This window comes from Amorphus coralli DSM 19760 (assembly GCF_000374525.1).
In the GTDB taxonomy this organism is placed as follows: Bacteria; Pseudomonadota; Alphaproteobacteria; order Rhizobiales; family Amorphaceae; genus Amorphus; species Amorphus coralli.
The window spans coordinates 402,034-458,508 of the sequence record NZ_KB894574.1; the positions used below are offsets into that span (position 1 = coordinate 402,034).

Consider the following 56,475-nt stretch of genomic DNA (forward strand, 5'->3'; position numbering starts at 1 on the left):
ACAAGACAAAGCCGAACTCTGCCGGCCGGCCGAGCATCGTGACGATCCTGGTGGGCAGCCTGGTCCTGTTCCTGCTCCCGACAATCGCCATCGTCGCGGCCTTCATCTACGAAATCCAGCGGTCCGAGACCAACCAGACGCTGCAATATCTGGAGACCGAGGCGCGCTCGCTCTCCAACGGCATCTCCAACGAGATCAACGAGGCACAACTGTTCATGCGCCTCGCCCGGCGGGCCCTCACCCCGCTGATCGAACGGGGAGACCGCACGGGGTGCGAGGCCGTGGCGGCGGAACTGGAGGACGGTGAAGGCACGCTGAAGCGCTTCTACGTGACGGATTCCAGCGGCACGGTCGTGTGCACGGCGGATACGGCGCTGTCGGGCGAAAGCATCGCGTCCACCAGCGCCTTCGAGGCGCTTCGCCTTGGCGGCCGGCTGTTCATGGGCGCTCCGACGCTCGGCCCCAACAACCGGCCCACCGCACCGCTGGCGCTGAGCTGGCGCGCGCCTGACGACAGCTTCGCCGGCGTGGTCGGCGCGGAGATCGACCTGGCCGTGGTGCTGGCCAAGGTCCGGTCCGGCTACGCGCTGCCCGAGAGCGTCGTGATGATGACCGATTCCACCGGGGTGATCCTGGCACAGATCCCGGATCCCGGTGGCAGCATCGGCAGCCAGGCGAAGACCGGGCCCGGCGCACCGTTCGTGGACGGCATCGAGCGCGACTGGTCGCAGCAGCAGATCCCGCTCGGCGGCGACCTCCTGACCCTGTCCGTCGGCGTGCCACGCTCCATCCTGGAGGCCCGCACGGCGCAGGTCGCGTGGTGGATCATCGCAAGCCTCGCCGCGATCCTCGTCGTCGCGGTCATTCTCGGACTGTGGCTATCGTCCTATTTCGTGCGGCGGCCCGTGCGCGCCCTGGTCGGCGCGGCCGACAAGCTCGGCTCCGGCGACCGCAGCGCCCGGGCCGGGTCGGTGGGCGGCGCCCGCGAACTCGCCACCCTCGGCGGCGCGTTCGACCACATGGCCGCGAACCTCGATGCCCGCGAAGAGGAGAACGAGCGCTATCGCGGCGCGCTGGAGGAAGCCCGAGACGACCTCGAAGCCCGCGTCAAGGAGCGGACCCAGGAACTCGCCCTCATGACCCGCAAGGCGGAGGATCGGGCCGACACGGTGGAGCGCCGCTTCGACCAGGAGATCCGGCTGCGCGAGATCGTGACCCTCATCCAGGCCAGCAAGGACCTGGAGGAAAGCGCGGAGATCCTGCGCGCGCGCATGCAGGACCTGTTCCCCGGGACACGCGGTTCATTGGCCCTTTTCGCCGAGACCCGCAGCGAGCTGGAGACGGTGGCGCGCTGGGGCGAACAGGACGCCTTCGCGGAGACCTTCACCCCCGATGCCTGTTGGGCGCTGCGCCTGGGCTCCGCGCACCGCTCCGGCCGCCACGGCGTCGGCAATCCGCGCTGCCGGCACATCGAGGATCCGGAGCTCGATGTGATCTGCGCCCCGATCCTGGTGCAGGGCGAGGCGCGCGGCGTCATCTCCGTCGACCTGTCGAAGATGACCGAGGAGATGATCGGCCGCGACGGCGAACGCGCGATGTCCACCCTCGAGACCGCCGCGGCCTCCATCGGCATCGCGCTCTACAATGTCCGCCTGCGCGGCGCGCTGCGCGCCATCACCATTCGCGACACCCTCACAGGGCTTCACAACAAGCGCTTCGCCGACGACGTGGTCGCCAAGGAAATGGCCCGATCCCGGCGCAGCCACCAGCCGGTGACGCTGGTGCGCATCGACATCGACCGGTTCAAGGCGATCAATGACGAATTCGGCTTCGAGGCCGGCGATGCCGTGCTGCGCGAGATGGCCGGCCTGATCGAGCACTTCTTCCGCTACGAGGACGTGTGCAGCCGCTATGGCGGTCAGGACTTCCTGATCGTGATGGTGGGGGCGACCAAGATCGACGCGATCCGGCGCTGCAACACGCTGCGCGGACGCCTGAACGACCACAACTACTTCTATCGCGGGATGGCCCTGCCGCGGATCACGGTCTCCATCGGCATCGCCACCTTCCCCGACGACGGGTCGAGCGAGGACGCGATCGTGGCGGCCGCCGAGGCGGCCCTGTCGACCGCCAAGCACGACGGCCGCGACCGTGTCGCCGCGGCACCCGGTGCCGCGCCTCCCGAACAGCCGGCGCCGTTCTCCACCGAGACCGAGGCTACAGACAGCCCGAAAAGTGACGGCGCATGACCGACAGCGTCATCAGGTGGAGCGTCGAGGCGAAATAGGTCGTTGTCCGGAACCGGGCGAGTTCGGGCTCGACCCGCGTGCCGTGCAGCGCGCACGCCACCAGCGCCGCGATCGCCTTGTAACCGGGCTCCACCATGGGGCCGAGAACTGCACCGGTGCGCACGTTGATGACCGCCGGACCCCGCGCACCCGGTCCGTTCCAGGCCTGGTCGAACGGGATCAGCTGCTGGCGCGGAACCACGCCGGAAAACACCAGATAGAGCGGGATGCGCACCGCGTCGTAGCTGGATAGCGGCGGGAAGCCGCGCGCCGGCTTCGGCCGCTCGGGATCGGCGATGGACGTCCAGTTGGAGGGGAGCACGTAGCGGCCGGAGGCCGACGCAGCCGTCAGCCCGAGGCCGGATTCCACCAGGCTGCGCCACAAGCCGTCGGGCAGGACCAGGTTGAAATAGGGAAAGGCCGGGTAGATCCAGTAGGACAGGTTGATGACCGGGCCGTCCGACTGCTCCTCGGCGCTGAAGCCTTTGATGCCGGGCTTGAGCACCGTCACCTGGCGCCGCCTGTAGATCAGGTTGCGCGCCACCTCCTCGATGATCCGGACGGATTCGTCGACATAGGCCGGCTCCTCCCACTTGAGACCGGCCAGAAGCAGCGCCCAGGCGATGAAGATGTCGCCATCGGAAGCGTCGTTGCGGTCCTCGATCGCCGGAACGGTGAACGGATTCCACTTCCAATAGAAGAGCGGCGCGGTCGGCATCCGCATCTCGGTGCGGGTGAACGTCCAGATCTGCTCGAAATCGGCGCGTGCGTCCGCTTCCACGGCAAGGAACATGGCATAGCCCTGCCCTTCGCTGTGCGAGATCATCCCGTTTTCGAAATCGACCACCCGACCGGACGGCTTGATGAAGGCGGCCCTGTAGGAGGCCCACTCGTCCGGGTAGACGGCGTTCGCCCGCAGCGCCTCGATATCGAGCTGGGCCGCGGCCCGCGGCGCCAACGCCAGGACGCTGAGCACGCAGCCCACGAACGCAAGCAGCCCAAGCCGCATCCCAACACACTTCCGCACGCAGCCGTATCCTTTCGATACAGCCACCATGGTGGACGATGTGGCGGATGGTGAACAGGCCCCGCCGGCCGTTCCGGCCGGAAACAGCCTGGAGGGTGGGACCGATTGGCGCGTGCCGGCCCGCTCAGGCGACGGAGCGGCCCTTGGACTGGACGTTGGTTATGATCGGCTGGGCGACCGTGTCAGGCCCGTATTCCGCCACGGACTCGACTGAAAGCAGTTCGCCCAGGCGGGTACGTGCGCGGTTGACGCGGCTCTTGACGGTGCCGACGGCACATTCGCAGATCTGCGCCGCTTCTTCGTAGGAGAAGCCAGACGCCCCGATCAGGACCAGGGCCTCCTTCTGGTCCGGCGGCAGTTCCTCCAGCGCCCGGCGGAAATCGTCGAGATCCATGTGGCCGAACTGCTCTGGATGGCTGGACAGCTTCGCCGCCATGGCCCCGTCGGCATCTTCGACCTCGCGCCGCTTCTTGCGGAATTCCGAATAGAAGGCGTTGCGGAGGATCGTGAACAGCCAGGCGCGCATATTGGTGCCGGGCTGAAACCGCTCCAGCGAGGTCCACGCCTTCATCAGCGCTTCCTGAACGAGATCGTCCGCCTGGTCGGCGTTGCCGGTGAGCGACAGGGCGAAGGCGCGCAGGTTCGGAATATGCTGCAGCAGTTCCTGGCGCGGGTTCATGACTTGTTGCCCTCGCGCGGCTTCTGCTCACGCTGGGACGACATTTCGTCGAGCTGTTCCAAAAGCGAAACCAGCCGATCGGGGACCGGCTCGCTTAGATACGAATCGTACATCGCCTTCAGCTTTCGGCCGATCTGCGCCTGCAGCTGCGGCTCAAGGCTCGGTCCGTCTTCCGCAGACTCCGTCATTCGCTTCGACGGTGCGTCATCCGCCACGTGCTTTTCATCCTTTTTTCTCAACACCTTCTGCTCCACCCTCCAGCCTTGCGCCGCCCGACGACCCACACCAACGCACCCGCGGACCATCGGTTCCCCGACATTCAACTTTTTTCTCGTCGCAGGGGAACCAACGGTATGGATCCGCGTTGAGGACGAGTTGTACGCTTGGGCCTGTGTCGCTCACAGACCTTGAAGGGGGTTTGTCTATGTCGATTGCAATGGCGATTGCGCCGCATCTTCCCTACCTGCGCCGTTTCGCCCGCGCGCTGACCGGCAGCCAGGCTGGCGGCGATGCCTACGTTGCCGCGTGTCTGGAAGCCATCATTGCCGAACCGAGCCTGTTCGACGAGGAGCTGGAACCGCGCGTCGCGATCTACCGGGTTCTTCTGGGCATCTGGGATTCCATCGACATCAATCGACGGGTCGACACCTCGGAGCTTCCGCACGAGCGCAATCTCGACGCGATGACGCCGCGGGCGCGGCAGGCGTTCCTGCTGACCACGGTCGAGGGCTTCTCCGCGGCTCAGACTGCGACAATCCTCAGCACCGACGAGAGCGGCGTTTCCGACCTTCTCGACGAGGCTGGCCGCGAGATCGCTTCCCAGGTTGCCACCTCGGTGATGATCATCGAGGACGAACCGCTGATCGCCATGGACATCGAGGTTCTGGTGGAAGGCCTCGGCCACGAGGTCGCCGGCATCGCCCGGACCCATACCGAGGCCGCCGCCCTCGCCCGCCGCACCAATCCCGGCATGATCCTCGCCGATATCCAGCTTGCCGACGGAAGTTCGGGCCTGGAGGCGGTGAACGAGCTGCTCCAGGAAATCGACGTACCGGTCATCTTCATCACTGCCTATCCGGAGCGCCTCCTGACCGGCGAACGCCCCGAGCCGGCCTTCCTGGTGACCAAGCCGTTCGAGCCGGAAGTGGTGAAGGCTGTCATAAGTCAGGCGCTGTTCTTCGATACGCGCGCCGGCAAGTCGAGCAAGGTGGCCGCCGCCGGCTGACGGCGCTTTGCCGACCCATCGCCAGACCGTTCAAGCTGCGCCCCCAGGGGCGCAGTTTTCGTTTGAGCCGATCGCAACCACGCCGGTCACGCCGACGCAACCGGGCCCGCGGTCCGCGAGCCGGTATGGATGGTGTCCTCCGCGCCCGGCTTGTTGGCCGGGTCGTCCTCAGGCATCGGCAGCCGCGCCAGCTCCAGTTCCCGACTGATACGCGCCATCGGTCGCAGCACGAAAAACACGCTTCCGACCACGAACAACCAGATCGCCGCCGTTTCGGTCGCTTTCCAGAAGAAAAGGATCGAGCCCACGAGAAAGGTGGCGCCGGCGATCAGATCGATCGTGGTGTAGGCAATCTCGTATCGGCGGTAGACCGCGCGATGAGCCGCGCTCGCGGCAAAGCTGGCCGCGTTGAAATAGGACCGGCTGTCGGCCATCGGCAAAATCTCCTTGCATCCGGACACTGTCGAAACGAGACGCACCGAGCGGGTCGCGGGTTCCCGGCTGTCCGTGCCCGGGAACATCAATTGCCGGGCATCGTTGCTGATCATCGATTGACCGAACCGGAAGACAGGCGGAGCCCCCGATGACCGACCGCAGGACCGAAGCGACGCCAGCCGGCACGGACGACGAGCCCGACGGCCCCCGCGCCGCTCTCTACGATTGGCGCGGCCTGATCAACGCGACGCTGATCATCGCCGGGGTTCTGCTGGCCGGCTTCGCGGTCTGGAAGCTTTCGTCGGTGCTGCTTCTGATCTTGTGCGCGGTCATGGTGGCCATCGTGCTCGACGCTGCCGCCAACGCCATGACCCGTCCCCTCGGCCTGCCGCGCTGGCTCGGGCTCGCCGTCGCCGTTACCGTTGCCGCATCGGCCATCGTGTCGGCGGCCGTGTTTGCCGGCCCGACGCTGGCCGACCAGTTCGGCGGTGTCACCGGGCAGGCGACCGCAGGCTTGCAGCGGCTGCAGGACAATCTGGCGACGCTGGGCCTGTCCACGGAGGGCTCCGACCCCGATATCGGCATGAAAGAGGTGATGCCGGCCCCCGGCGGGCTCCTGTCCAGCGCGACCAAGGCCCTCACCGGCCTGCTCGGCGGCCTGGGCAGCGCGCTCGTGGTGGCAGTGGTCGGCATTTACTTCGCCGCGTCGCCGGATGCCTATGCCTCGGGTCTTGTCCGGTTCGCTCCCAAGGGGAAGCGTCGGACCCTGCGCCGGCTGGTCACCCGCACCGGTGACGTGCTCCGCCGCTGGCTGATCGGCAAGGGCATCTCGATGCTGATCGTCGGCCTTCTCTCCTATGCCGGACTGATCATTCTTGGCGTGCCGCTGGCTCTGCTCCTCGCCGTGTTCGCCGGCCTTGCTGCCTTCGTTCCCTTCCTCGGCCCGGTTATCGGCGGGCTCGCCATGTGCCTTGTTGCGCTGTCGGAAAGCTGGCAGCTCGCGCTCTGGACGGCCGGCCTCTACGTCATCGTGCAGACGGTGGAGAGCTATCTGCTGACGCCGATCATCCAGCAGCGGACGGTGTACCTGCTTCCCGGCGTGGTCCTGACCGCGCAGCTGGTGATGGGCACGCTGTTCGGCATCATGGGCGTTGCCCTGGCCACGCCGCTGACCGCCATCCTGATGACCGTGCTCGACGAAACCTACTTCCGCACCGGGCCGGCAAGCCAGGACGCTTGACCGCCGCCGGCTGGCCCGGAACGCCGTCCGGGTCAGCCGGCACACGCCTCAGCCCTGAACCGCCTGGATTGCCACACCGCCGATGAACACAGTGATCAGGGCGGCACTCTCGAACCCGATCCGCCCCACGCCGTAGCGTTCCCGGCGAATGAGGCCAAGAAGCAGGATGCCGGTCATGAGGATCGCCCAGACCAGCAGGAACAGCGCCCGATCGCCCACGGCGTGGAAGATGGACCCGTCGCGATAGGCCGCGTCGGCCGCCACCAGGAACAGGACGTCGAACGTGTTGCCGCCGATGATGCCGCCCACGGCGAGCTGCAGCGCGCCACGCCGGACGGCAGCGATAGTGGTCACGAGTTCCGGCAGCGAGGTGGCAATCGCGGTAAAGAAACTGCCGACGATGGTCTGTGACAGGTTTGCCCACTGCGAGATGGTGACGGCGCTCTGCGCCAGAACCCAGCCACACACGCCCATGACGACGAGCAGCAGGGCGAAGCGGCCGAACAGAGAGGCGGTCGATCCGTCGTTGGGATCCGGTTCTTCCGGGATGTCGTCGCGCGTCTCCTCGGTCTTCATCGGCCGCCACATCGGCTGTTCCTGCGCACTTTGGGACAGCTTCAGGCCGAAAATGTAGACTGCGACCAGCAGTGGCGTGACCGGATGCACGGCGAAGATGGCGAAGGCCGGCGTTGCAATGGCGAGCGCCGGCAGCGCCAGGAGGACTACCAGAAGCGCGCCCTGAAGGAGGTTCGTTTCCGAGGCCGCGGCGTGTTCGAGATTGCTCTTGCGGTAGAGGATATCCGCGATCGCTAGAAACACGGTCTGGGCCGCGATGCCGCCGACCGCATTGGCTACGGCGAGTTCCGCGTGGCCATTGAGGGCAGCCGTGACGGACGTCACCGTTCCGGACAGCGACGTCGCGGCGCCAAGCAGGACGCCCCCGACCAGGGCCTCACCAAACCCCGTTCGGTCGGCCAGCTTGTCGGCGATCGAGGACATCCAGATGCCCGCGAAGGCGATCACCGCTGCCGCGACGATGAATCCGATAAGGGCAATTTGCGGCTGGTCGAACATACGGAAACAGGCTTTCGTCGGACGGTGCGCCCCGACCATAGCCGAGCGATCGCACTCAGTGCGTGAAAATGAGGGACGATGGGAGGGCCATCGATCGATAGCAAAAGTTCCCTGCGGCCGGCGCCCAGCGGGCGCCAGCGACGGCGGGAAAATCAGGCACGCTGCGTCCGCCGTTGCGGCAGACGTCGAGGGGAGGCGGTTGGCTACACCCGCTCCTCTAAGACGCGCATCAGGAAACGGCGGAGCGGCCGGAGGGGCCGAAGAGCCACCACAGGATGAGGCCGATCAGCGGCAGGAACAGGATGATCAGGATCCACAGGACCTTCGCGCCGGCCGACGCGCCGGACCCAATGATCTTGACGATTGCGTAGATGTCGAGAGCGAGGATGATCAGGCCGATAATTCCGCCAAACTCGAGACCCATTTGTCCATTCTCCTTGTGTCGTGCAGGCTGCCGGGCATGTGGTCACCGCCCGGCGCGCGAATTCGCGATGCTGTCCGGCCACGCCCTCGGCCTGCCCGGCTGTGAAAGGTTGGCCTCTGGAGACGGGGTCGCCCCGTTTGAGACGCACCAGTTGCGCCCAGCCGCCGAGAAGCTAACGCTGCCTTGCAGGGTGGGTTCCGCGCCTCCGTGAAAAAGCAGTGGGACCTGGCGGAAGCCGGCTTCCAGACCGCATGAAGCGGGCGCTTGAGCGGGAGGAACGCCGATGGTTCGGCAACGTTGATCGACAGCCTCACCGCGCCCTTCACGCGCGCCTTTCAAGGAGAGACCTCCATGCTTTATCCGGTCATTTACGGTTCGGTTCGCAGCGAGCGCCAGGGGATCCGTGCCGCCCGCTACATCTGCAACGAGATCGGCAAGCGCGGCGACGAGGCGCATCTCGTCGACCCGGTCGAGCTTGATCTGCCGCTCCTCGACAAGCGGCGGGGCGAATACGAGGAAGGCCAGGCCCCGGAAGCCATGGAGAAGCTCGGTCAGTTGATCGAGCGGGCCGACGGGTTCGTCATGGTGACGGGCGAATACAACCACTCGATTCCGCCGGCGCTGAAGAACACCCTCGATCACTATCTGCCCGAATGGTACTTCCGGCCCGCTGCGATCATGAGCTACTCGGCCGGCCGCTACGGCGGCGTGCGTGCCGCGGTACAGCTGCGCCCGATCCTGGGCGAACTCGGCATGGTCTCCATTTCATCCATCTTCGCGGTACCGCGCGTCTCGAAGGCCTTCACCGAGACGGGCGAACCTCAGGAAGACTATCTGGCGGACGAGGCCGGCCGCTTCCTTGATGAGTTGGACTGGTGGGCCCGGGCAGCCAAGGCCCAGAAGGCGGCTGCCGGTACGCCGTTCTGACCGGCCCGGGCCCCATCAACATGGAAACCAACCTGTCTCAAATCGCCCTGACACCGGAGATGCCGGTGGTCGTTGCCGTGGCGCGGATGGGCATCGCCGCCCTTCTCGGCGCCGCCATCGGCTTCGATCAGGAGTGGCGCCAGCGCTCCGCCGGCCTCAGGACGCACATGCTCGTCTCCCTGGCTGCCGCGGTCTTCGCCATCCTCATGCAGGAAGTGATGGTGATGTCGCTGCCCGACCACGCCCGGGTCGACCCGATCCGCGTGCTGGAGGCCGTCACTGCGGGGGTCGCGTTCCTTGCCGCCGGCTCCATCATCCGATCGGGACGCAACGTCCGCGGCATCACCACAGGCGCCGGGCTGTGGCTCGCCGGCGCGATCGGTGCGGCAACGGGGCTCGGCCTCGTCTGGATCGCGGCCGTTGCGGCCGGTTTTGCCCTTGTCATCATCGTGGCGCTGCGGGTCGTCGATCGGCAGATCGAGAAGGTCGTCGACAAGGATCCGCCGAAATAGGCCCTGCGCCACGATGCCCGGAACCGAAGAAGGCCGGCCCCGGGGGCCGACCTTCGAACAGGATGCCGTGATTTCCGGCTGACGACGGTCAGATCTCGCCCCAGACCTCCTTGGCGATATCGACCACGAACTCCAGCTTCTTCCACTGCTGCTCCTCGGTGAGGATGTTGCCCTCCTCGGTGGAGGCGAAACCGCACTGCGGGCTCAGGCAGAACTGGTCGAGCGGGGCATAGTTCTGCGCCTCCTCGATGCGGGACAGCACGGCGTCCCGGCTTTCCAGGTCGCCCGACTTGGAGGTGATCAGGCCAAGGACGACGCGCTTGTCGCCCTTCGGCAGGAAGCGCAGCGGCTCGAAGCCGCCGGCCCGGTCGCTGTCATATTCGAGGAAGTAGCCGTCGTAGTCGATCTTGGAGAGGAGCGTTTCCGCCACCGGCTCGTAGCCGCCTTCCGAGATCCACGAGGAGCGGAAGTTGCCGCGGCAGACATGGGTGGTGATGGTCATGTCGTCCGGCCTGGATTTCAGGGCCTCGTTGATCATGTCGGCGTAGATCTGCTGCAGGTTCTCCGGATCGTCGCCCCGCTCCCGGGCCGCCTGCATTTCCTTCTCCGAGCAGAGATAGGCCCAGACGGTGTCATCCATCTGCAGATACCGGCATCCCGCGTCGTAGAAGGCCCTTATGGCCTTGCCATAAGCCGCCGCCGCATCGGCGTAGAAGGCGTCTAGATTGGGATAGACGTCCCTCGAGATCGCCTTGCGACCGCCGCGGAAATGCAGCACCGACGGGGACGGAATGGTCATTTTCGGGGTGACCGTGGCGACCGACTTCAGGAAGCGGAAATGCTCCAGCATGTAGTGGTCGGAAAAGTCCACCCGAGCGTTGATCGCCAGCGTCTGCGCCTTGGTCTGGATGCCGCTGAACTGGATGCCCTGATCGTGCTCGACCACGTCGACGCCCTCGAGGCCGCCTAGGAAGTCGAAGTGCCACCAGGAGCGACGGAATTCGCCGTCGGTGACCGCCTGCAGACCGACCCGCTCCTGGTGCGCCACGGCGTCCGTGATGCAGGCGTCCTCGACCGCCTTCAGGCCTGCGGCATCAAGCTTGCCCTCGGCGTGCGCGGCTCGCGCTTCCTTCAGCTTCTGCGGGCGCAGCAGGCTACCGACCTCATCGGCGCGATGCGGAGCTCTGGTCATCCAAGTCCCTCCCGGTCTGCTTTGGGCGGAGCGCACCGGCCGGTGCCGGCGCGGGCCCGGCCCGCCGCGGTTCGCGGCGCCTGATTGCGCCGTCGTTGCCTGGATTTATCCGACCTCGCGCGGCTGAGGTCAACCTGTATACAGTGCAACGAAGACTGCGCGGCGCGTCGCCGATGAGCCTGCGCGATCGTGCGCGATTTCGCGCTTTTCTGCGCAGAACCGTGCGCAGAGGCCTCGCCGCGCAGAGAGGCGACTGCGCACGCGCGGCGCTGGTCTCGCACAGCCCAGTTGATGTATACAGGGGCGGAGGTCATAAGCGCGTCGCCGGGCGAACGGGCCCGACGCGTTCGTGCAGCGGGGAGAAGGGCACCATGACGTCCGCCATCGACCGGATCGCGCCCCAGTCCGTGAAGGCGATCCTCGGGGTCCGCAATCTCGTCTTCTCCGGCGATGTCGGACCCGGCGAGCGCCTGTCGGAAATCACCGTTTCCGAACGCCTCGGCCTGTCGCGCACCCCGGTCCGCGCGGCACTCGCCCGGCTCGAGCAGGAGGGCATCCTCGAGGCCATCCCGTCGGGCGGCTACGCGGTGCGGGCGTTCACCGAGGCCGACATCGTGGACGCCATCGAGCTCAGGGGCGTCCTGGAAGGCACCGCCGCCCGCCTTGCCGCGGAACGCGGCGTCGCCCCCGCCAAGCTCTCCGCCCTCAACGGGCTGATGGTGGAGCTCGACGCCATCGTCGGCGTGCCGCCGGAGGCGTTCGACTTTCCCGCCTACATTTCCCGCAACCGCGAGTTTCACGACGCGCTGAAGGGGCTTGCCGGCAGCGCCATGCTCCGCCGCGAGATCGAGCGCGTCACGAGCCTGCCCTTCGCCGGACCCTCCGCCTTCCTGGACGCCCAGGCGGAGATCCCGGAGTGCCGTGCCTCGCTGGTCGTCGGCCAGGCGCACCACCGCGCCATCCTGAATGCCATCGAGCTGCGCGAGGGCGGCCGCGCCGAGGCCATCGCCCGCGAGCACGCACGGCTGGCCCGTCAGAACCTGGCCTTCGTCATCGAGAACCGGAAGCTGATGCAGAAGGTCCCCGGCCTGCAGCTGATCGCCGGGTAGCAACCGGTCAGTAGCGGCCGTTGGCCCGCATCAGGCGATCGGCACGGGTCTGAGCGTCGGAGAGCGCCGAAGCGACGGTCTTTTCCCGGCGCAGCATCAGGTGGATCTCCTCGCCGAGGATGCCGGTGATCTCGGCGAATTCCGGTACCGGCGGACGCGGCCAGAGCTGCAGGCTGCCGTCACGGGCGATGTCGTCCACCGCCTCCACGATGGGCGAGAGATCGCGCACGTCCGGATCGGCGGAAACGGAGTAGCGCGGGCAGACCCGCGAGCCGTTGGTGATGTAGAGCTTGCAGGCCTCCGCCGAGGTGAGATGGCGGACGGCCTTCTCGGTGGCGAGCCGGCGCTCCGGCGCGATGTTGGCCGGAATGCCGAGGACGTAGCCGCCGACGGGCGCGACCCGCACTGCCCCCGGACCCGCCGGGTGCGGCAGGAAGCCGGTGCGGCCGTGAACCGGCGAGGTCGGGTCGAGCTCGAAATAGGGCGCCAGCAGCGAATAGCCGTAGGCCATCGCCACCCGCCCTTCCGAGTAGGCCTTCACCCGCTCGAACCACGACATGGTGAGCACGTCGGGCGCGGAGACGTCGAGAAGCCGCATCAGGAAGTCGGCCGCCGCCCGGCCACCTTCGCTGTCGATCATCGGCCGCAGGCGCTCGCCCTCCAGGTCGCCGGGATCGAAATGGGCGCCGCGCCGGCGCAGATTGACCACCGGCTGGCCGAAGTCCGCCATGGTGAACATGAAGGTGTGGCCCAGCGGCGTGCCCTTCGCCCCGTTCCACGCAATGCCGCGCATGTTGCGCTCGGGCCGGTGCAACCGCCTGGCGACCGTCAGAAGCTCGTCGGTGGTGGCGGGCGGCGAGAGCCCCGCCTCCTCCAGGAGATCGGTGCGGTAGAACAGGAGCTCCGGCGTCGTCTGGATCGGCACGCCGTACTGGCGGCCGCGATAGAAGCAGCCCTGCCAGCCGGCGGCGTGGAAGTCGGACGCGTCGACGTGATCGCGGGCAACGAAATCGTCGATGGGTGCCAGGACACCTTTTTCCCCGAACTCGCCGATCCACGGCAGGTCGGCGGCGATGATGTCGTAGGCCGAGGCCGGGCGCGCGGCATTGTCCAGCGCCTCCAGCCGCAGCCGGTCGATGGAGAGCGCGCGGTTGCGGATGGTGACGCCGAGGAGCTGCTCGAACTGGCGCTTGAGCGAATCCATGGTCATGAAGGTCGGGTCGGCGTGAACCAGGATCCTGAGCGGCGCGGCGATGTTGAGCGGCGTGGTGCGCGCCGCCGGCATGGGAATGATCTTCGCCTTCAGATAGGAGCCGCCGAAATAATAGTCGGTGCCTCGGCCCTTGTCGGACAGGCCGAGCGCCTTGCCGACCAGCAGCTTCACCCGGTGGGCGTAGTCGACCCAGGCCTCGATCAGGCCGGCGCTCGGGTGCAGCGAGAAGGACTTGCCCGAGGAGGAGCGGGGCCGCTGATCGATAAGGCCGGAGCCGATCATGTCCTGGATGCGGCGCATGGCGGTGGCGTAGGGCACGCCGGAGGCGATGGCCAGCGAGGAGATGGTGGTGAGCTTTCCCTCGATGTGGTTGCGCATCATGAAGAGAGTCATGCGCAGATAGGGGTCGGCGGTGAACAGCGGCAGCACGTGCTCGCCCTCGCTCTCCACCTCCTCCAGGAAGTCGATGAAGCGCAGCATTTCCTCCGGCGTGAAGCGGATGGTCGCCGTGGGGTCGGCGCCGCGCGCACTCCGTCGGCCCGCTCCGGGCGGCGCCGGTCCAAACCCCTCGCCTCGTCGGTTCGGTGCGTTCATGACCCCTGCCGGGCGGCCCACAGGGCGCCGCGTCGGATGATCTCCGTCACCTGCGGCACCTCCAGATCGGCCAGTTCGTGGCCGATTGAACAGTAGAAGACCCGACCCCTGTCCCACCGGCGCGTCCAGACCACGGGGATCCGCGCGCCCTCGATCCACCACAGATGCTCGCCGGAAAAGGTCGTCGTGGCGAGCACGTCGTTGGAGGGATCGACGAGCATATAATACTGCTCCGAGCGCAGGCGGAAACTGCCGATCCCTTCCATGATCGGATGCTCCGGCCGGGTGACCGTCACGTCGTAGTCGACATAGTCGTCGGACGGCACCGGATTGTCCGGCCAGCCGGGCGGATGCGCCACGAACTGACCGCCGATGAGGAAATGGTAGGTCGGCCGGTCGCGAAAGGCATCGCCCATGTGGCCGTGCCAGCCTGCGATGCCGCAGCCGCCGGCGATCGCGGCGATGAGCCCAACCTCCTCATCCCTGGTCATGGTGCCGAATTCCGGCTGGTGGGACGAGCGCGCCGACGACCAGATGGGCACGATCAGATCCACGCCGGCCATGGCGTCAGGGTCGGCGAGCGGTGCCAACGTGTCGTGGCTCACCACCTCGAACCCGTTGGCGGAGAGGAGATCGTCGGCCCAGGCGCGGAAAGCCTCGGGATCGTGGCCCTCCCAGCCGCCGCAGAAGAGTGCTGCCTTCATGGTCCGCTTCCCGTCATCGGAGGTGAAGTGCCGATAAGAGGCCCGTCACATGCCGGAAATGGCCTGCACGAGCGCGTCCTCGGTGACGCTCGCGGCGTCGAACTCGGCGGCGAGCCGGCCGTGATAGAGCGCCAGGATCCGGTCGGACACGCCCAGCACCTCAGGCATCTCCGACGAGATGACCAGCACCGCGATGCCGCTTGCGGCGAGCCTGCGGATCAGCGCGTGGATCTCGGACTTGGAGCCGACATCGATGCCGCGGGTCGGCTCGTCGACGATGAGGATCTCCGGCCTTGTGGAGAGCCACTTGCCGAGCACCACCTTCTGCTGGTTGCCGCCGGAGAGATTGACCACCGGCGTGCGCCAGCTCGGCGACTTCAGCGCCAAGCGCTCGGCATACTCGTCGTAGATCGCCTGCTCGGCGCCTCGATCGAGCCAGCCGGTGGCGGAGACGCCCTCCAGCTGGGCGAGCGACATGTTGTCCCGGCAGCTCATGCCGAGGACGAGGCCCTGCTCCTTGCGGCTTTCCGGGGCGAGCGCGATGCCGTGGCGGATGGCGTCCGGCGGCGAGGCGATCTGCACCACCTCGCCGTGGACGCGGATCTCGCCGGCGTCGGGCGTGCGCAGGCCGAAGATAGTCTCGGCGATCTCGGTGCGGCCGGCCCCGATGAGGCCGTACATGCCGACCACCTCGCCCCGGCGCAGCGAGAAGGAGACGTCGCGGAAGAGATCGCCGCAGGACAGGCCCTTCAGCTCCAGCGCCACCTCGCCGATGGCGCCCGGGGCGGCGGCGGGCCGGCCTTCCAGCGAGCGCCCGATCATCAGCCGGGTTACCTCGTCCTCGGTGGTCTCCGCGGTCTTCAGCGTGCCGCTCACCTGGCCATCGCGCAGCACCGTGATGCGGTCGGAAAGGCGGAAGATCTCGTCCATCCGGTGAGAGATGTAGACGATGCCGACGTCCTGCTCCTTCAGCCGCTCGATGATGTCGAAGAGGACGACCTTTTCCGCGTCGGTAAGCGAGGCGGTGGGCTCGTCGAACACAACCACCTTGGGCGTGAAGACGAGCGCGCGGGCGATCTCCACCATCTGCCGGTTGGCGATGGACAGCCGGTCGACCTTGTCGGAGGCGGCAAAGCGGCAGCCGAGCTGATCGAGGATGCGGCCGGCCCGGTCGAACAGGGTGCGCCAGTTGACGATGCCAAGCGCCGTCGTCGGCAGCGAGCCGAGGAAGATGTTTTCCGCCACCGTCATCTCCGGCACCAGCGACAGCTCCTGATGAATGAGGACGATGCCGCGCTTCTTGGCCTCCAGCGGGTTGGCGACCCGGATCGCCTCGCCCTCCAGGTGGACCTGGCCCCGCTCGGCCTGGTGATTGCCGGCGAGCACCTTCATCAGGGTGGACTTGCCGGCACCGTTTTCGCCGAGAAGCGCGTGGACCTCGCCGTGGCGGACCTCGAACGACACGTCGTCGAGAGCCTTCACGCCGGGGAAGGTCTTGGTGACGCCGTCGAGCACCAGAAGCGGCGCTTTGGCCTTGAGGTCGTCGAGCTCGGACTGGGTGTGATGCGCAACAGGGGTCACAGCTTCAGCTCCTCCGCTTCGCGGCGCGACACGCGCTGATCGACGAACAGGACGGCAATGAGGATCACGCCCATGACGACAAGCACGTAGAAGGCCGGCACCTGCATCAGGTTCATGCCGTTCCTGAGCACGCCGATGGTGAGAACACCGCCGAGCGTGCCGAGGATCGAGCCCGATCCGCCGGCGAGCTTGGTGCCGCCGAGCACCACCGCGGTGATGGTCCAGAGCTCGTAGTTGATGCCGAGGTTGGGCGTGGAGGCGCCCATCTGGGTGGACAGCGTGATGCCGGCCAGCGCCGCGAAGAAACCCACCAGCACGAAGTTGGCCACCATGTGCCAGCCGACGCGGATGCCGGCATTCTGCGCCGCTTCCCGGTTGCCGCCCACGGCATACGCATTGCGGCCGTGCGAGGTCGACGTCATCAGCCAGTGCATGATCGCGGTGAACACGAGGAAGACGATGGCCAGCGTCGGAACCCCGGCCATCGACGACATGCCGAAGTCGGCATAGGCGAAGTTCATGGAGAAGAAGGACTGTTCCTGCGTGTAGAGGAACACCAGGCCCCGCACGCCGATCATGGCGCCCAACGTGACGATGAAGGCGTCGACGCCGGTTTTCCAGACGATGACGCCGTTGAGGAAGCCGAGCGCCATGCCCGAGCCGAGCCCGACGGCCACCGCCGGCAGGATGCCGAGCTGGTCCTGCATGCCAACCGACAGGCTGGCAGCCAGCGCCACCACGGCGCCCACCGAGAGATCGATGTTGCCGTTGATCATGACCACCGTCATGCCGAGCGCGATGAGCCCGATGGTTGAGGTCTGGATCAGAATGTTGGTGAAGTTGTTCAGCGCCAGGAAATTGTCGGCGGCAAACGAGAAGAACACCACGCAGGCGATCAGGATCAGCCAGATCGGCGGCACGATCATCACCCGCCGCAGGCTGGTGTGAAGGGTGGAGGATGTCATCGCCGCCCCCTCAGCTCGTTGTGGTGAACAGGCGGCCGCGCTTCGACGCCACGTCGAGCCAGACCGCGAGAATGATGACCACCCAGGTGACCAGCCACTGGGCGTAGTAGGGATAGCCCATCAGCAGAAGTCCGTTCTGGATGAAGCCCAGGATCAGAACGCCGATCACCGTCTTCGGGATGGAGCCGGAGCCGCCCAGCAGCGACGTGCCGCCGAGGATCACCCCGGCGAGCACCAAGAGCTCGTAGCCCTGGCCGACATTGTTCTGGCTGCCCATGACCCGGCTGCCGAGGATGAGGGCGGCGCAGCCGGTGGCCGCCGCCGAGATCAGGTAGGTGGAGAAGACGACCCGCGCGCGGCGCACGCCGGAGAAGGCGGAGGCCGTGGGATTGCCGCCCACGGCGAAGACGCGCCGGCCGAAGGTGGTGCGGGTGAGCACGATGTGGAGCGCCACAGCCAGCACCAGGAAGATCCAGGTCGGCACGGCGATGCCAAGCAGGAAGTCGCGGCCAAAGAAGGTGAACCAGGTCCCTTCCTGATCGACGATGTCGACATTCTGGCCGCCGGTATAGATCAGCGTCACGCCCTGGATCGCCGACAGCATCCCGAGCGTCACGATCAGCGAGTTGAGCCGGGCGAAGCCGACGAGCAATCCGTTGACGGCGCCGACGGCAAGCGCGGCGGCGAACATGACTAGGATCGCGCCGGTGGGGCCGATCTTGTCGTGAAGGTCCACCACCAGGACCGTCGTGAAGGAGAGCAGCGACCCGACGGACAGGTCGAGATTGCCGCCGATCACCACGATGGTGACGCCCAGCGCGATGGTGCCGATGATCGACACCTGCCGGAACACGGTGGAGACGTTGTCGAAGCTGGCGAACCGGTCGCTCGACAGCGAGAAGGCGACCAGGAAGAGGATGAAGGCGATCAGGATGCCCTGCGTCTGCAGGATCCGCCGAACATTCTCCCCGCTGATCAGCCGCTGCCGATCGCTGGACCGGCCGGCTTGCGCGTCGGCCTTGGCCATTGTCGTTTCCTCCCCCTCCGCCCGGTCTTATGCCGGATTCGCGAAGGCCTCGGCGACCCCGGACGGGGCCGCGCCATCTCGAGCGTTCAGGTCACGCCGCTTCCGTGGTTCGCGCGGGTTGGTGGGCGACCGGGAGCCGGTGCCCGCTCCGCGTGACTGTGTCGTCTTCGACCGCGATCCCGGACGGAAAACCGCAAGAGCACTTTTCCTGGGATTGTTCTTTTCAGTCGCAATCGCGGACGGAAAACCGCAAGAGCACTTTTCCTGGGATTGCTCTTTTCAGTCGCAATCGCGGACGGAAAACCGGTTCCCACTTTTCCTGCGATTGCTCAGACCAAAATCATCCCGCCGTCGATCATGATGCACTGGCCGGTCATGTAGTCGGACGCACCCGACGCCAGGAACATCGCCGTTCCGACGATGTCGTCCGGCGTCGCCGGCCGGCCCATCAGGATGCCGGAGGAAAACTCCTCCATCGCCTGGCCCGGCTTCTGCGAGGCGCCGATCTCCATCAGGTCCTCGTCGAGCTGGCGCCACAGCTCCGTGTTGACCACGCCCGGCGCGAAGCCGTTGACGGTGATCTTGTGCTTCGCCAGATCGCGGGCGGCCGACTGGGTCAGCGACAGAACCGCGAACTTGGAGGCGCAGTAGGGCGCGACATTGTCGAACCCCTGCCGACTGGCGATGGAGCAGGTGTTGACGATCTTGCCGCCGTGGCCTTGCGCGATCATCTGCCGGGCCGCCTCCTGGGATCCGATCAGAACGCCCAGCCCATTGATGCGCATGATGAAATCCCAGTTCTCCTCGGTCACGTCGAGGAAGTTCATGGGCTTGTTCACGCCGGCATTGTTGAACTTCACGTCGAGGGAGCCGAAGCGGCCGACCACCTCGTCGATCATCGCCTTCACCTGGTCGCGCTGCGTGACATCGACCTGAACGCCGATCGCGGTGCCGGAGGCGGCCCCGCCGGTCCGCTCGGTGGCGGCCGCGGCCACGTCCCCCACGTCGGCGCTCAGATCGCCGAAGCAGACATTGGCCCCTTCCGTCAGCATCGCGTCGGCAATGGCCCGGCCAATGCCGCGACCGGCGCCGGTGACGATGACCGTCTTGCCCTCCATGCGTCCCATGGATTGTTCCCCTGCAATTGGCCGCGCGACCGCTCCCGGCGGGCCGGCAGCGGACGCACGGGCCCGCTGCCGCTCTACGCGGTGTCAGACGTGATCGGGTGGATCGGTGGACAGCTTCGCCGCGCCGCTCAGAAGACCGGCTTGTCGAAGTCCTTCATGTTGTCCTGGGTGATCTTCGGCGTGTCGAAGTAGTTGAGCTTCGGCACGTCCTCGCCGGCGACCACGGCCTTGGCCGTCGCCAGGGCGTTCTTCGCGTCCTCGACCGGCGACTGGTAGACCGAGCCGTAATACTCGCCGCGGCCCATGGCCTCGTAGCCCACCGCGAAGTTGGTGGCGCCGATGAAGATCACCCCGTCGGCCCGGTTGGCGGCCTTGGCCGCGTTCAGCGCGCCGACGCCCATGTTGTCGTCACCGGAATAGACGCCGTCGATGGTGTCGTACTTGGTGAGGAAGTTCTCCATCACCCGCTGCGACTTCTCGCGGTTCCAGTCGCCCGGCTGGGTCTCCAGGATCGTCACGTCCGGGCAGGCCTTGGCCAGCTCGTCCTCGAAGCCCTTCTGGCGCTCGATGGCGGTGGTGTAGCCCGGCTGGCCGGCGATCTGGACGATCTGGCCCTTCCCGTCCAGCGCGTCGCACATCATCTGCGCGGAATACTGGCCCTGGATGATGTTGTTCGGGCCGGAGAAGGCGGCGATGAACTCCTGGCCGGCATCGGCGATCTGGCTGTTGGTGACCACCACCGGGATGCCCTTCTGGTGGGCCTGGCGGACGATGGGCACCACGGCCTGGCCATTGGTCGGCCAGATCACGATGACGTCCACTTCCTTCTGGATGAGGTCCTGCATCTGGCCGATCTGGCGGGCGACGTCGCCGCCGGCATCGAGCACCACGGCCTCGACGCCCGGATCGGCCTCGGCCGCCTCGATGAAGGCCTTCTCGTAGGTCGTCTGATAGCTGTCGACGCCGACATTGTTCTGGGTGATGCCGACGGTGATCGTCTCGGCGAGCGCCGGGCCCGCGAGCAAGACGGACGCGGCCACGGATGCAAGCAGCGTGCGCTTCATGATGTCCTCCCATTGCGCGCGACCGTATCGACCGCGCCGTGTCTTTTTATCCGGCGTGCAGCGATCGCCGCCGGTGACATGTCCAAGGTGGCACAGCCGCCGCCGGGCCGGTCCCGCGAATCTGTCCAAAATGGACATCGACCGGGAGGCGCCGACCGGTTTCGGCTGCAGCGCCAGGCTGTTGCGGCAACGGCAGGCAGCCGCGCTGCGTGCGGGCCGGACCCGGAAAAGCCCCGGAGTCGGGGACCCGGCGATGCTGCGCCGCCGACCGACGCACGCCTCGCTACCGGCACGATTCTGTAATCATTCCAATTATAATCAATAGAACTTTCTGGAATTATTCCACTTCCGATCTTGAGGGCTTCGAAAAGATAGTGGTTGAGGCAACTTCTGTTCCGTTTTATTGCTCGGATCGAACCGAGTAGACAGTTTAGAACCGTTTTATCTTGACGCCGCGGCCATTTATCGGGTGCGGAGATCGTCGACGGGGTGCATGGGGCGATCAGCCTGCCGCCCACCGCCGCCGGCCGAGACGTCAGGCGCGACGGGGGACCAATCGATGCGCCACGAGACCTGCGAAGCACCGAGCAGCTACCTGGAGCGCCGGCCCGAACGGCTGGTGGTGGAAGGCTACCGCCGCTGGATGGCCGGCTACGAGACCGGCTCCATCGAGCCGTGGGAACTCGCCTGGAGCTACTACACGTCGGAACTCGGCGACGTGGAGGGGCGCCGCGCCGTGGCCGACCTGTCGAGCTTCGTGCGCGCCCTGCGCGGCTGCGCCCAGTGCCCGCTGCGCATCTTCCCCTACGGCGCCAAGAGCCTGTGCCGCGAGGAATGCCTCGCCGTGGGCCTGATCGCCGCCTGCCAGCACAACGACCTGACCCTGCGCGGCGGCTGCATCACCGCGCTCGGCGGCTGCCCGCGCTCCAACGAGATCGGCGAGGCGGCCGGCCGCTACGCGGCGACGCTGATGGAGCTCGGCCAGGCCCTGATGCCGATCCCGCCGGAGGTCATCGACGACATCGTCGGACGGCCCGCACACGCGCGGTTCCACTGACGGCCTCTATTTCCGGACTTCAGAAGGAGACTGCAATGTTCCGTGACCTCTCGCTCGCCGTCGCCGTTTCGGCGGTGGCCTTCACGCTGCCGGCGGCGGCCCAGTCGCCCAAGGACGTGCTGACCACCTATGCCGACATCGCCCACGCCGGCTACGAGGATTCGCTGAAGACGGCAAAGGCGCTGGACGCCGCCATCGATGCGCTGATCGCCGACCCGTCCGAGGCCACGCTCGGTGCCGCCAAGGCCGCCTGGATCGCCGCCCGCGCCCCCTACCAGCAGACCGAGGTCTACCGGTTCGGCAACGCCATCGTCGATGACTGGGAGGGCAAGGTGAACGCCTGGCCGCTGGACGAGGGCCTGATCGACTATGTCGATGCCTCCTACGGCACGGAATCGGATGCCAACGCGCTCTACACCACCAACGTGATCGCCAACCCGGAGATCACCATCAACGGCGAGGCCGTCGACGCCGCCGAGATCACCCCAGCGCTGCTGGCCGACACGCTGCAGGAGGCCGAGGAAGTCGAGGCCAACGTCGCCACCGGCTACCACGCCATCGAGTTCCTGCTCTGGGGCCAGGACCTGAACGGTACCGGCGCCGGCGCCGGCATGCGCCCGGCCAGCGACTACGCCTCCGGCGACGCCTGCACCCACGGCAACTGCGACCGCCGCGCCCAGTATTTGAAGGCGGCCTCCACCCTGCTGATCTCCGACCTGGAAGAGATGGTCGGCAACTGGGAAGAGGACGGCGAGGCCCGTGCCACGCTGATGGAAGACGAGAATGCCGGCCTGGTGGCGATCCTCACCGGCATGGGCTCGCTCTCCTACGGCGAGCTGGCCGGCGAGCGCATGAAGCTCGGCCTGCTGCTGCATGATCCGGAGGAGGAGCACGACTGCTTCGCCGACAACACGATCAACTCGCACTTCTTCGACCAAGTCGGCATCCGCAACGTCTACACCGGCCACTACCGCCGGATCGACGGATCGGTCGTCGAGGGTCCGTCCATCAGCGACCTGATCGCCGCCGCCGACGGGGCGCTGGCGCAGGAGCTGACCGACAAGATCGAGGCGACCATGGTCGCCATGGCGATCATGAAGGCGCGCGGCGAGACGGTCGAGGCCTACGACCAGATGATCGGCGAGGGCAACGACATTGGCAACGCGGTGGTGCAGGCGGCGATCGACGGCCTCATCGACCAGACCCGCTCCATCGAGCGGGCCGTCGCGGCGCTGGAGCTGACGGACATCGAGTTCGAGGGCTCCGACAGCCTCGACAACCCGAACGCCGTCTTCCAGTGACCTGACGGATTACTCCGTTCCACGCGAGCGATGAGCGGGCCCCGGCCCGCTCATTCCGTTTCAGGAGCCGGCGGACGGGACGATTTGTCCCTGCGGCCGCCCGCCCACATCGAGTAGATTGCCGCCGATCATGACCCGTTCGGCCCCGCCCCACCCGTTGCGCCACAGGCTCGTCCTGCCGGCCGCCTGCGCCCTGCTCGTGGCGGGCAGCGCCGTGCTGGCCGCCGCCGGATCCACCGCGCCCGGTCCGCTCCCCGGCCTGCCCACCACCCGCACCGACCTGACACCGAAGGACCGCGCCCGGGTGGAGGCCGTGACCCGGCCGGCGACCGCGTTTTCCGGGCCGGAGACCTTCGAGCGCATGTCGGGCGGCGCCGCCACCTCCACCGCGCGCGTCGGCATCAACTCCTTCTCCGACTTTTCCGCGAACCTGAGTTTCGAGGGCGAGCAGGACTTCAAGCTCGGCAACGGCCTGTTCAAGAAGGTCTGGGTGCCGTCGCCGTCCTCCACCCAGGCCTCCGACGGGCTCGGTCCGCTATACAACGCGCGCTCCTGCCAGCGCTGCCACCTGAAGGACGGGCGCGGCCACCCGCCGGCCGGCCCCGACGATGCCGCCACCTCCATGTTCCTGCGCCTGTCGGTGCCGCCGAAGACCGAGGCCGAGCACGCCGCGCTCGCCGCCCGCGACCTCGTGTTCATTCCCGAACCGACCTATGGCGGCCAGTTGCAGGACTTTGCCGCGCCCGGCATGCCCATCGAGGGCACCATGCGGATCGACTACGCGGAGATCCCGGTCACGCTTGGAGGCGGCGAGACGGTCAGCCTGCGCAAGCCCACCTACTCCGTCGCCGATCTCGGCTACGGCCCGATGGACCCGGACGTGATGCTGTCGCCCCGAGTGGCCTCGCCGATGATCGGGCTGGGGCTCCTGGAGGCGATCCACCCGGCCGACATCCTCGCCCACGCCGACCCCGACGACGCCGACGGCGACGGCATCTCCGGCCGGCCGAACATCGTGCGCGATCCCTTCACCGGCGACCTGACGCTGGGCCGCTTCGGCTGGAAGGCCTCGATGCCGGACGTCCGCACCCAGTCGGCCAACGCCTTTTCCGGCGACATCGGCATTTCCACGCCGGACGTCCCCGACCCGTGGGGCGACTGCACGGAAAACCAGGCCGAATGCATCGAACGGCCCACCGGCGTCCAGCACCGGCTTGGCGACACCGAGGCGCCGGACCCGATCATGGAGCTCGTCTCCTTCTACTCGCGCAACCTGGCCGTGCCGGCGCGGCGCGATGTCGACGACCCGGCGGTGCTTGAGGGCAAGCGGCTCTTCTACGAGGCCGGCTGCGCCGTCTGCCATGTGCCGAAATTCGTCACCCGCCGCGACGCGGAGCAGGAAGAGCTCCGCTTCCAGCTCATCTGGCCCTACACCGACATGCTGCTGCACGACATGGGCGAGGGGCTGGCCGACGGCCGGCCGGTTGGCGAGGCGAGCGGCCGGGAATGGCGCACCGCCCCGCTCTGGGGGATCGGACTGACGGAAACCGTCAGCGGCCACACCTTCTTCCTGCACGACGGCCGGGCGCGGAACCTGACCGAGGCGATCCTCTGGCACGGCGGCGAGGCGCAGGCCTCCCGCGATGCCTTCGCCGCCATGCCGCCGGATGACCGCGCCGCCCTGATCTCGTTCCTGGAGTCGCTCTGATGCCCCGATCCCGACTTCGCACTGTCCATTGCACGCTCTCCGCCCTGCCGGCGCTGCTGCTGGCCACAGCGCTCGCCGCGCCCGCCGCGGCGCAGGAGCAGCGCCAGCCGGTGGCCTTCAAGCCGATCCTGGAGCGGATCGTCGCCGACGTGGTGGAACCCTCCTACGACCGGCTGGTGGAGGCCGCTGAGGCCGAGCGCGACGCGGTGGCCGCCCTGTGCGAAGCGCCCGGCGACGACGCGCTGGCCGCCGCCCGGGACGGCTTCGCCGACCTGGTGCTCGCCTTTTCCGCCGTGGAGCCCTACCGGTTCGGCCCGGCCCGCGAGGACAACCGGTTCGAGAAGCTGTTCTTCTGGCCCGACCGGCGCGGCATCGGTCTGCGCCAGGTGCAGGGGCTGCTCGCCGAGGAAGATCCGTCTGCCACCGCGGTGGACACGCTGCGCGACAAGAGCGTCGCCGTGCAGGGGCTCCTCGCCCTCGACTACGTGCTATCCGACGACGACGCGGACGTGCTCGCCGAAACGCCGGCCGGCTATCGCTGCGCCTACGCCGAGGCCATCGCCGGTGCGATCCTGACCACCGCGACGGAAATCCGCGACGGCTGGATCGGCCCGGACGGCTACGGCGCGCTGATGATGGCCGCCGGACCGGACAACCCGGTCTTCCGCAGCCACGGCGAGGCGGTGCAGGAGTTCCTCGAGGCCGGCCGCGAACAGCTGCAGGTGGTCGGGGCGATGAAGATCGCCGCGATCATCGGCGAGACGCCGAAGAAGGCCCGGCCGAAACTCGCCCCCTTCTGGCGCTCCGGCCTGGTGCTGGCCTCGCTGCAGGCAAACCTGGAGGCCGTCGAGGCGCTCCAGGAGGGAGGCGGCATCGCCGAGGCGCTGCCCGAGGATGAGGCCTTCAACGCCGATTCCCTTTCCTTCCAGCTGGGCGAGGCGGCCGGCGTGTTCGCGGCGCTGGAGGCCGACGGACGGGACTGGATCGAACTGGCCAAGGACCCGGGGGCGCACGACCGGCTGAGCTATTCCGCGATCCCGGTCGCCGGCGCGCTCACCATCCTCGCCGACCGCTACCCGGCGGCGCTGGGCCTGACCCTCGGCTTCAACTCGCTGGATGGAGACTGAAGGACTCTCAGGAAAGGGGGAACCGGTTGTCCGAAGGTGCGCCGAAAGATCATCAGACCGCCCTCTTCACCGTTTAACCGACCTGACCGCCTCGAACCAGACAGACTGACGACCCCTCAGGATCATGACCCAGGGGCCGCCGGACCACCCCGGACCCGGAGCCTCCCGATGCACATCAGCCGCCGCACCCTGCTGGCCTCTCTCGCCGCCTTCGGCGCGACGCCGCTCTGCCCGATGGCCCGGGCCGACGGCATGCCGGCCCTCGTCGCCTGCCGCCGCGAGCGCGACGGCAGCCACACCGCCTGCGTCTTCGATCTCGACGGCAATATCCTGTTCTCCGAGCCGCTGGAACGGCGCGGTCACGACGCGGCCATCGCGCCGGACCGCTCCACCGCCATCGTCTTCGCCCGCCGGCCGGACCGGTTTGCCATGGTGCTGGATCTGGTCGCGCGCCGGCGTGTGCTGGTCTTCACCCCGCCGGAGGACCGCCATTTCTACGGCCACGGCTTCTTCTCCGCCGATGGCCGCATCCTCTACGCCACGGAGAACGACTTCGACGGCGAGCGCGGCGTCATCGGGCTCTACGACGCCACCGATGGCTACCGGCGCATCGGCGAGTTCGACGCCGGCGGCATCGGCCCGCACCAGGCGATGCTGATGTCCGACGGGCGCACCATCGCCATCGCCAATGGCGGGCTCGCCACCCATCCGGACTTCCCGCGCATGAAGCTCAACCTCGCGACCATGGAGCCGTGCCTGGCCTATCTCGACGCGGAAACCGGCGACCTGGTGGACCGGGCGGTGCTGCCGGCTGCCTACCGGCAGATGTCGATCCGCCACCTGACGGAGGCCGGAGACGGCTCGATCTGGTTCGGCGGCCAGTATGAGGGGCCGGTCACCGACGCGGTGGAGCTGGTGGGCAGTCACGCGCGCGGCGGCGAGGCGCGCACCGTGTCCGCCCCGCCCCAGGTCTACCGGCACATGAACCACTATATCGGCGCCATGGCGACCAGCCCGGACGGCGGCCGCGTCGCCTCCACCAGTCCGCGCGGCGGCTCCATGGCGGTGTTCGACGTGGCCACCCGGCAGGTGCTGGCCGACCGCGACGTGCCGGACACGTGCGGGCTCGCCGGCTACGGCGACGGCTTCGCCTATACCGACGGCCGCGGCCATTTCTGGCGCGACGGCCGGCTGGTGCGCGCGGACGACGGCATCGCCTGGGACAACCACATCGCCACCGTCAGGCTGTGACCACGCCGGCGCAATAAAGAGCGGGCCGGCGTTCTCAAGATGCTGACGCCGGCCGTCGGCGCCGTCCCATCTTTTCCGAAAATCCCTCGCCCTCTGACCGACCGCCGCCGTGCGCGCGGCGACGTCTCCCGCTTTGCCTTGAGCGGCGGCATCTGCGCGTCTTCTGAGACGGGTGATTGACGCTTTAGGACAACCGTCCTATAGATTTCGATCACAGATGGAATCGAGGCGCTTCACCCAATGCTTGCCGCATCCACCCGCGATCAGATCATCACGGAAGCCGATACGCTTTTTTACGAAAGCGGATTCGAGGCGACCTCGTTTTCCGACATCGCCTCGGCGGTGGGTATTTCGCGCGGCAACTTCTATTACCACTTCAAATCGAAGGACGAGATCCTCGACGCGGTCATTGCGCGCAGGCTCGTCTCGACCCGGGAGATGCTGGAGCGCTGGGAAGCGGAGACGACCGATCCCCGGGAGAGGATCATGAGCTTCTTCCGCATCCTTCTGGTCAATCGCACGAAGATCATGGCGTTCGGCTGCCCTGTCGGCACCCTGTGCGCGGAGCTTGCCAAGCTCGACCACATGGCGCGCGGCCGCGCCGAGGACATCCTTGCCCTCTTTCGCGACTGGCTGGAGGGCCAGTTCCGGGCCCTCGGCCATGGAGAAGACGAGGCAAACGATTTCGCCCTGCACGTGCTCATGCGCTCGCAGGGCCTCGCGATCCTGGCCAGCGCTTTTCGCGACGCGGACTACGTCCGCAAGGAGGTCGACGACCTCGCGGACTGGCTCGACCGACTTCCCGCGCCCGGCGGGCAAACCTCAACCCGGAGATGAGGGCATGTTCATCGTCTTTCTGACGTTTTCCGACAACAAGGCCGCAGCCCCGCAGTTCATGGACGGCCACAACGCGTGGATCGCCGAAGGCTTCGACGCCGGCGTGTTCCTCTGCACGGGCTCGCTGAGGCCAGCCGCCGGCGGCGTGGTCATCGCCCACGGCGAGAGCCGGGAGGCCCTGGAAGCACGCCTCGACGCCGATCCCTTCGTCGTCCACGACGTGGTCAAGACCGAGATCCGCGAAATTGCACCGGGCCGGACCGTTCCCGCGCTCGATTTCCTCACGGCGTGAACCGTGGCCGGCACGATCGCCGGGCCCGATGGCCAGCCGCGCTGCGCGTGGTGTGCCGCTGCGCCGGAATTCCTGGACTATCACGACCGGGAATGGGGGTTTCCCGTCGCCGATGACGTGCGCCTGTTCGAAAAGCTGTCGCTGGAGAGCTTCCAGTCGGGTTTAAGCTGGCGCACCATCCTGGCCAAGCGGGGCGGCTTCGGGGCCGCCTTCGCCGGATTCGACTTCACGGCCATTGCCGATTTCGACGAAACCGACGTCGCCCGCCTGCTGGCGGACGCAGGCATCGTGCGCCATCGCGGCAAGATCGAGGCCGTGATCAACAATGCCCGCCGCGCCTGCGAAATGGTCGCCGAGGAAGGATCCCTCGCAGCTTTCGTCTGGCGTTACGAGCCAACGCCGGATGCGCTTGCGGCGCCACAGACCGCCTCGACATCGGCGGCATCGCACGCCCTCTCCAAGGAGTTGAAACGGCGCGGCTGGCGCTTCGTGGGCCCGACCACGGTCTACGCGTTCATGCAGGCGATGGGGCTGATCAACGATCACGCCGAAGGATGCGCGCTGCGCCCCGACGTGGCCCGCGCCCGGGAAGCCTTCCGGAAGCCCGTGTGACCGGCGCCGTCACTACCCCTCCCCACCCGCCACGGCCTTCCGCTCCGCCCGGGCGGTGCGGACGCTGGACCAGGCGAAGGCGGCGACGAAGGCGATGGTCATCAGCAGCACGATGGTCGGCGCCGGGGCGCTGTCGATGAAGAAGCTCGCATAGACGCCGGCAAAGGACGCCGCCGTGCCGATGGCGACGGACAGCGCCAGCATCGCGCCGAACGAGCGGGTCAGCAGGAAGGCGATGGCGCCGGGCGAGATCAGCATGGCGATGGCCAGTATGATGCCCACGGCCTTGAGCGCGCCGACGATTGTCAGCGACAGGATCGCCAGCAGCCCGTAATGCAGCACGCGGACCGGCAGGCCGACGGCGCGGGCCTGGGCCGGGTCGAAGGCATGCAGCAGCAGGTCGCGCCACTTCAGCACGATGAGGCCGCCGCAGACGGCCGCGATGAGGCCGGTCTCGGCGATGTCGCCCCAGCCGACGCCCAGCATGTCGCCGAACAGGATGTGGTCGAGGTGCACGTCGGACTGGATCTTGGTGTAGAGCACGATGCCCAGCCCGAACATGCCGGAGAAGACCACGCCCATCACCGTGTCCTGCTTGATGCGGCTGTTCTCCTTCAGGAAGCCGGTCGCCAGCGCGCAGACCATGCCGGCGGCGAAGGCGCCGACACCGAGCGGCACCTTGACGATGTAGGCGAGCACCACGCCGGGCAGCACGGCGTGGGAGACCGCGTCGCCCATGAGCGACCAGCCCTTGAGCACCAGGAAGCAGGAGAGCAGCGACGCCGGCAGCGCCACCAGCACGGAGATGATCAGCGCGTTGCGCATGAACTCGAACTGGAAGGGAAGCAGCAGGGCCTCGGGGCTCATGCGGCCTCCCTGATCGCTTCGGCGGCGCGGCGCCTGGCCGCCAGAATGCCGTGCTTGGGCGCGAACACGAAGGCGGTCAGAAACACCAGCGTTTGCAGGACGACGATGATGCCGCCGGTGGCGCCGTCGAGATAGTAGCTGGCATAGGCCCCCACCGCGCTGGTCAGCGCGCCGATGGCGACGGAGATCACCAGCAGGCGCGGAAAACGGTCGGTGAGCAGATAGGCGGTGGCGCCGGGCGTCACCACCATGGCGATGACCAGGAAGGCGCCCACCGTCTGCAGGGCGGCGACGGTGGAGGCGGACAGCAGCGTGAAGAACAGCAGCTTCAGGGCCGTCGGATTGAGGCCGATGGAGCGGGCGTGGTTCTCGTCGAAGAAGGTGACCATCAGGTCCTTCCACTTGAGAAGCAGGATCGCCAGCGAGACAAAGCCGATCAGCGCCAGCTGGATCGTGTCTGACGGCGTGATGGCGAGGATGTTGCCGAGCACGATGGTCTGGATGTTCACCGAAGCCGGCGACAGCGACACCATGAACAGGCCGAGCCCGAAGAAGGAGGTGAAGATCAGCCCGATGATGGCGTCCTCCTTCAGCCGGGTGCGCTGGTTGAGGAACAGCATCGCGGCCGCCGCGAGCCCGCCGGAGAAGAAGGCGCCGACGGAAAAGGGCAGGCCGAGCATGTAGGCGCCGGCGACGCCGGGCACGATGGAGTGGGAGAGCGCGTCGCCGATCAGCGACCAGCCCTTCAGCATCAGGTAGGCGGAGAGGAAGGCGCAGACGGCACCCACCAGCGCCGACACCCAGATGGCGTTGACCATGTAGCCGTAGCCGAAGGGCTGGACGAGGAGGTCGATCACGACCGCAGGCCTCCCTCCGGCGCGACAGGATCGACCTCGTCGCCATAGACCACGAAGGGGCGCTCGTCGTCGGTGATGACGCCGACGGCACGCGGCGCGCCGGCCGCCGCCTCGCCGAGCACGAAGTGGCGTAGCACGCCGCCGAAGGCCTTCTCCAGATTGTCCTGGGTGAAGACGTCCGCCGTCGGCCCATGGGCGAGCACGGTGTTCTTGAGCAGGACGGTGCGGTCGCAGAATTCCGGCACGGAGCCGAGATTGTGGGTGGAGACCAGCATCACCCGGCCCTCCTCGCGCAGCGCCTTGAGAAGCCGGATGATCGCCTCCTCCGTCTTCACGTCGACGCCGGTGAACGGCTCGTCGAGGAGGATGACGCGGCCGTCCTGGGCCAGCGCCCGGGCCAGGAACACGCGCTTGCGCTGGCCGCCGGAGAGCTCGCCGATCTGGCGGTGGCGGAAGTCGGCCATGTTGACCCGGGCCAGCGCTTCGGTGACCGCCCTGCGGTCGGCCGCCGACGGGATGCGCAGCAGGTTCATGTGGCCGTAGCGACCCATCATGACCACGTCCTCCACGAGGACGGGGAAGTTCCAGTCCACCTCCTCCGCCTGCGGCACGTAGGCGATGAGGTTCTGTTTCAGCGCGCGATGGACGCTCTGGCCGAGCACGGAGATCTCGCCCTTCGAGACGCGCACGAAGCCCATGATCGCCTTGAACAGCGTCGACTTGCCGGAGCCGTTGACGCCGACCAGCGCGGTGATCGTACCCGTGGGGATGGCGAAGCTGGCCTCGCGCAGCGCCGTGTGGCCGTTGCGATAGGTGACGGTCACGTCGGAGACGGCGATCCCCTCGCCGTCTCCTGCGTCCCCGTCGGATGATTTCGCCGGTGTCAGCGCGTCAAGCATGAAGCGATGGTGCCCGCTGTTGTCTTTAGAAGTTCTATATAGGTCGGAACCGGCCCGTCGGGATCGCTCAGCGAGTCCACGTAGAGCACGCCGCCATAGGTCGCGCCCGTTTCCCGAGCCACCTGCTCGGCCGGCTTGGCCGACACCGTGCTCTCGGAGAAGACGCAGGTGATGTCGTTCTCGCGGACCGTGTCGATCAGCCGGCGCACCTGCTGCGGCGTGCCCTGCTGGTCGGCGTTGATCGGCCAGAGATAAAGCTCCTTGAGGCCGAAATCGCGGGCCAGGTAGGAGAACGCCCCCTCGCTGGTGACCAGCCAGCGCCGGTCTTCCGGAATGGCCGCCAGCTCCTCGCGGATCGGATCGATGGCGTCCCGGATCTCCTGCTTGTAGACCTCCGCGTTGGCCTCGTAGAGGGCGGCGTTGTCGGGATCGTTGGCGATGAAGGCGTCGCGGATGTTGTCGACATAGACGAGTGCCCCGTCCGGAGACATCCAGGCATGCGGGTTCGGCTTGCCGCTGTAAGGCCCCTCGCCGATGCTCATCGGCTCGATGCCGTCGGAAACGGTTGCACTCGGCACGTCGCGCAGGTTGCGGAAGAATTTCTCGAACCAGCGCTCCAGGTTCAGCCCGTTCCAGAGGATCAAATCGGCATCCTGGGCCTTCAGGATGTCGCCGGGCGTCGGCTGGTAGTTGTGAATCTCCGCCCCCGGCTTGGTGATGGACACGACCTCGGCCGTGTCGCCGGCGACGTTCTGGGCCATGTCGGCGATGACGGTGAACGTCGTCGCCGCCTTGAAGCCGTCGTCCGCGCGCGCCGGCACTCCCGCCAGGACCCCCACGAAAACGCCCGCCGATAGGATCCGGGCTGCCAGCCCGATCACCCTGTTTCCGCTCGACATGTGCGCTCCTCTAGCAATGCGCGTTTCAGTTGCTGTGGCAGGTGTAGCGCATCGGCCGCCAACATTGCAACTGCGAATTAATTGCAAGAAAGAAAATGTCGCGGCTTCGCCGTGTTGCGGGCCGCCGCGCAGGGAACGCATCCGCGAGCCTACGGATCCTTCGCTTCCGCGCCGTCTTGCCAAGGCCGGGTGCGGTGACTACCGTCGCTATATTCCTTTAGATATAGCGAAGGGGCGGAGACGACATGGCTGCAGGCAGGACCGGGATCGCGCTCGCGGCTGCAGTCCTGGTCGCGGGCATCCTCCAGGCCGACCCCGCCGTGGCCGGACAGGCGCGCGTGGCGGTGGCTTCGAACTTCACCGATGCGGCCCGAAGGATCGCCGCCGCGTTCGAGGCGCAGGGCGATCACACGGTGACGCTCTCGTTCGGCTCGACCGGGCAGATCTTCACCCAGATCGCCCAGGGCGCCCCGTTCGATGCCTTCCTCGCCGCCGACCAGACAAGGCCGGAGCGCGCGGTCGCCGAGGGTCTCGCTGTCGCCGGCAGCCGCTTCACCTACGCCAGCGGCCGGCTCGCCCTCTACTCGGCCGACCCCGGCCTCGTGACGGGCGAGACCACCCTGGCACGCGGCACATTCGACAAGCTGGCCATCGCCAATCCCGAAACGGCGCCCTACGGAGCGGCCGCGATCGAGACGATGGAAGCGCTGGGCGTGCTGGACGCAATCCGGCCGAAGCTCGTTCGCGGCGCCAACATCGCCCAGACCTACCAGTTCGTGGCCACCGGCAACGCCGAGCTTGGCTTCGTTGCCCTCTCCCAGATCGCCGCCAGCGAGGGCGGCTCGCGATGGATCGTGCCGGAGACGCTGCATGCCCCGATCGCCCAGGACGCCGTGCTGCTGAGCGAGGCCGCCGACAGGCAAGCCGCGATCGCCTTTCTCGCCTTCCTGAAAGGCCCGGACGCGCGCGCCATCATCGCGGGCTTCGGCTACGGCGTACCCGCGCCATGACCGTCCCGGACCCGCGCCGATGATCGACCCCGCGCTCTGGTCGCCGATCCGCCTGACCCTGGAACTCGCCACCGTCTCCACGCTGGCACTGCTGGTGATCGGTACCCCGATCGCCTGGTGGCTGGCGCGCTCCCGGGCCCCCTGGAAGGATGCCGTCGCGGCGATCGTGGCGCTGCCGCTGGTGCTGCCGCCGACGGTGCTGGGTTTCTATCTGCTGATCGCGCTCGGCCCGAACGGCCCCGGCGGTGTCATCGGTGGCCTGTTCGGCCTGCGCTCCCTCGCCTTCACCTTCGAGGGGCTGGTCATCGGCTCGGTGATCTACTCCCTGCCCTTCGTGGTCCAGCCGATCCGCAACGCCTTCGCCGCCTTCGGCGACCGGCCGCTGGAAGTGGCGGCGACGCTGCGCGCCGGCCCGTGGGACGCGTTCTGGTCGGTGGCGCTGCCGCTGGCCCGCCCGGGCCTTGTCACCGGCGCGGTGCTCGGCTTTGCCCACACCGTCGGCGAGTTCGGCGTGGTGCTCATGATCGGCGGCAACATTCCGGGAGAAACCCGGGTCCTGTCCGTCGCCATCTACGATTTCGTGGAGACGCTGCAGTGGCGCGAAGCGCACCTGCTGTCCGCCGGGCTGGTGGTCTTCGCCTTCCTGGTCATCCTGTCGATGATGCTGGTTGAGAAGCGCCTCGGACGGAGGTCGGGGCTGTGAGCGGCGGAGACCGGCTGTCCGTCGCCCTCAGTGGCCGGGTCGGCGGCTTCGCCCTCGACGCCGCCTTCGCGGCGCCGGTCTCCGGCGTCACGGTACTGTTCGGCCCGTCGGGGTCCGGCAAGACGACGATCCTGCGCGCGATCGCCGGCCTCGCACGCATCGGCGGCCGCGTCGCCATGGGACCCGAGATCTGGCAGGACGACGAGCGCGGAACCTTCGTGAAACCGCACCGCCGGCCCATCGGGACCGTCTTCCAGGAGGCCAGCCTGTTCCCGCATCTTTCGGTGCGCGGCAATCTCGACTTCGCGGCAAAGCGGGCCGGTCCGAGGGCGCGCGAGGAGTTCGATGCCATCGTCGCGCTGCTCGGCATCACGCCGCTGCTGCCCCGCTCTCCCGCGGCCTTGTCCGGCGGCGAGCGGCAGCGGGTGGCGGTGGGCCGCGCGCTCCTCACCGCGCCGCGCCTGCTGCTGATGGACGAGCCGCTGTCCGCGCTGGACCGCGCCACGCGACAGGAGATCCTGCCCTACCTGGAGCGGCTGCCGGAAGAGCGCGGCATTCCCATCGTCTACGTCACCCACGACGTGGCGGAAGTGGCGCGGCTCGGCGACCGGGTGGTGGTGATCGACGGCGGGAGGGTCCAGGCGACCGGCAGCGTGGAAGAGGTGTTCGAGGACGTCGACTTGCACCTGGGCGGCGAGCGCGCCGAGGACAGCGTCGTGGTCGGCGCCCAAGTGGTGCGGACGGATGCCGCGTTCGGCATGACCCGTCTCGACCTCGCCGGCCAGATCCTCTCCGTGCCCTTTTCCGGATTGGCCGACGGCAGCGAGGTCCGGCTGCGCATCCGTGCCCGCGATGTCTCGGTGGCGCTGGACCGGCCGAAGGCCATCAGCGTGCGCAACGTGCTGTCCGCCACCGTGGAGAGGATCGTCGCCGATCCGGATACCGCCTTCGCCGAGGCCCTGCTGTCGGTCGGGCCGGTCCGGTTGCGCGCCCAGCTGACCCGCGAGGCGGTGGCAGAGCTTGGACTGGCGCCCGGACAGGACGTCTTCGCCCTGGTGAAGTCGGTGTCGTTCGACCAGCGCCCGTTTGCGCCGCCCGGTGCGAGCGGCTAGCACTGTACCGACCCGAATTCGAGAGACGCCCGTGATCCGTCCGCTTCGCCCCGTCATTCTCCATCGTAGCGCGCGCGCGGACCGGCCCCGCCGAACTGGATCCGTGCGCTGATGGTCCGCGCGGCGCCCCCCGACCGGCTGATCGTCGGCATCAGCGGCGCCTCCGGTGCCATCTACGGCGTGCGCATGCTGGAAGCCCTGCGCCAGTCGGAGATCGAGAGCCATCTCGTGATCTCCCGGGCGGCCGCAATGACGATCGCCTACGAGCTCGACATCTCCGTGCAGGAGGTGCGCGAGCTGGCCGATGTCGTGTACCCGATCCAGGACGTGGGCGCGGCCATCTCCAGCGGCTCGTTCAGGACCCGCGGTATGGTGGTGGCCCCCTGCTCGGCCCGCAGCCTCGCCGACATCGCCTACAGCTCGACCGACTCGCTTCTGACGCGGGCCGCGGACGTGGTGCTCAAGGAGCGCCGCCGCCTGGTGCTTCTCATGCGCGAGACGCCGCTTCACCTCGGCCACATCCGGGCGATGGCCCAGGCCACCGAGATGGGTGCGATCGTCATGCCGCCGGTGCCGGCCTTCTATGCCAGGCCGACCTCGATTGCCGAGATCGTGGACCACACCATCGGCCGCGTCCTCGACCTGTTCGAGATCGAGACAGACCTCGTCCGCCGCTGGCGCGAGCATGAGGAAGACGCGATGCCGCTCCAGGATCCCGGGGCACATCGCGGCGCGGACCTGCCCGACGACTAGCCGGCCTCCGGTCCCCAAGTCCCGGAAGCCCCGAATCTGCCCGGCCCGACCCGGGTGTGGCAGGACCCCTGAGGTTGTCCGCTTTAAATCGGACATCCGGGGATGGCTTCCGTCCCACCGTGCCAGTTTCCCGGCTCCGACAGGAGCCCGGGATCGAGGCGGGGACAGTTGAAGCAGCGCCCTCCCCCCGCAAGCCCCTGCAAAAACGAACCAAACAGGGATCGGCTGGCGCACGCACTCGACGCGTCAAGTTAGTCACTCAAAAGGATTTAATCCAAAATGGAGGGAATATCGGTGCCAGATCCGAACAGGTTCTGGTTGAGTGGATGTATTTTAGAAAATATTCAAATAGCGTCGATGGGGCCGTGCCTCGACCCGCTTTCGACATGTATTACTCCCTTTCTCGACAGCATTAGGCTTTGGAGGGTCTGAGATGTATGTCGTTGTTGACAGTCGAAACAGTGTTACCGAAGGCTACATGGCCGGATTTGCACGTGAAGGCTTTGCTTCACTCGGCCTGGATTCTTCCGATTTCAAGGATTGGCTGAGCAGCGCTTCGGACGACGACATCGATGCGGTGCAGGGTTTCATTCTCGGCGAGCTCGACGAGCGCCCGGCCTTTCCGGACATAATCCGCAGCCACTCCCGCGCGCCGATCATCGCGCTGAGCGAGGAGCGGTCGCTGGATCAGACCCTTGAACTCTTCACCGCCGGCGCCGACGACGTGGTGCGCAAGCCCGTCCACACACGCGAGATCGTGGCCCGGAGCGACGCCATCTGGCGCCGGACCAACCAGGTCGAGAAGCCGGCGACGACCGGCCGTCTCCAGGTCTTCTTCAACGGCCGTGATCCGGAAATCGACGGCAAGCCGCTGCCGCTGCCGCGCCGCGAGCGCCACATCCTGGAGCACCTGGTGAAGAACGCCTCGCGCCGGGTGACCAAGGGCCAGCTCTTCAACGCCATTTACGGCTTGTTCAACGACCAGCTCGACGAGACCGTCATCGAAGGACACATGAGCAAGCTGCGCAAGAAGCTGCGACAGGCTCTCGGCCACGACGTGATCGATTCCAAGCGGTTCATCGGATACCGCTTCGTCGGCTGACCAGCCGGCCGGACCGGCGGCGAGCCCCTCCTACTTGCCGCCGGATGCCCCGTCCTGCATGCGCTTCATCTGACGATCGGTGAAGTCGCGCATGCGCTGCCTCCCCCGATCCGTCAATCGCACCACGATACGCCGCCGGTCGTCCCGGTCCGGGATCCGCTCGATCAGACCCGCGCCCTGCAGATCGTCGATGCGGCGCAGCGCCGTTGTCGTCGGCGCCCTCGACGCCAGGCAGAGGCTCGTGACCGACGTCGCCCGACCGCTGGCCTCGGCGAGCGCCAGGTCGAGCAGCATGTCCCACGCCGGATCGGAAAACAGCCCCGGGTCGAAGATGGAATCCCGGTCCGAGCGCGCCGCGATCAGCGCCTTCAGATAATCCGGCTGCTTGAAATCGGCCGCCGCCTCGGCTCCGCCGCTCGCGGGCTTCTCCTCGCTGAGCGCCATGGCGCGTTCGATGGCGTGGGCCACCTCTTCGGGAAGCACCGGTTTCTGCAGGAAATCGATGGCATGCAGGCGCAGGGCGGCGACGGCCCGGTCGAGCGAGGCATTGCCGGTGATGACGATGGCCGCGAGCGGCCGTTGCTTGCGCTTGAAGGCCAGCTTCTGAAGCAGCTCGATGCCGTTGATGTTCGGCATCTGGATGTCGGTGACGACCACGCTCAGCTCGGGATGCTCGTCCACCAGCGTCAGCGCCTCATTGGCGCTGGCGGCCGACAAGACCCTGTGCCCGAGCAGCTCCAGGCCCTCGCCGAGCTCCTCCAGCACAAGTGGATCATCGTCCACGATCAGGACCTGCGGCGCTCCGCCGCCTTCGTTCATGCTCACCGGATCAGCTCGCCCGTCGCTTCGGATCCCGTGCCGCCATGGCAGTCTTCCACACGCGCACCCATCGACTGCACCCCTGATCACGCAATGGTTTACGATCAGGGAACACGAGCGTAGTCCAACATCCCGCGCCGAACCAGCGCGCCGTGCCGGTGTCGCCCGGTTGACGGGAGCCAGCATCCCCGCACCCCCTGATATCTGACGGAGCAGCGCGGCGGCACGGGTGCGGCCGACCCGTCCGGGGCGGACTTCACCCCGCCGCCCGACAAGGCTGCATGATTCAGAAAAACTGCCCGAAATGCACGCGAATGGCGCACCAGCAGCCTGCCGGATCGGCAGACTGTCCTGCCGGGGCGCGCCGTCGACGGCGCCGCAGCGGCCCCTCACGGAGTTTTGAAGCCGTCTTATGGTTCCCGCCGCTAGGGCGCGCGGCTTTCGTCCTCGCCATGCTTCGGTTGGCGCGGCTCGAGCCGGGCCTCGAAATCAGCGACCAGCGCCTCAGGATCGACCGGCTTGACGTAGAGCGCGTCGACGCCGAGCTCCCCGGCCATGGTGGCGGGCGCGACATCGCCGGTCATGATGGCATGAATGCGGGGTCGCTGGGACTGCGGCAGGGCCCTGGCGAACCCGACCAGGGTCGCTCCGTCCTGGTCATCGATCCTGAGATCGGTGAGCAGAATGTCCGGCTTCAGCCCATTGAGCAGCATCATCATGGCTTCCCCCGCAGCGTGGCAGAGGCTGACTCGCCAGCCGGCGCCGGCGAAATACTCTGCGAGCTCCTCGGCCAGCGCGACCTCGTCGTCGCAGAGCAGGATCGAGAGACCGGCCATCACGCGACCACCTTGTCGTCGAGCGAGCGGCGGGCCTTTGGCAGGTCGATGGTGAAGCAGGCGCCGCCGTCGACGTTGAGCACGCTGATGTCGCCGCTCATCTTCCGCACGATGTTGCGCGACAGGGACAGACCGAGGCCGGTTCCCTTGTCGTCGGGCTTGGTGGTGGTGAAGGGCTCGAACACCTCGCCGATGATCGCTTCCGGAATGCCCCCCGCCCGGTCCAGCACCTCGATGCGGATCCGGTCGGCTTCGACGCGCGCACGGATGGTGATGGTCCGCTCCCGCGCGGCGCCCTCGTCCGCCTGCATCTCGAACGCGTCCTTGGCGTTCAGCAGAAGGTTCACGATCACCTGCTCGAACAGCGTCTGCTCGCCTTCCACGACGAGGTCCTCGGGCAGATCGATGTCCATGACGAAGCGGATGTTGGCCATGCGCAGCTGCTCGGCCACGAAGCTGATCGCCAGGTCGATGGTGCGGGCCAGCGGAAAGCGCTCGGACCGCAGCGACGGCTTGCGGCCGTAGCGCCTCACCTGGTCGATGATCCGCTTGGCACGCTCCACCTGCTGGTCGATTCGCGAGAGCTTCGCAGCCAGCGCCGGGGCGTCGCCGTTTTCGAGAAGCCGGCGGGAATTGGCAGCCGCCATGCGGATCACGGTGAGCGGCTGATTGATCTCGTGGGCGATCGCCGAGGCCATTTCGCCCAGGGTGGACAGCTTGGCGGCCTGCAGGATCTGGTATTCCGCGTCGCGCAGCTGCGTGGTGTCGCCGAGGATCAGAGCGCACTGGTCGCGGTCTTCCCAGACCAGCGGCCGGGTCCGCCCGCGCAGGGCCAGCAGCGTGCCGTCGCTGCGCTGGAACGAGAACGCCCCCCACGGCGCATCGACGGAGCATGCCGGCAACGCGGACCGGGCTGTGGCCACGAACCGCTCCCAGTCCTGATGGTCGGGCGAGGGATGGATCAGCGCCAGAGCGAAGCTGTTGATGAACGAGATCTTCAGGGTCTCGGGGTCGTAAACCACGATGAGCGCGGGCGTCGCCTCGATCAGCGCCCGCATGTTCTGGCGGGCGCTGGCCGCTTCCTCTTCCGCCGCGGTCATGGCGCGCAGCCTGCGGCGACCGCGCACGGTCTCCACCAGCAGAAAGATGATCAGCATCAGGCCGGACAGGATCAGCAGCGCTCCGGGCAGGACCTTCGGATTCTCCGCGATGTCCAGTTCGCGCTCGTGCAACCCGATCTGGTAGGTGATCCAGGCCCGCTCGATTTCCTGGACCGTGGACTGCACCGCGTCGAGGTCGGCGCGCACCGCCTCCAGAGCGGCGCGGATACCCGGGGCCGGCGCCTCCAGCCCGCCGGAATCGAGGTAGCTGTCGAGCATCCGCCCGAACGCCACCAGATCCTCCCGCCAGCGTTCGATGCCGGGCAGGGCTCCGTTGCCCTCGGTGCGATTGAGCAGTGGAAGCCTCGATCGCAAAATGGCCAGTCGGAGCCGCGCGTCGGAGAGCCGCGACGCGCTCGGATCGACCAGCGCAAGCTCGATCGCACCGATCGCCTTCACCACTTCCAACTGGGTCTGGTAGGCGTGCCAGCCGGACGTGCGCGCGCTCGTCGACAGCGCCTCGCGGCTGCGCTCGTGCTGCCGGTAGAGCATCGGAACGCTGGTTACCAGCCCGATACACGTCAGCACGACCACGATGGTGAGAAACGGCGACCAGCCGGCCCCTGCACGGCTAGTCGACAACGAATTCGACCTCTCTGACCTGCCAGACCATCCGGCTGAAATAGCGCGCCGTGCCGAGGACACGCGGATTGGCGTCGATGGGGAACATCACCCAGAAAGGGCCCTTGTCGCGGATCATCATGCGCTCGCCGTTTTGCCGGACAGCGAGGATGGCACCGTGCTCCGTCCAGTCCGTTGATTCCAGATCGTGAACATAGTCGTTGAGGGCGACGACGGTCGCTTTCGATGCGGGCTGCGGACCCATCGCGGCCAGCGTGGCAATGGCCGGACCGGAAAAACGGGAGACGCCGTCCGTCCACGGGGTGGACGTGTCGATCGCCTGCTGCTCAAGGCCCTCCACCGCATCGACGTCCAGAACCTCCTCCTTCAGCACGCCACCGTCCGACGCGACCCAGCGCAGCGTCAGCGGGATCGTCGGCTCCTGTGTCCAGCCCGATAGCGGAGCGACCGCTGCGAAGACACACACCAGCGAAAGCTTGATGATCCAGCTCATCAGCGGGTCCCTCCCGTTCCAGCGATCACATCCATGCGGGTCTTGCGGCCAAAATCGATCCGACCGCGTGCCCATCGTGCGACCGCAGCGGGCAGATGTCGATCTTTGCACGACCCCACCCGCCGGACGACCCGGATTTCGCTCCATTGTGGCATCGACCCGGCAGTTTCGGCTTGGCAGCGCACAATCTTGCCCGGGAGGTCCGCGCGGCCAGCTTCGCACAAGCCCGAAGGTTTAGGGTCTCACTTGTCAGAGGCCGATGCCGACAGCGGTGCTTCGGAACCCGCCCCCGGCTTCAGACCACCAGGATCAACGGTCTTGGGGACATCGCCTGACCCTCCCACCTCGAGGCGGTGTCCACGAGAGGCCCGGCCCCGGTTACCCAGGGCCGGGCTGCTCCTGTTGAGGCCTATGGCGCGATGCACGCACAACGCAAGCCTCGCACAAGCGTACCCATTCAAGATTACAGCGCTCCAACGAGGGCAGCGAGCCGGTGACCCCAAGCCGGCCCGCGCAACTTTCCTCGAGGGTGCGGCCCTGTCCCTCCTCCCCCACGAGGGGGCCGCACCCTACCTCGAGGCCCGGACCGCCCTTTCCTCGTGGTCCGGGCCTCGTTTTCCCCTGCTTGGGCCGCGTGGGCCTTTCGCCCCGGCTGCGTCGTCCCGCCGCTTGCGGCGCGTCCGCCGCTGCGTCACCCTCCCAGTCGCCATGACCGAGCCCTCTTCATCCGCACCGGCGGGCAGCCTGCTGCGCGCGCCGCTTCATCCCGCCATCACGGAGGCGATGATCCGAACCCTCGTCACCCGCTTCTACGGACGGGTGCGGGAGGACCGCGAGCTTGCGCCCATCTTTGCGGCCGAGGTCGACGACTGGGATGCCCACATCGACACGCTGTGCGATTTCTGGTCGTCGATCACGCTGAAATCCGGCCGCTATCATGGCCGGCCCATGCCGGTTCACGCCCGGCTGGCGGGCGTTCGTCCCGAGCATTTCGAAACGTGGCTGGGTCATTTTCGCGACACGGCCCGCGAGGTGTGCGGCGATGTGGTCGCCCCGCTCTTCATCGAGCGCGCAGAGCGCATCGCGGAAAGCTTCAAGCTGGGCATGTTCTACCGCCCCGACCGTCCCTGGCCGGGCTAGAGACCGCACGTTCCCGGACGGAAAACCGGTGCCCACTTTTCCTGGCTTTGCTCTTCCCCCGCAATCGCGGACGGAAAACCGCATTCGCCCTTTTCCTGCGATTGGCTCGTTTAGCCGCAATCGCGGACGGAAAACCGCAAGGGCACTTTTCCTGCGATTGCTTGATCAGCCCGCAACCGCGGGCCGGCCGGTCAGGCCGCCCTCCCGGAGCCGGTGAGTGCAAGCGAACTCGGCGTGATTAGACTCTTCTCTCGCAAAGCCGGACGGAAAACCGGTGCCCACTTTTCCTGGCTTTGCTCTCCCCCGCAATCGCGGACGGAAACCGCATTCGCCCTTTTCCTGCGATTGGCTCGTTTAGCCGCAATCGCGGACGGAAAACCGCGAGAGCACTTTTCCTGCGATTGCTCTAGCGCCGTCGACGGGCGGCCTGGGCCAGCGCGAGAAAGGTGTCGGCCACGAGTTCGTCGGCCAGCCCAGGCGAGCGCCTCGTGTTCAGAACCGTGTCGGCGAGCCGGCGCTGGGCGCGGATCAGCTGCTCCGACGACCAGGCGCGCAGCATCGTCTTGATGGCCGGTTTGCGGCGGAAAAAGATCCGCGGCTGCACCCCGTCCACCACGGTGTCGGCGGCGAGGCCCTGGTCCACCTGCGCCCGCATTTTCTGGAGCGACTGGGCCAGGCGCAGCGCGAAGCCGGCCGTCACCGAGGGATGCGTGCCCGCCGCCTGCAGCCGCTTCAGCCGGCGGATGGCGCCGGCCGCATCGCCGAGAAAAGCCGCGTCCACAGCCTCCTCGATGGACAGCGCCGCACTGTCGCCCACCACCGCCTGCACGTGCTCCAGCCGGATCTCGCCGTCACCGTGGGCGTAGAGACAGAGCTTGGTGATCTCCGAGCGGCTGCCCGCCCGGTCCGAACCAAGCAACGCGTGCAGCGCTTCCCGGGCCTCGCCGCTGACGGTCAGGCCGTGATGCGCCGCTTCCTGCTCCAGAAGCCGATCGATATCGCGGGCGCTGTCGGCATAGCAGGGCACCACCAGCGAAGCGCCGTGCTTCTCGAGAGCCTTGCGCACCGGCGAGGTCGGCCGCAGATCGCCGGCCTCGATGACGATCTGCGCATCCGTGGGCGGGTCGTCGAGAAGCGGTTGGATCGCCGCCATGATGTTGCGGCTGCCGATGTCGCGGACCCAGACAACCCGCTTGCCGCCGAACAGCGCGATGGTGCGAGCCTCGTCGCTGAGCCGGCCGGGGTCGGAGCCGAGTTCGTCGCCGTCGATCCGCACCAGGCCGAAGGGATCCTCTTCGCCCGAGGCGCGCTTCAGGATCTGCCTGGCCCGTTCCCCGACCAGGCCGTGATCCGGCCCGTAGACGAGCACCAGCGGCGGCAGCTCGGCCGCTTCGGCAAGACGCCGATCGATATCCTGGGGCTTCAGGACGGCCATGCACACCCCTGGTCCGGCGACCGGCCGCACCCGGGCCGGGTTGCCCTGTGAACGATCAGTCGACCGGCGCGGAAGCGGGCGCGGCGGCGACGGCGGGCGTCACCTTCGGCGCAAGCGGTCGCGGATTGGCGGAGAAATAGGCCGCCAGCCGGTTGGAAATGTCCTCTGCAACGGCCCGGCCGGCACGGTCCTGGGCGTCGATGGCGGCGCGCGCGTTGGCAAAGCGCTGGGTGGAATAGTCGTAGGTGGCCGTGGCGAAGCTGGTGCCGGTGAGGAGCGTCAGGCCCGTATCGGCATCGGAAAGCACGAAGTCGACCCCCAGCGTCACCGAGATCGCGGTCGGCTCGTCGAGGGTCACAGGCACGGCCAGCGAGGCCGTCCGGTCGTTGGTGAGATAGGTGAACCTGTAGCGCACCGGGGCGGGATCGCCGCCGCCGTGCAGCCGGAACGTCAGCTCGCGCACGAACTCCAGCAGCGACCGGGAGCCGGCCGGCGGCACGGAGACGGCGGCGAGGTGGGCCTGCACGTCGGCGTTGCTGGCCATCCCGACGTCGCCATAGAGCGGCTTCACCTGGCAACCGCCCAGCGCGGCAAGACCGACGGCGACAACCATTCCGGCGCAAAGGGACCGGGCGGTGCGAACTGTCTCAGACGACCACATTGACGATCCTTTGCGGGACAACGATGACCTTCTTCGGCGAGCGGCCGTCCAGGTGACGGCGGACGTCTTCCATTTCCAGCACGGCGCTTTCGATCTCCTGCGGCGAAGCGGAGCGCTCGACATGGATTTCGGCGCGCTTCTTTCCGTTGATCTGAATCGGCAGAGTAACCGTGCTGTCGACGAGAAGCGACCGGTCGACCTCGGGCCAGGCCGCGCGGGCGAGAAGCCCGTCATAACCGAGCGCCGCCCAGCCTTCCTCGGCAAGGTGCGGTGTCATCGGTCCGATGATCTGCAGGAGATAGCGCAGCGCCTTCTTGAGCACCGGCGCGATGTCGGAAGAGCTCACTCCCGTTGCCATGTACGGGTGCAGCGCGTTGACGAACTCGTAGACGCGGGCGACCGCGCGGTTGAACGCCAGGCTCTCGATGTCGTTCTCCACCGCCGCGGCGGCGCGGTGCATGGCCTTGCGGATAGTCTCGGCATCGGCGCCCGAGCCGTCGCCTTCCCTGACGCCCTTCAGCGCCGGTGCGGCGTCCTGCACCATCCGCCAGACACGCTGGATGAAGCGGTGGGCGCCTTCCGCGCCGGCCTCGGTCCACTGGATGTCGCGCTCCGGCGGCGTGTCGGACAGCATGAACCAGCGGGCGGTGTCGGCACCGAAGGATTCGATGATCGCGGTCGGGTCGACCACGTTCTTCTTCGACTTCGACATGGACTCCACCGGGCCCACGGTCACCGGCGCGCCGGTCTTCGCATGGACGTGGGCGCCATCGCGGACCACCACGTCCTCGGGGAAAAGCCAGGCGCCCGCCTCGTCCTTGTAGGTCTCGTGGGTGACCATGCCCTGGGTGAACAGGCCCGCGAACGGTTCGTCGAGCCGAGCGTGGCCGGTCTTCTTCATGGCGCGCAGGAAGAAGCGCGAATAAAGCAGGTGCAGGATCGCGTGCTCGACACCGCCGATATACTGATCGACCGGCAGCCAATGATCGACGGCCTCGACCTCGGTCGGCGCGGGCGAATGCGGCGCGGTGAACCGGGCGAAGTACCAGGACGAGTCCACGAAGGTGTCCATCGTGTCGGTCTCGCGGCGCGCCGGCTTGCCGCACTCCGGACAGTCGACCTTCGACCAGGTCGGATGATGGTCGAGCGGATTGCCCGGACGGTCGAAGCTGACGTCGGCGGGCAGTTCCACCGGCAGGAAGCGCTCAGGCACCGGTACCGTGCCGCAGGCCTCGCAGTGGACCATCGGGATCGGACAGCCCCAGTAGCGCTGGCGCGAGATGCCCCAGTCCCGCAGGCGGTAGTTGACCTGGCGCTCCGCCTGCGGGGCGCCGTCCAGCGCGCGCTTTTCCAGCCGGGTGGCAACCACGTCCTTGGCGTCTTCGATGGAGAGGCCGTCGAGGAAGCTGGAATGGTAGATGGTGCCCGGCCCGGTATAGGCCTCGTCGGCGATGGTGAAGACGGCCGGATCCGCATCCGGCGGCAGCACCACCGGCGTCACCGGCAGCCCGTAGGCGCGGGCAAAATCCAGGTCGCGCTGGTCGTGGGCCGGGCAGCCGAAGATGGCGCCGGTGCCGTACTCCATCAGAATGAAGTTGGCCACAAAGACCGGCAACGTCACGTCCGGCTGGAAAGGATGACGGGCACGCAGGCCGGTGTCGTAGCCCTTCTTGTCGGCGGTCTCGATGGCCAGCGCGCTGGTGCCGAGCTTGCGGCACTCGGCCTGGAAGTCGCGCAGGGCCGAATCGCGCTCGCCGGCGGCGATCGCCAGCGGATGGTCCGCGGCCACCGCCAGGAAGCTGGCCCCGAACAGGGTGTCGGGCCGGGTGGTGAAGACCTCCAGGTCTGACGAGCCGTCCGGACCGCGCCCGGTGAGCTCGAAGCGCACGCGCAGGCCTTCCGACCGGCCGATCCAGTTCTTCTGCATCAGCCGGACCTTTTCCGGCCAGCGCTCCAGCCCGTCGAGCGCCTCAAGCAGCTCCTGGCTGTAGTCGGTGATGCGGAAGAACCACTGGGTCAGCTCGCGCTGCTCCACCAGCGCACCGGAACGCCAGCCGCGGCCCTCGATCACCTGCTCGTTGGCGAGCACCGTCTGATCCACCGGATCCCAGTTCACCTTGGCCGTCTTCCGGGCGACCAGGCCGGCCTTGTAGAAGTCGAGAAACAGGCGCTGCTGCTGCTGGTAGTAGCTGACGTCGCAGGTGGCGATTTCGCGGTCCCAGTCGATGGACAGGCCCATCTGCTTCAGCTGGCCGCGCATGTGGGCGATGTTGGAGTAGGTCCAGTCGCGCGGATGCACCTTGTTCTGCATCGCCGCGTTCTCCGCCGGCATGCCGAACGCATCCCAGCCCATCGGGTGCAGCACGTTGAAGCCCTTCGCCCGCTTGTAGCGCGCGATGACGTCGCCCATGGCGTAGTTGCGCACGTGGCCCATGTGGATGCGCCCCGAGGGATAGGGGAACATCTCCAGCACGTAGTATTTCTGGCGGGGGTCTTCGTTACGGGTGCGGAAAACGCCGTGCGTCTCCCACTCGCGCTGCCAGCGCATTTCCACGTCGCGGGCGTTGTAGCGCTCCGGTGTCGTCATCGGACGGAATCTGCTCGTGTAGAGGGGGCCTGGTGCGGTGTCGGCAGACAGTCACCAAAAATCGGCACCCCGGTCAACTGGAACCGCCGGGGGCGGGTTTGCTAAGGAAGGGCCCGGCAACCCGGCAAGGACAAGGCACGAGCATGAGCGCGAACCCATCGGAACGGCTGGACGCGGTGACCCACGCCATCGAGCGGGCGGAACGCATCGCCGGGCGCGCGAAGGGATCCGTGACGCTGATCGCCGTCTCCAAGACCTTCCCGGCCGAAGACGCCGAGGCGCTGATTGCGGCCGGCCAGGCGGTGTTCGGCGAGAACCGGGTGCAGGAAGCGAAGGCCAAGTGGCCCGCCCTCAAGGAAACCCATCCGCACGTCGAACTGCACCTGATCGGGCCGCTCCAGTCCAACAAGACGAAGGAGGCGGTGGCGCTGTTCGACGCCATTCATACCGTCGACCGGGAGAAGATCGCCGCGGCGATCGCCGCCGAGTGCGCCCGCCAGGACCGCCGTCCTGCCCTGTTCGTGCAGGTGAACACCGGCGAGGAACCGCAGAAGGCGGGCATCCCGCCGCGCGAGGCGGTGGCCTTCGTCGCCCGCTGCCGGGAGGTGCACGGGCTCGCCATTGCCGGGCTGATGTGCATTCCGCCGGTGGAGGATGAGCCGGGGCCGCATTTCGCCCTCCTCAAGAAGCTGGCACGCGAGGCCGACGTGGCGGGCCTGTCCATGGGCATGTCGGCGGACTTCGAGACGGCGGTGTCGTTCGGCGCCACCCACGTGCGGGTCGGCTCGGCGCTGTTCGGCACCCGGCCGAAGCCGGACAGCGCCTGAAGCGGGGCGCAAGCGCCCGTCCGCCGGCCCACGCCGCGCGAACCGGTCGACAGGGGACGGATTTCCGGCTAGGAGCACGAGCCGGGCCGGGTGCGCACCTTCCGCTGGCGCTCCCGCCCCCACGGGCCATGCCGCCGCGCTCCCTGGAGCCGGCATGTCGAGGCCTCGGCGCGATGCGGGTGTGGCGGAATTGGTAGACGCGCCGGACTCAAAATCCGGTTCTGGCGACAGAGTGTCGGTTCGAGCCCGACCACCCGCACCATCGCTATTCCGGACGCTTCCCTCCAAATCCACCGTTCCAGTCCCGGCATGACCCGCCACCGGCTCACCCGATCCGGCGACGGCGCGAACGATCTGCGCACCGTGGTCGCTGCGCGAACGCGCGCGAAAGTGCGCAGATCCGCGCGGTACGGACCGGTGCTCGCCTGCGCGACGCCCCGAAAGCTTGTGCGGGCCTGTGCAGTTTCGGTGGAGATGACAAAAAAATGTCGCTGGCCCCTTTCACCCGGCAGGGGCGTTTGCTACATGAGCTTCACCGCTGACGCGGGGTGGAGCAGCCCGGTAGCTCGTCAGGCTCATAACCTGAAGGTCGTAGGTTCAAATCCTACCCCCGCAACCAAAAGTCCGAAGTAAAATCAATGCTTTGTAAAAACGCCCCGACCTCCGGCCGGGGCGTTTTTGCGTGATAGGGACAAATTAGGGACAGCTCCGTCGAGCTGCACTCTAGGCCGGAGTGAGTTCGCTGGCCTGACCGCTGTTGAGCGGTCAGCCAGGGTAATCCGCTTTGCGAATGTACTTACACCACAGAGTTGGCGATCTTCAGCATGCCGCGACCGTCAAACGCTCTACGTTGATCGGTCGGCCTCAAACACGCAGCCGATCTATCGTCACCGGCACCTATGTCAGTCATCGATTGAGGCGATCACAAGTCGCCGGAAGCAACGTAGAGCTGGGCGGTGCCGCTACGGTCGGAGGTGAACACGATCTGCCGACCGTCCGGGGAAAAGCGGGGGTGGGGATGGGTGTGCTGAGGCGCGTAGACCTTCACCGGTCCGTTGGCGTAGGGAAATGGCCCGGCCCAATGCTCGCCCATCGAGCTTGCCTCAGGCCGGCAGACGAAATGGGCGCGCTGCCGGTTCCGCTCGGCGAGGTCGAGCAAGTGGATCCCGATGTCCGGAAAATTGGTGTCGCAGACCAGACGCCGTCCCGATGCGTCGGGGGCGCCGTGCCAGACCGGAAAATCGGTCAACATCCTGACCTCGCCGGTGGCGACGTCGATCTCGCCCAGGCCGTTCGGCCAGTCGACGAACAGGATCGAACGGTGTCCCGGACGCCAGACCTCGTGGGTGATCCATTGCAGATCGTGGGTGCGCCGATGCATCCGCCGATCCTGCCGGCCGCTGCGGTCGGTCACCCAGACCCTGTCGGTCATCGGGCCGGCATACAGGATCAGGTCGTCGTCGTCGGGACAGAACTGCGGATGGCCGATGGTGGCCTTTTCCAGAAACACCTCGGCCGAGCCCCGTTCGGTGTCGACCATCCAGAAGCGGGTGATGGCGCCGTCGCGGACGGGAACCGCCCACCAGCGTCCGCCAGCCGACAGCGCCGTGGTGCCCATCGCCGCCCCGACCATGCCCTTCTCGCGCATCTCGGCGGCGCCGAAATGGATCAGACACTCGCGCTCGCCGGTGGTCGGCGAGACCCGGTAGCCTGACTGACCAGCGACGTAGTAGATCCAGCGGCCGTCCCTGGACGGAATGACCGACCATTCGGCGAGCGCCTCCTCATCGGTGAGCTGGATCAGCTCCAGGCTTTCCTGATCCTCGACGAAGATCTCCGGCCGGCCGGTGCGGTGGGATAGAAACACGAGCCGCAGCATCGCCTGATCGAACGCATCCACGAAGAAGAAGGGATGGTGTTGAATCGACGGGTGGGTCGTCACCTGGCGCAGGGTGCGCCCATCCTTATCGGTCCAGGTCCGGCCTTCGGCAGGCCATGTCCGCCACGCCACTTCGCTACTCCGCGGGTTGAATGAAGAGGTGATTGCCGACCGTCCGCCAATGCAGGCGGAAGGCGAGGTATGCGGCTGCCAGGACGCCCCAGCCGATGACAATTCCGGCGAGCCAGAGTGGCGATCCGAACGGTTCAATCACAGCGAGGATGCCAGCAACAGCGACGACCATCCGGAGCGGCAGCGCGAGCGGCCGGCCGCACCATCCGCCGAAAGCGACCGCCCACAGCGCGGTAGAGACCATCAGCGCGAGCGCGCTCGTGGCGATCGCCCCGGCGCTGCCCTGGCCCAGGATCGCGGGATCGAACACGAAGCCGAAGGGGATGAAGAAGGCGACGAGGCTGAGCCCGAACGCCGACATGCTCGTCTTCATCGCCGATGCCTGGCCGACGCCGGCCGCCGCAAAGGAGGCGAGCGCCACCGGCGGCGTCACCATTGACAGGACGCAGTAGTAGAAGATGAAGAAGTGGGCGGCGAGCGGCTCGAGACCGAGCTTCTGCAGGGCCGGGACGTAGAGCACCGCGCCGATGATGTAGGCGGCGACCGTCGGCAGCCCCATGCCCATGATGATGCAGCCGACCATCGCCAGGCCCAGCGAGGCGTAGATCGACCCTTCCGCCAGCGACAGCAGGGACGCCGCGAACTTCAGCGCCAGGTTCGACTGAACGGCGACGGCGATCACCAGCCCGATGGCAGCGATGGGAACCGCGACCTCGGCCGCCTGGCGGGGGGCGTTGCGCAAGCCGCCGACGATGCGCTCGCTGCCGATCCAGGTGCTGCGGCGGAGGTAGGGAACGACCAGGCAGCTCAGTGTCGCGAACACGGCGGCGTAGGACGCCGAATAGCCGTAGACGAGCGCCGTGACGAGAACGATCGGCGGCAGCAGCAGGTGAATGCGCGGCAGGAGCGGCGCGGTCTGCGCCACCTCCTCGGCCGTCATCGCGCGCTGGCCGTCGCGCCGTGCCACCAGGTCGACGACGAGCAACAGCGCCAGATAGAAGGCGACGGCCGGGATGAGGCCCGCCAGCGCGATGCGCGCGTACGGAACGTTCAGCATCTCCGCCATGATGAACGCCGCCACGCCCATCACCGGCGGCATCAGCTGCCCGCCGGTCGACGCGATCGCCTCGATGCCGCTGGCCTGGTGGCCCCTGAAGCCGCAGCGCTTCATCAGCGGTATGGTGAACACGCCGGTGGAGACGACGTTGGCGACGGCGCTGCCGGAGATGGAGCCCATCAGGCTCGACGCGATGATCGCCGTCTTGGCGGTGCCGCCGACGGCCCGGCCGGCAAGCCGGATGGCGAGGTCGATGAAAAGCTGGCCACCGCCGATGGCGGCATAGAAGGCGCCGAAGAGGATGAAATAGAAGACGAAGTCGACCGAGGTGGAGGTCGTGATGCCGAGCACGCCGGCCGTCGTCATGGTGCTGATCTCGATCGCTGCGTCGAGGGTGAAGCCGCGGAACGAGAGCCAGCCGGGCAAAGCCCCGCCCAGGAAGGCGTAGGCGATGAACACCAGAAGTACGGCCACGAGAATCCACCCGACGGCGCGCCGCGCACCCTCGAGCAGCAGCGCGATCAGGATGGCGCCCGCCCAGATGTCCACCGGGAAGACCGGCGAGACGTTCTCCATACGGGTGGTCAGCCGCTCGAAGCCGGTGAGGTAGTAGGCGGCGACGGCGAGCGTCGCGGCCAGCACCAGAGCGTCCAGGGCGATGCGCAGCGCGCGCGGCATCCAGGGCGCTGTCAGCGGCCGGCACAGGAATAGAAGCACCAGCGCGAAACAGAGATGGACCGGGCGCTGGAACATCGGCTGCTGCGGTTCCAGCAGGATCCAGCCCTGAAACGCGATGAACGCCAACCCGATCAGGAAGATCGCGGAACCCAGAACGGAGGGACGAACCTTCGAGGGCATGGACAAGCCTCCTCGGCGGTGTGAGCCGCACCGGGTGGCGCCGGCGGACGCCCGCGCCACCCGGCCCGCGCCTACAGCCAGCCACGCTCCTTGTAGTAGCGAATCGCGCCGGGATGCAGGTCGATGCCCACATTCTCTGGCTTCCACCCCTCTTCCGGGTTGAAGTTTCGCCATGCCGCATGGGCCTCGCCCATCGCCCCGGCGTTCTCCACCAGCGCCTTGGTGATCTGGTAGGCGACCTCGTCGTCCAGCGAGGCGCTGGCGATCAGAACCGTGCCGAGGTTGGCGCCGGTGTTGGCCTTCGTCTGGTCCTCGAACCAGGGTCCGTAGGTGCCCGGCTGCAGACCGTTCTCGGCGAGCAGGTCCATCGCCTTCGGCGGAATGTCGAGGAACACCACGTCCGAGGTCAGATTGACCTCCGTGATCGTGGGATGCCCCTTGATCATGGTGTCGATGTAGATGTCGGCGTTGCCATTGCGGAGCTGATCGGGGATCTGGGCGGCGGCGACCTGGATGACGTCTCCGCCGTCCTCCTTGATCTTGTCGAAGCTCGAGCCGTAGGCCTCGAGGATCATTTCCGCGGTCGGTACGGCGCTCGATCCGGTCGGCTTGATGAGGAGCCGGATCGGCTCGCCCGAGGTGATGATTTCCACGAGGTCCTCGGTTCCGGCCTTGTCGATGAACTCCTTGCGGGCCATGGCGCCGACATAGACGCTGTTGAGCCCGCCGACGAGGGCGCGGATGTCGGGCGCGGACGCCCCCTGATAGAGGTCGGCGCCATCGCGGGCCCAGACCGCCGTCGCGACGTTGGACAGCGCGATTTCCGCCTTGCCGTTCTCCACCACCATCGGATTGGCCACGCCGCCGCCGCGGGCGATCACCTCGACCGAGTTGTTGCCGAGAATCGGCTCGATCATCTGTTCCAAGGTCGCCGCGAACACGTACCACGACGACCCTTCCCGCATGGCGCCGATGCGCACGTCCTGGGCCTGGGCCGGGACCACCGCCGCGAACGCCGCGGATGCGGCGATGATCGCCGAGCCGAGGCCGAGCTTCATTGACTGGATCACGATATTCCTCCCTGGTTTTTCTTTCCGGCTCGGGGGGCCCGATCGCGCCGCGCCCCCCTCCTCCGTTGCAGTCTCATCCGTGCTGCCGGACGGCGCCTTCGCGAACGAACGGCGCGGCCGGTCCTTCGGGTCGCCGGATCAGGCGGCCTTGGTCTGCCGGGCGGCGGCGAAGCCGGCCGCCTCCATCGCCGCCTGGATCTCCCGCTCCGCGGCTTCGCCCAGCGGCTGCAGCGGTTCGCGAACGGTCGCGTGGTCCAGAATGCCGCGATGCACGAGGCCGATCTTCAGCGCCACGGTACCCTCCATGTGCGACCCGCGATGATAGATCGCCTGGGTCACGGGCAGCAGCCGGTCGTGGATCGCCCTGGCGCCGGCATAGTCCTGCGCCTTGCCGACTTTAATCAGCTCGACCAGCGGCTCCGGCGTAACCGACCCGTAGCCGACGAGGAGACCGTCGACGTCGAACATCGTCGGCAGCAGCCACTCGTCGTGGCACGACAGGATCTGAAGATCCGGATGGGCGGCGCGCAACTGCGGAATCTCAGTGTACCAGCGGCGCATGTTGCGCACGCCGTTCTTGGTCGCCACCACGCCCGGCTGACCGGCGATCTCCAGCTGCGTCTCCAGATCGTAGGTGGCCTTGGTCGCGTCGGGGTACTGGAACAAGATGCACTGCAGCCCCGATTCCTCGTAGATGGCGCGGTAGCGCTCCTGCGGGGCGCCCTTCTGGAAGCCGAACCGCAGCCAGCCGTGGTTCGGGTAGACGAGGGCGCCGGTGGCGCCGGCTTCCCGCGCCCGCTTCGCCTCGAGGGCGGCGACCTTGGTGCCTTCGCCGGTGATGCCGGCGACGATCGGGATGCGGTTGTCGACGGCTTCGGCGTAGGTGCGGATGAGCGCCACCTGCTCGTCGGACGTCAGGAACGTCCCCTCGCCGGCGTGGCCGAGGATCACGAGACTCTTGACCCCGTCGATCGAGGCGAGCCAGCGGGCCACCTTGGCGTTGGCATCGTGATCGACCTCACCGGACTTGGTGAAGGCGGTGACCGGGGCGGGGTTGAGCCCGCGAAGATCCATGACAGACATCGGCATTTCCTTCCAGCATTGTCTGTGGGAACGTTCCCATTCCTGCGCCGGCGTGTTCGCACTTGCGAGAAGGGATCGTTTGTGGGAACGTTCCCAGATAACGGTCAGGCGAAAGATGAGTCAAGGGGAATGTGCGGGCGTGCGGAGCGGCGAAGGGCGAGGACGGTAGGGTGACCGGCGAGATCGATTCAGCGGAGCGGAAGCCCCGCGTCACCATTCTCGACGTGGCGGCGGCAGCGGGCGTCTCGAAATCCACGGTCTCGCGGATCCTGGACGACCGTCTGCCGCGTTCTGACAGTGAGACCGCGCGCCGGGTGCGCAAGGTCGCCGCGGAGCTCGGATACGTCCGCGACGTCTCGGCGGCCAGCCTGCGCCGCGGGCGGACGATGACGATCGGGGTGATCGTGCCGCGGCTGACCGACACGGTCATGGCGATGCTCTACGAGGCCATCGCGCGGGCCTGCGGGCGCACCGGCCAGTTCGCCATCGTGGCCACCACCAACGACAACCCAGACGCGGGCCGCGAAGCCGCCGACACCCTGCTCAGCCGCGGCGTCGACGGGCTGATCCTGTCGACCACGCGGATGGACGACGACTTTCCCTCCCAACTCGACCAGCGCGGCGTGAATTATGTGCTGACACTGAGGACAGACGGTCAGAGCCCAGCATCGGTTGGTGACGACCATCTCGGCGGCTACCTCGCTACCCGTCATCTCCTCGACCTGGGCCACCGCCACATTGGCCTCATCGCGGGACCATCCTACGCGTCTAGTTCCGCGAACCGGGTGGCAGGGTACCGACAGGCGATGACCGAGGCAGGCGTGGAGATTGAGCCGGACTGGATCGTGAAATCGACATTCGGAATGGATGCTGGGGGCGATGCCGCGCATCGGCTGATGGAGCTCAACCGGCGCCCGACGGCGATCTTCGCTGTGAACGATAATACAGCAATCGGCGCACTGTCGGCGTTGTCGCAAATGGGCCTGTCGGTCCCAAACGACATATCCCTCGTCGGCTACAACGATATTCCGCTGGTCAGCCGGCTGCCGACGCCCCTGACTTCGGTCCGTGTTCCCTTCGACCAAATCGCCACGTCCGCGCTTGAGCTTCTGGAGCTTGGCGCGGGACGGCGGGGGGACCGCCTCAGGGTCGCCACCCCATCCCTGATTCCCCGTCAGTCGACCCGTCCGTTAAAGTAGACAACAGTCACATCATCTTTTCCGCTCTCGAAGAAACCCATCGCGGCGGACTGTTTCCGGGTGACGGCGTCCAAGGCGGTTCTTCATCTCACTTAGGGTCTGGACTCATAACCAGTTGCTGACGGTTGCTGCGATGCAGACTTCGGCAAGGAAGTTGGTTGCCGATCGCTCATAGCGTGTGGCGATGCGTCGGAAGTCCTTGAGCCTCCCGAACATGCGCTCGATGGCGTTGCGGTCGCGGCAGAGGAAGGGCGAGAAGCAGTTTTTCCAGCGCCGGTTGGCCTTCGGCGGAATGTTGGGCATTGCCCCTTTGCCTCAACCTTGCGGCGGATCGCGTCGGTGTCATAGCCCTTGTCGCCGAGCAGCATCCGGCTCCTTGGCATCCGCTCTGCGGCGGTGCAATCGGCAACCTGGCCGCCCCTTCAGGAGCAAGACGATTGGACGACATCGGCCGTCGGGCAGGGCATGGATCTTGGTGGTGCGCCCGCCGCGGGACCGGCCGATTACTTGAGCGCGCTCCACCCTTTGCCGCAGGATGCGCGGCGGCGCGCTTTCACCGCCGAGGAACGATCAAAACCTGTGCCGGAGGCCCCTGCGTAGGCCAGAGCATGGAAGATCTCCAGCCCCAAACGCCTTTGGCGGCCCATCGGACGAAGCGATTGTAGAGGGTCTTGCGAGGTCCGTAGACCGATGGCGCATCAACCCAGCAACCGCCCGACTTCAGCACATGCACGATGCCGCTGATCACACGGTGATCGTCGACACGGCTTGCCGCGCGTATCGGTCGGAAGCAACGGCTGAAGCCGCGCAAACTGGTCTTCACTGAGCCAGAAGCAATCACGATCCATCGGTGATCTTCCTTCAGAGACCGTGAAACACGAACCCGCCTCCAACGGAATCCCTTTTATGGGTCCTCACCCTAGGAAGGTAATGGTGTGCTACTCGACGCAATTGTACTCCTGCCACCTTGAGACCGGACGGTGGCCCCGGTCGGGGCTGCATTTTCGGGACAAGGTCGAAAGATGCGGGCCTACCGCGCCGGGGGCGAGCCGCTTCCGCCAGTCGCCTCATGACGACGCGACGAATGGAACTGTGCCTACGACGGATCGGTGCGGTTGCTTCACGGGCAGAACACCGCATTTTATCGCTTGATGTTGCGTTCGACCATTAGGCCGCATTGGCCCTTTGTTCTGCGGCAAGCAATCAGAAGCGATAGCTTAACCGCCCAGAGATGTTCTGGTTTAGGAAGTCACTGTTTCCCTGGGCTTCATATTCGACACGCAACTCCAGCCCTTCGCCGGACACAATCTCCGCCCCAAGCGCGCCCTTGCCGTAGAATTCAGAGCCGTCGAAAACATTGCTGTGGCCTTGGTCACCAGCGGCGGCACCTTCGAATCTGACCGCGTGTTCCCAGTCCCTGTCGTTCCAATAGGTAAAACCGGCGCGGGCGTACGCGCGCATGGTACCGAGTCCGAGATCGATCCGGCGCCCCACCTCCAGGCTAGGACTGATGGCAGCCTGATAGTCGCTTTCGGCTCCGTAGTGCAGGTTCCAATCACCCGCCCCGCTCTCGTTGTAGCCCGGAACGTGAAGATAGACTGCATCGAGGTCGACCATCGGCTTGGCGTAAAAGCGACCTAGGTCCGCATAGTAGGCAAAGCGGACGCGGCCGGCCAGCGTATGGGCATCATTGCTGGAGGTGGCGAGCGGAAAGAGCCCATTCGGAAGGCGAGCCAACTCGGAGGCGACCAATCGAGAGGTGTCGGCCGTTGCATAGGTGTAGCTTCCCGACACTGCTATTTCCCAAGCGTCGTGGATACGCTTCTTCACAACCAGACCGACGGCGTAATCGTTGGCATTGGA

52 protein-coding genes, 2 tRNA genes and 1 pseudogene (2 of these 55 cut by a window edge) are annotated in these 56,475 nt (G+C 67.2%); 24 read left to right on the forward strand and 31 right to left on the reverse strand.

Going from position 1 to position 56,475, the window contains the following annotated elements:
- A protein-coding gene (locus tag C507_RS0114890; protein WP_169508976.1) for a diguanylate cyclase crosses the window boundary here: on the forward strand, nt 1–2,249 show its 3' portion. It extends 7 nt beyond the left edge of the window; only the last 2,249 of its 2,256 coding nucleotides appear in the window; its start codon lies beyond the left edge, outside the window; the stop codon is at nt 2,247–2,249.
- On the opposite strand, the gene C507_RS21530 is transcribed toward C507_RS0114890, so the two are convergent.
- From C507_RS21530 to C507_RS21535, 3 genes are all read right to left on the reverse strand, one after another.
- The gene (locus C507_RS21530; RefSeq protein ID WP_169508977.1) at nt 2,218–3,315 is read right to left on the reverse strand and encodes a family 8 glycosyl hydrolase; all 1,098 of its coding nucleotides are present in this window, start codon (nt 3,313–3,315) and stop codon (nt 2,218–2,220) included. The genes C507_RS0114890 and C507_RS21530 overlap by 32 nt on opposite strands.
- A gap of 124 nt (nt 3,316–3,439) precedes the next feature.
- Nucleotides 3,440–3,994 carry a sigma-70 family RNA polymerase sigma factor gene (locus C507_RS0114900; protein ID WP_018700512.1) on the reverse strand — a complete coding sequence of 185 codons (555 nt, stop codon included), beginning with the start codon at nt 3,992–3,994 and terminating at the stop codon, nt 3,440–3,442.
- On the reverse strand, nt 3,991–4,248 hold the full coding sequence (locus C507_RS21535) for a NepR family anti-sigma factor (protein WP_156829318.1): 258 nt from the start codon (nt 4,246–4,248) through the stop codon (nt 3,991–3,993). The genes C507_RS0114900 and C507_RS21535 overlap by 4 nt, the downstream gene beginning before the upstream one ends.
- Before the next feature lie 170 nt (nt 4,249–4,418).
- On the opposite strand from C507_RS21535, the gene C507_RS0114910 reads away from it, so the two are divergent.
- Entirely contained in the window at nt 4,419–5,219 is an 801-nt protein-coding gene (locus C507_RS0114910; protein WP_026319125.1) for a response regulator, read from the forward strand.
- 86 nt (nt 5,220–5,305) lie between these two features.
- Here the strand turns inward: C507_RS0114910 and C507_RS21540 are convergent, their stop codons facing one another.
- The gene (locus C507_RS21540) at nt 5,306–5,653 is read right to left on the reverse strand and encodes a YrhK family protein (protein ID WP_083923583.1); all 348 of its coding nucleotides are present in this window, start codon (nt 5,651–5,653) and stop codon (nt 5,306–5,308) included.
- A 149-nt stretch (nt 5,654–5,802) separates the two neighbouring features.
- Between C507_RS21540 and C507_RS0114920 the strand changes: the two genes are divergently transcribed.
- Nucleotides 5,803–6,894, forward strand: a complete 1,092-nt coding sequence (locus tag C507_RS0114920; protein ID WP_018700516.1) for an AI-2E family transporter — start codon at nt 5,803–5,805, stop codon at nt 6,892–6,894.
- A gap of 48 nt (nt 6,895–6,942) precedes the next feature.
- Here C507_RS0114920 and C507_RS0114925 read toward each other — a convergent pair whose 3' ends face one another.
- A complete protein-coding gene (locus tag C507_RS0114925; protein WP_018700517.1) occupies nt 6,943–7,968 on the reverse strand; it encodes a sodium:calcium antiporter in 1,026 nt (341 codons plus the stop codon).
- A gap of 229 nt (nt 7,969–8,197) precedes the next feature.
- Entirely contained in the window at nt 8,198–8,392 is a 195-nt protein-coding gene (locus tag C507_RS0114930) for a PLDc N-terminal domain-containing protein (RefSeq protein WP_018700518.1), read from the reverse strand.
- Between the two features lie 351 nt (nt 8,393–8,743).
- Between C507_RS0114930 and C507_RS0114935 the strand changes: the two genes are divergently transcribed.
- Together C507_RS0114935 and C507_RS0114940 are read left to right on the forward strand one after the other, a co-directional pair.
- Entirely contained in the window at nt 8,744–9,319 is a 576-nt protein-coding gene (locus C507_RS0114935) for an NADPH-dependent FMN reductase (RefSeq protein ID WP_026319126.1), read from the forward strand.
- A gap of 20 nt (nt 9,320–9,339) precedes the next feature.
- Nucleotides 9,340–9,831, forward strand: a complete 492-nt coding sequence (locus C507_RS0114940; protein WP_156829319.1) for an MgtC/SapB family protein — start codon at nt 9,340–9,342, stop codon at nt 9,829–9,831.
- Between the two features lie 88 nt (nt 9,832–9,919).
- Here the strand turns inward: C507_RS0114940 and C507_RS0114945 are convergent, their stop codons facing one another.
- The gene (locus C507_RS0114945; RefSeq protein WP_018700521.1) at nt 9,920–11,023 is read right to left on the reverse strand and encodes a 5-methyltetrahydropteroyltriglutamate--homocysteine S-methyltransferase; all 1,104 of its coding nucleotides are present in this window, start codon (nt 11,021–11,023) and stop codon (nt 9,920–9,922) included.
- Nucleotides 11,024–11,394: 371 nt separating this feature from the next.
- On the opposite strand from C507_RS0114945, the gene C507_RS0114950 reads away from it, so the two are divergent.
- Nucleotides 11,395–12,132 (forward strand): GntR family transcriptional regulator, encoded by a 738-nt coding sequence (locus C507_RS0114950; protein WP_018700522.1) that lies wholly within the window; start codon nt 11,395–11,397, stop codon nt 12,130–12,132.
- Between the two features lie 7 nt (nt 12,133–12,139).
- On the opposite strand, the gene C507_RS0114955 is transcribed toward C507_RS0114950, so the two are convergent.
- From C507_RS0114955 to C507_RS0114985, 7 genes are all read right to left on the reverse strand, one after another.
- A complete protein-coding gene (locus tag C507_RS0114955; RefSeq protein WP_156829320.1) occupies nt 12,140–13,939 on the reverse strand; it encodes an extracellular solute-binding protein in 1,800 nt (599 codons plus the stop codon).
- Complete coding sequence (locus C507_RS0114960) at nt 13,936–14,643, reverse strand: ThuA domain-containing protein (protein ID WP_018700524.1); 708 nt, start codon at nt 14,641–14,643, stop codon at nt 13,936–13,938. The genes C507_RS0114955 and C507_RS0114960 overlap by 4 nt, the downstream gene beginning before the upstream one ends.
- A gap of 45 nt (nt 14,644–14,688) precedes the next feature.
- Nucleotides 14,689–16,224: a sugar ABC transporter ATP-binding protein gene (locus C507_RS0114965; protein ID WP_018700525.1), complete on the reverse strand. Its 1,536-nt coding sequence runs from the start codon at nt 16,222–16,224 to the stop codon at nt 14,689–14,691.
- Nucleotides 16,221–17,189 carry an ABC transporter permease gene (locus C507_RS0114970; RefSeq protein ID WP_018700526.1) on the reverse strand — a complete coding sequence of 323 codons (969 nt, stop codon included), beginning with the start codon at nt 17,187–17,189 and terminating at the stop codon, nt 16,221–16,223. Before C507_RS0114970 ends, C507_RS0114965 begins: the two co-directional genes overlap by 4 nt.
- A 10-nt stretch (nt 17,190–17,199) precedes the next feature.
- Nucleotides 17,200–18,216: an ABC transporter permease gene (locus tag C507_RS0114975; protein WP_018700527.1), complete on the reverse strand. Its 1,017-nt coding sequence runs from the start codon at nt 18,214–18,216 to the stop codon at nt 17,200–17,202.
- Between the two features lie 329 nt (nt 18,217–18,545).
- Nucleotides 18,546–19,343: a glucose 1-dehydrogenase gene (locus C507_RS0114980; protein WP_018700528.1), complete on the reverse strand. Its 798-nt coding sequence runs from the start codon at nt 19,341–19,343 to the stop codon at nt 18,546–18,548.
- Nucleotides 19,344–19,471: 128 nt separating this feature from the next.
- Nucleotides 19,472–20,407, reverse strand: a complete 936-nt coding sequence (locus C507_RS0114985; protein ID WP_018700529.1) for a sugar ABC transporter substrate-binding protein — start codon at nt 20,405–20,407, stop codon at nt 19,472–19,474.
- 559 nt (nt 20,408–20,966) lie between these two features.
- Between C507_RS0114985 and C507_RS0114990 the strand changes: the two genes are divergently transcribed.
- From C507_RS0114990 to C507_RS0115025, 8 genes are all read left to right on the forward strand, one after another.
- Nucleotides 20,967–21,464, forward strand: coding sequence for a hypothetical protein (locus C507_RS0114990; protein WP_018700530.1), 498 nt, complete (start codon nt 20,967–20,969; stop codon nt 21,462–21,464).
- A 35-nt stretch (nt 21,465–21,499) separates the two neighbouring features.
- On the forward strand, nt 21,500–22,765 hold the full coding sequence (locus C507_RS0114995) for an imelysin family protein (RefSeq protein WP_018700531.1): 1,266 nt from the start codon (nt 21,500–21,502) through the stop codon (nt 22,763–22,765).
- A gap of 130 nt (nt 22,766–22,895) precedes the next feature.
- Nucleotides 22,896–24,473 (forward strand): di-heme oxidoreductase family protein, encoded by a 1,578-nt coding sequence (locus C507_RS0115000; protein ID WP_083923573.1) that lies wholly within the window; start codon nt 22,896–22,898, stop codon nt 24,471–24,473.
- Nucleotides 24,473–25,600 carry an imelysin family protein gene (locus C507_RS0115005; protein ID WP_018700533.1) on the forward strand — a complete coding sequence of 376 codons (1,128 nt, stop codon included), beginning with the start codon at nt 24,473–24,475 and terminating at the stop codon, nt 25,598–25,600. The genes C507_RS0115000 and C507_RS0115005 overlap by 1 nt, the downstream gene beginning before the upstream one ends.
- 168 nt (nt 25,601–25,768) lie before the next feature.
- Nucleotides 25,769–26,851, forward strand: coding sequence for a DUF1513 domain-containing protein (locus tag C507_RS0115010; RefSeq protein ID WP_018700534.1), 1,083 nt, complete (start codon nt 25,769–25,771; stop codon nt 26,849–26,851).
- Nucleotides 26,852–27,091: 240 nt separating this feature from the next.
- The gene (locus C507_RS0115015) at nt 27,092–27,688 is read left to right on the forward strand and encodes a TetR/AcrR family transcriptional regulator (protein ID WP_018700535.1); all 597 of its coding nucleotides are present in this window, start codon (nt 27,092–27,094) and stop codon (nt 27,686–27,688) included.
- 4 nt (nt 27,689–27,692) lie between these two features.
- Nucleotides 27,693–27,980 (forward strand): YciI family protein, encoded by a 288-nt coding sequence (locus tag C507_RS0115020; protein ID WP_018700536.1) that lies wholly within the window; start codon nt 27,693–27,695, stop codon nt 27,978–27,980.
- A gap of 3 nt (nt 27,981–27,983) precedes the next feature.
- Nucleotides 27,984–28,592, forward strand: a complete 609-nt coding sequence (locus C507_RS0115025; protein ID WP_018700537.1) for a DNA-3-methyladenine glycosylase I — start codon at nt 27,984–27,986, stop codon at nt 28,590–28,592.
- Nucleotides 28,593–28,604: 12 nt separating this feature from the next.
- Here C507_RS0115025 and C507_RS0115030 read toward each other — a convergent pair whose 3' ends face one another.
- From C507_RS0115030 to C507_RS0115045, 4 genes are read right to left on the reverse strand one after another with little or no spacing between them, the layout of a single operon-like run.
- Complete coding sequence (locus tag C507_RS0115030; RefSeq protein ID WP_018700538.1) at nt 28,605–29,459, reverse strand: metal ABC transporter permease; 855 nt, start codon at nt 29,457–29,459, stop codon at nt 28,605–28,607.
- Nucleotides 29,456–30,277 (reverse strand): metal ABC transporter permease, encoded by an 822-nt coding sequence (locus C507_RS0115035; RefSeq protein WP_425386855.1) that lies wholly within the window; start codon nt 30,275–30,277, stop codon nt 29,456–29,458. Before C507_RS0115035 ends, C507_RS0115030 begins: the two co-directional genes overlap by 4 nt.
- Nucleotides 30,278–30,312: 35 nt before the next feature.
- The gene (locus C507_RS0115040) at nt 30,313–31,215 is read right to left on the reverse strand and encodes a manganese/iron ABC transporter ATP-binding protein (protein WP_018700540.1); all 903 of its coding nucleotides are present in this window, start codon (nt 31,213–31,215) and stop codon (nt 30,313–30,315) included.
- Complete coding sequence (locus C507_RS0115045) at nt 31,200–32,114, reverse strand: metal ABC transporter substrate-binding protein (RefSeq protein ID WP_018700541.1); 915 nt, start codon at nt 32,112–32,114, stop codon at nt 31,200–31,202. Before C507_RS0115045 ends, C507_RS0115040 begins: the two co-directional genes overlap by 16 nt.
- Nucleotides 32,115–32,359: 245 nt before the next feature.
- Between C507_RS0115045 and modA the strand changes: the two genes are divergently transcribed.
- The 5 genes from modA to C507_RS0115070 all read left to right on the forward strand — a co-directional run bounded on the left by modA (nt 32,360) and on the right by C507_RS0115070 (nt 36,794).
- Complete coding sequence (gene modA / locus C507_RS0115050; protein WP_018700542.1) at nt 32,360–33,124, forward strand: molybdate ABC transporter substrate-binding protein; 765 nt, start codon at nt 32,360–32,362, stop codon at nt 33,122–33,124.
- Between the two features lie 19 nt (nt 33,125–33,143).
- The gene (gene modB / locus C507_RS0115055) at nt 33,144–33,827 is read left to right on the forward strand and encodes a molybdate ABC transporter permease subunit (RefSeq protein WP_018700543.1); all 684 of its coding nucleotides are present in this window, start codon (nt 33,144–33,146) and stop codon (nt 33,825–33,827) included.
- The gene (gene modC / locus C507_RS0115060) at nt 33,824–34,939 is read left to right on the forward strand and encodes a molybdenum ABC transporter ATP-binding protein (protein ID WP_018700544.1); all 1,116 of its coding nucleotides are present in this window, start codon (nt 33,824–33,826) and stop codon (nt 34,937–34,939) included. Before modB ends, modC begins: the two co-directional genes overlap by 4 nt.
- 111 nt (nt 34,940–35,050) lie before the next feature.
- A complete protein-coding gene (locus C507_RS21545; protein ID WP_018700545.1) occupies nt 35,051–35,692 on the forward strand; it encodes a UbiX family flavin prenyltransferase in 642 nt (213 codons plus the stop codon).
- A 433-nt stretch (nt 35,693–36,125) separates the two neighbouring features.
- Nucleotides 36,126–36,794: a response regulator transcription factor gene (locus C507_RS0115070; RefSeq protein ID WP_026319130.1), complete on the forward strand. Its 669-nt coding sequence runs from the start codon at nt 36,126–36,128 to the stop codon at nt 36,792–36,794.
- 30 nt (nt 36,795–36,824) lie between these two features.
- Here the strand turns inward: C507_RS0115070 and C507_RS23570 are convergent, their stop codons facing one another.
- The 4 genes from C507_RS23570 to C507_RS0115090 form a co-directional block, all read right to left on the reverse strand.
- A complete protein-coding gene (locus C507_RS23570) occupies nt 36,825–37,613 on the reverse strand; it encodes a response regulator (protein WP_018700547.1) in 789 nt (262 codons plus the stop codon).
- Nucleotides 37,614–38,038: 425 nt separating this feature from the next.
- Nucleotides 38,039–38,449: a response regulator gene (locus C507_RS21550; protein ID WP_018700548.1), complete on the reverse strand. Its 411-nt coding sequence runs from the start codon at nt 38,447–38,449 to the stop codon at nt 38,039–38,041.
- Nucleotides 38,449–40,191, reverse strand: a complete 1,743-nt coding sequence (locus C507_RS21555) for a sensor histidine kinase (protein WP_156829321.1) — start codon at nt 40,189–40,191, stop codon at nt 38,449–38,451. The genes C507_RS21550 and C507_RS21555 overlap by 1 nt, the downstream gene beginning before the upstream one ends.
- Entirely contained in the window at nt 40,181–40,684 is a 504-nt protein-coding gene (locus C507_RS0115090; RefSeq protein ID WP_018700550.1) for a putative pterin-binding protein, read from the reverse strand. The genes C507_RS21555 and C507_RS0115090 overlap by 11 nt, the downstream gene beginning before the upstream one ends.
- Before the next feature lie 708 nt (nt 40,685–41,392).
- Here C507_RS0115090 and C507_RS21560 point away from each other — a divergent pair.
- Nucleotides 41,393–41,824, forward strand: coding sequence for a group III truncated hemoglobin (locus C507_RS21560; protein WP_156829322.1), 432 nt, complete (start codon nt 41,393–41,395; stop codon nt 41,822–41,824).
- A 406-nt stretch (nt 41,825–42,230) separates the two neighbouring features.
- Here C507_RS21560 and holA read toward each other — a convergent pair whose 3' ends face one another.
- From holA to leuS, 3 genes are read right to left on the reverse strand one after another with little or no spacing between them, the layout of a single operon-like run.
- Nucleotides 42,231–43,259 (reverse strand): DNA polymerase III subunit delta, encoded by a 1,029-nt coding sequence (gene holA, locus C507_RS0115100; protein WP_018700552.1) that lies wholly within the window; start codon nt 43,257–43,259, stop codon nt 42,231–42,233.
- 55 nt (nt 43,260–43,314) lie between these two features.
- Nucleotides 43,315–43,872, reverse strand: a complete 558-nt coding sequence (locus tag C507_RS21565) for a hypothetical protein (protein ID WP_018700553.1) — start codon at nt 43,870–43,872, stop codon at nt 43,315–43,317.
- Nucleotides 43,873–43,906: 34 nt separating this feature from the next.
- Nucleotides 43,907–46,507 carry a leucine--tRNA ligase gene (gene leuS, locus C507_RS0115110; RefSeq protein ID WP_018700554.1) on the reverse strand — a complete coding sequence of 867 codons (2,601 nt, stop codon included), beginning with the start codon at nt 46,505–46,507 and terminating at the stop codon, nt 43,907–43,909.
- Nucleotides 46,508–46,650: 143 nt separating this feature from the next.
- On the opposite strand from leuS, the gene C507_RS0115115 reads away from it, so the two are divergent.
- From C507_RS0115115 to C507_RS0115125, 3 genes are all read left to right on the forward strand, one after another.
- Nucleotides 46,651–47,334, forward strand: coding sequence for a YggS family pyridoxal phosphate-dependent enzyme (locus C507_RS0115115; protein ID WP_018700555.1), 684 nt, complete (start codon nt 46,651–46,653; stop codon nt 47,332–47,334).
- Between the two features lie 175 nt (nt 47,335–47,509).
- A tRNA-Leu gene (locus C507_RS0115120) sits at nt 47,510–47,596 on the forward strand.
- A gap of 280 nt (nt 47,597–47,876) precedes the next feature.
- Nucleotides 47,877–47,953 (forward strand) — tRNA-Met (locus C507_RS0115125).
- Between the two features lie 303 nt (nt 47,954–48,256).
- Here the strand turns inward: C507_RS0115125 and C507_RS0115130 are convergent.
- From C507_RS0115130 to C507_RS0115145, 4 genes are all read right to left on the reverse strand, one after another.
- Nucleotides 48,257–49,345, reverse strand: coding sequence for an oligogalacturonate lyase family protein (locus C507_RS0115130; RefSeq protein WP_018700556.1), 1,089 nt, complete (start codon nt 49,343–49,345; stop codon nt 48,257–48,259).
- Nucleotides 49,346–49,349: 4 nt separating this feature from the next.
- On the reverse strand, nt 49,350–51,260 hold the full coding sequence (locus C507_RS21575) for a TRAP transporter permease (protein ID WP_018700557.1): 1,911 nt from the start codon (nt 51,258–51,260) through the stop codon (nt 49,350–49,352).
- A 71-nt stretch (nt 51,261–51,331) separates the two neighbouring features.
- A complete protein-coding gene (locus tag C507_RS0115140) occupies nt 51,332–52,330 on the reverse strand; it encodes a TAXI family TRAP transporter solute-binding subunit (protein ID WP_210162141.1) in 999 nt (332 codons plus the stop codon).
- Nucleotides 52,331–52,468: 138 nt separating this feature from the next.
- Nucleotides 52,469–53,413: a dihydrodipicolinate synthase family protein gene (locus C507_RS0115145; protein WP_018700559.1), complete on the reverse strand. Its 945-nt coding sequence runs from the start codon at nt 53,411–53,413 to the stop codon at nt 52,469–52,471.
- 170 nt (nt 53,414–53,583) lie between these two features.
- Between C507_RS0115145 and C507_RS0115150 the strand changes: the two genes are divergently transcribed.
- A complete protein-coding gene (locus tag C507_RS0115150; protein WP_018700560.1) occupies nt 53,584–54,612 on the forward strand; it encodes a LacI family DNA-binding transcriptional regulator in 1,029 nt (342 codons plus the stop codon).
- Nucleotides 54,613–54,717: 105 nt separating this feature from the next.
- Here the strand turns inward: C507_RS0115150 and C507_RS22860 are convergent.
- Nucleotides 54,718–55,460, reverse strand: a pseudogene (locus tag C507_RS22860) (IS5 family transposase).
- Between the two features lie 355 nt (nt 55,461–55,815).
- Nucleotides 55,816–56,475 carry the end of an autotransporter outer membrane beta-barrel domain-containing protein gene (locus C507_RS0115160; protein WP_156829323.1) on the reverse strand. The gene runs 5,583 nt beyond the window's last position, so the window shows 660 of its 6,243 coding nt (coding positions 5,584–6,243); its start codon lies off the right edge, out of view; its stop codon occupies nt 55,816–55,818.

Coding starts and splice junctions, on each gene's coding strand:
- C507_RS0114900 (WP_018700512.1), bottom strand. CDS start 3,994: ATGAACCCGCGCCAGGAACTGCTGCAGCATATTCCGAACCTGCGCGCC.
- C507_RS0114910 (WP_026319125.1), top strand. CDS start 4,419: ATGTCGATTGCAATGGCGATTGCGCCGCATCTTCCCTACCTGCGCCGT.
- C507_RS21540 (WP_083923583.1), bottom strand. CDS start 5,653: ATGGCCGACAGCCGGTCCTATTTCAACGCGGCCAGCTTTGCCGCGAGC.
- C507_RS0114920 (WP_018700516.1), top strand. CDS start 5,803: ATGACCGACCGCAGGACCGAAGCGACGCCAGCCGGCACGGACGACGAG.
- C507_RS0114925 (WP_018700517.1), bottom strand. CDS start 7,968: ATGTTCGACCAGCCGCAAATTGCCCTTATCGGATTCATCGTCGCGGCA.
- C507_RS0114930 (WP_018700518.1), bottom strand. CDS start 8,392: ATGGGTCTCGAGTTTGGCGGAATTATCGGCCTGATCATCCTCGCTCTC.
- C507_RS0114935 (WP_026319126.1), top strand. CDS start 8,744: ATGCTTTATCCGGTCATTTACGGTTCGGTTCGCAGCGAGCGCCAGGGG.
- C507_RS0114940 (WP_156829319.1), top strand. CDS start 9,340: ATGGAAACCAACCTGTCTCAAATCGCCCTGACACCGGAGATGCCGGTG.
- C507_RS0114945 (WP_018700521.1), bottom strand. CDS start 11,023: ATGACCAGAGCTCCGCATCGCGCCGATGAGGTCGGTAGCCTGCTGCGC.
- C507_RS0114950 (WP_018700522.1), top strand. CDS start 11,395: ATGACGTCCGCCATCGACCGGATCGCGCCCCAGTCCGTGAAGGCGATC.
- C507_RS0114955 (WP_156829320.1), bottom strand. CDS start 13,939: ATGAACGCACCGAACCGACGAGGCGAGGGGTTTGGACCGGCGCCGCCC.
- C507_RS0114960 (WP_018700524.1), bottom strand. CDS start 14,643: ATGAAGGCAGCACTCTTCTGCGGCGGCTGGGAGGGCCACGATCCCGAG.
- C507_RS0114970 (WP_018700526.1), bottom strand. CDS start 17,189: ATGACATCCTCCACCCTTCACACCAGCCTGCGGCGGGTGATGATCGTG.
- C507_RS0114975 (WP_018700527.1), bottom strand. CDS start 18,216: ATGGCCAAGGCCGACGCGCAAGCCGGCCGGTCCAGCGATCGGCAGCGG.
- C507_RS0114980 (WP_018700528.1), bottom strand. CDS start 19,343: ATGGGACGCATGGAGGGCAAGACGGTCATCGTCACCGGCGCCGGTCGC.
- C507_RS0114985 (WP_018700529.1), bottom strand. CDS start 20,407: ATGAAGCGCACGCTGCTTGCATCCGTGGCCGCGTCCGTCTTGCTCGCG.
- C507_RS0114990 (WP_018700530.1), top strand. CDS start 20,967: ATGCGCCACGAGACCTGCGAAGCACCGAGCAGCTACCTGGAGCGCCGG.
- C507_RS0114995 (WP_018700531.1), top strand. CDS start 21,500: ATGTTCCGTGACCTCTCGCTCGCCGTCGCCGTTTCGGCGGTGGCCTTC.
- C507_RS0115000 (WP_083923573.1), top strand. CDS start 22,896: ATGACCCGTTCGGCCCCGCCCCACCCGTTGCGCCACAGGCTCGTCCTG.
- C507_RS0115005 (WP_018700533.1), top strand. CDS start 24,473: ATGCCCCGATCCCGACTTCGCACTGTCCATTGCACGCTCTCCGCCCTG.
- C507_RS0115010 (WP_018700534.1), top strand. CDS start 25,769: ATGCACATCAGCCGCCGCACCCTGCTGGCCTCTCTCGCCGCCTTCGGC.
- C507_RS0115015 (WP_018700535.1), top strand. CDS start 27,092: ATGCTTGCCGCATCCACCCGCGATCAGATCATCACGGAAGCCGATACG.
- C507_RS0115020 (WP_018700536.1), top strand. CDS start 27,693: ATGTTCATCGTCTTTCTGACGTTTTCCGACAACAAGGCCGCAGCCCCG.
- C507_RS0115030 (WP_018700538.1), bottom strand. CDS start 29,459: ATGAGCCCCGAGGCCCTGCTGCTTCCCTTCCAGTTCGAGTTCATGCGC.
- C507_RS0115035 (WP_425386855.1), bottom strand. CDS start 30,277: ATGGTCAACGCCATCTGGGTGTCGGCGCTGGTGGGTGCCGTCTGCGCC.
- C507_RS0115040 (WP_018700540.1), bottom strand. CDS start 31,215: ATGCTTGACGCGCTGACACCGGCGAAATCATCCGACGGGGACGCAGGA.
- C507_RS0115045 (WP_018700541.1), bottom strand. CDS start 32,114: ATGTCGAGCGGAAACAGGGTGATCGGGCTGGCAGCCCGGATCCTATCG.
- modA (WP_018700542.1), top strand. CDS start 32,360: ATGGCTGCAGGCAGGACCGGGATCGCGCTCGCGGCTGCAGTCCTGGTC.
- modB (WP_018700543.1), top strand. CDS start 33,144: ATGATCGACCCCGCGCTCTGGTCGCCGATCCGCCTGACCCTGGAACTC.
- C507_RS21545 (WP_018700545.1), top strand. CDS start 35,051: ATGGTCCGCGCGGCGCCCCCCGACCGGCTGATCGTCGGCATCAGCGGC.
- C507_RS0115070 (WP_026319130.1), top strand. CDS start 36,126: ATGTATGTCGTTGTTGACAGTCGAAACAGTGTTACCGAAGGCTACATG.
- C507_RS23570 (WP_018700547.1), bottom strand. CDS start 37,613: ATGAACGAAGGCGGCGGAGCGCCGCAGGTCCTGATCGTGGACGATGAT.
- C507_RS21550 (WP_018700548.1), bottom strand. CDS start 38,449: ATGGCCGGTCTCTCGATCCTGCTCTGCGACGACGAGGTCGCGCTGGCC.
- C507_RS0115090 (WP_018700550.1), bottom strand. CDS start 40,684: ATGAGCTGGATCATCAAGCTTTCGCTGGTGTGTGTCTTCGCAGCGGTC.
- C507_RS21560 (WP_156829322.1), top strand. CDS start 41,393: ATGACCGAGCCCTCTTCATCCGCACCGGCGGGCAGCCTGCTGCGCGCG.
- holA (WP_018700552.1), bottom strand. CDS start 43,259: ATGGCCGTCCTGAAGCCCCAGGATATCGATCGGCGTCTTGCCGAAGCG.
- C507_RS21565 (WP_018700553.1), bottom strand. CDS start 43,872: ATGGTTGTCGCCGTCGGTCTTGCCGCGCTGGGCGGTTGCCAGGTGAAG.
- leuS (WP_018700554.1), bottom strand. CDS start 46,507: ATGACGACACCGGAGCGCTACAACGCCCGCGACGTGGAAATGCGCTGG.
- C507_RS0115115 (WP_018700555.1), top strand. CDS start 46,651: ATGAGCGCGAACCCATCGGAACGGCTGGACGCGGTGACCCACGCCATC.
- C507_RS21575 (WP_018700557.1), bottom strand. CDS start 51,260: ATGCCCTCGAAGGTTCGTCCCTCCGTTCTGGGTTCCGCGATCTTCCTG.
- C507_RS0115145 (WP_018700559.1), bottom strand. CDS start 53,413: ATGTCTGTCATGGATCTTCGCGGGCTCAACCCCGCCCCGGTCACCGCC.